General features: G+C 64.7%; 55 protein-coding genes, 1 pseudogene and 1 riboswitch (1 of these 57 cut by a window edge). Of the genes and pseudogenes, 20 read left to right on the top strand and 36 right to left on the bottom strand.

Going from position 1 to position 56,482, the window contains the following annotated elements; genetic code table 11:
• From ADADO0_RS01410 to ADADO0_RS01385, 6 genes are all read left to right on the top strand, one after another.
• Window positions 1-461, top strand: partial view of an ABC transporter substrate-binding protein gene (locus ADADO0_RS01410; protein WP_511303299.1) — the 3' portion only. 721 nt of this gene lie to the left of the window's left edge; only the last 461 of its 1,182 coding nucleotides appear in the window; the start codon falls outside the window, past its left edge; its stop codon occupies window positions 459-461.
• A gap of 183 nt (window positions 462-644) precedes the next feature.
• On the top strand, window positions 645-1,565 hold the full coding sequence (locus ADADO0_RS01405) for a branched-chain amino acid ABC transporter permease (RefSeq protein ID WP_511303298.1): 921 nt from the start codon (window positions 645-647) through the stop codon (window positions 1,563-1,565).
• The gene (locus tag ADADO0_RS01400) at window positions 1,562-2,503 is read left to right on the top strand and encodes a branched-chain amino acid ABC transporter permease (protein ID WP_511303297.1); all 942 of its coding nucleotides are present in this window, start codon (window positions 1,562-1,564) and stop codon (window positions 2,501-2,503) included. Before ADADO0_RS01405 ends, ADADO0_RS01400 begins: the two co-directional genes overlap by 4 nt.
• Complete coding sequence (locus ADADO0_RS01395; protein ID WP_511303296.1) at window positions 2,500-3,252, top strand: ABC transporter ATP-binding protein; 753 nt, start codon at window positions 2,500-2,502, stop codon at window positions 3,250-3,252. The genes ADADO0_RS01400 and ADADO0_RS01395 overlap by 4 nt, the downstream gene beginning before the upstream one ends.
• An 8-nt stretch (window positions 3,253-3,260) precedes the next feature.
• Window positions 3,261-3,962, top strand: a complete 702-nt coding sequence (locus tag ADADO0_RS01390) for an ABC transporter ATP-binding protein (RefSeq protein WP_511303319.1) — start codon at window positions 3,261-3,263, stop codon at window positions 3,960-3,962.
• Window positions 3,963-3,973: 11 nt separating this feature from the next.
• Complete coding sequence (locus ADADO0_RS01385; protein ID WP_511303295.1) at window positions 3,974-4,474, top strand: peptide deformylase; 501 nt, start codon at window positions 3,974-3,976, stop codon at window positions 4,472-4,474.
• Window positions 4,475-4,496: 22 nt separating this feature from the next.
• On the opposite strand, the gene ADADO0_RS01380 is transcribed toward ADADO0_RS01385, so the two are convergent.
• Both ADADO0_RS01380 and ADADO0_RS01375 read right to left on the bottom strand, forming a co-directional pair.
• Entirely contained in the window at window positions 4,497-5,288 is a 792-nt protein-coding gene (locus tag ADADO0_RS01380) for a TrmH family RNA methyltransferase (RefSeq protein WP_511303294.1), read from the bottom strand.
• A gap of 13 nt (window positions 5,289-5,301) precedes the next feature.
• Window positions 5,302-6,363 (bottom strand): LacI family DNA-binding transcriptional regulator, encoded by a 1,062-nt coding sequence (locus ADADO0_RS01375; RefSeq protein WP_511303293.1) that lies wholly within the window; start codon window positions 6,361-6,363, stop codon window positions 5,302-5,304.
• 121 nt (window positions 6,364-6,484) lie between these two features.
• On the opposite strand from ADADO0_RS01375, the gene ADADO0_RS01370 reads away from it, so the two are divergent.
• Window positions 6,485-7,408 (top strand): NAD(P)-dependent oxidoreductase, encoded by a 924-nt coding sequence (locus ADADO0_RS01370; protein ID WP_511303292.1) that lies wholly within the window; start codon window positions 6,485-6,487, stop codon window positions 7,406-7,408.
• Window positions 7,409-7,410: 2 nt separating this feature from the next.
• On the opposite strand, the gene ADADO0_RS01365 is transcribed toward ADADO0_RS01370, so the two are convergent.
• The gene (locus ADADO0_RS01365) at window positions 7,411-8,070 is read right to left on the bottom strand and encodes a TetR/AcrR family transcriptional regulator (RefSeq protein ID WP_511303291.1); all 660 of its coding nucleotides are present in this window, start codon (window positions 8,068-8,070) and stop codon (window positions 7,411-7,413) included.
• 318 nt (window positions 8,071-8,388) lie between these two features.
• On the opposite strand from ADADO0_RS01365, the gene ADADO0_RS01360 reads away from it, so the two are divergent.
• The 3 genes from ADADO0_RS01360 to ADADO0_RS01350 all read left to right on the top strand — a co-directional run bounded on the left by ADADO0_RS01360 (window position 8,389) and on the right by ADADO0_RS01350 (window position 11,618).
• Window positions 8,389-9,600, top strand: a complete 1,212-nt coding sequence (locus ADADO0_RS01360) for an HlyD family secretion protein (RefSeq protein ID WP_511303290.1) — start codon at window positions 8,389-8,391, stop codon at window positions 9,598-9,600.
• Window positions 9,600-11,183 (top strand): DHA2 family efflux MFS transporter permease subunit, encoded by a 1,584-nt coding sequence (locus ADADO0_RS01355; RefSeq protein WP_511303289.1) that lies wholly within the window; start codon window positions 9,600-9,602, stop codon window positions 11,181-11,183. The genes ADADO0_RS01360 and ADADO0_RS01355 overlap by 1 nt, the downstream gene beginning before the upstream one ends.
• 87 nt (window positions 11,184-11,270) lie before the next feature.
• Window positions 11,271-11,618, top strand: a complete 348-nt coding sequence (locus ADADO0_RS01350) for a hypothetical protein (protein ID WP_511303288.1) — start codon at window positions 11,271-11,273, stop codon at window positions 11,616-11,618.
• An 11-nt stretch (window positions 11,619-11,629) separates the two neighbouring features.
• On the opposite strand, the gene ADADO0_RS01345 is transcribed toward ADADO0_RS01350, so the two are convergent.
• Complete coding sequence (locus ADADO0_RS01345; RefSeq protein ID WP_511303287.1) at window positions 11,630-12,733, bottom strand: 2'-deoxycytidine 5'-triphosphate deaminase; 1,104 nt, start codon at window positions 12,731-12,733, stop codon at window positions 11,630-11,632.
• Between the two features lie 96 nt (window positions 12,734-12,829).
• A riboswitch (SAM riboswitch) is annotated at window positions 12,830-12,908 on the top strand.
• 58 nt (window positions 12,909-12,966) lie between these two features.
• On the opposite strand from ADADO0_RS01345, the gene ADADO0_RS01340 reads away from it, so the two are divergent.
• The 3 genes from ADADO0_RS01340 (at window position 12,967) to ADADO0_RS01330 (ending at window position 16,151) form a co-directional block, all read left to right on the top strand.
• Complete coding sequence (locus tag ADADO0_RS01340; RefSeq protein ID WP_511303286.1) at window positions 12,967-14,169, top strand: O-succinylhomoserine sulfhydrylase; 1,203 nt, start codon at window positions 12,967-12,969, stop codon at window positions 14,167-14,169.
• 85 nt (window positions 14,170-14,254) lie between these two features.
• Complete coding sequence (apaG, locus tag ADADO0_RS01335) at window positions 14,255-14,647, top strand: Co2+/Mg2+ efflux facilitator ApaG/CorD (protein WP_511303285.1); 393 nt, start codon at window positions 14,255-14,257, stop codon at window positions 14,645-14,647.
• A gap of 7 nt (window positions 14,648-14,654) precedes the next feature.
• Window positions 14,655-16,151, top strand: coding sequence for a TrkH family potassium uptake protein (locus ADADO0_RS01330; RefSeq protein ID WP_511303284.1), 1,497 nt, complete (start codon window positions 14,655-14,657; stop codon window positions 16,149-16,151).
• 19 nt (window positions 16,152-16,170) lie between these two features.
• Here the strand turns inward: ADADO0_RS01330 and ADADO0_RS01325 are convergent, their stop codons facing one another.
• The 3 genes from ADADO0_RS01325 to ADADO0_RS01315 all read right to left on the bottom strand — a co-directional run bounded on the left by ADADO0_RS01325 (window position 16,171) and on the right by ADADO0_RS01315 (window position 19,422).
• Entirely contained in the window at window positions 16,171-17,166 is a 996-nt protein-coding gene (locus ADADO0_RS01325; RefSeq protein WP_511303283.1) for an Hsp33 family molecular chaperone, read from the bottom strand.
• Window positions 17,167-17,290: 124 nt separating this feature from the next.
• A complete protein-coding gene (gene argF / locus ADADO0_RS01320; protein WP_511303282.1) occupies window positions 17,291-18,220 on the bottom strand; it encodes an ornithine carbamoyltransferase in 930 nt (309 codons plus the stop codon).
• Complete coding sequence (locus ADADO0_RS01315) at window positions 18,217-19,422, bottom strand: aspartate aminotransferase family protein (RefSeq protein ID WP_511303281.1); 1,206 nt, start codon at window positions 19,420-19,422, stop codon at window positions 18,217-18,219. The genes argF and ADADO0_RS01315 overlap by 4 nt, the downstream gene beginning before the upstream one ends.
• 458 nt (window positions 19,423-19,880) lie before the next feature.
• Here ADADO0_RS01315 and ADADO0_RS01310 point away from each other — a divergent pair, with 458 nt between their 5' ends.
• Complete coding sequence (locus tag ADADO0_RS01310; RefSeq protein WP_511303280.1) at window positions 19,881-20,396, top strand: GcrA family cell cycle regulator; 516 nt, start codon at window positions 19,881-19,883, stop codon at window positions 20,394-20,396.
• A gap of 272 nt (window positions 20,397-20,668) precedes the next feature.
• Here the strand turns inward: ADADO0_RS01310 and ADADO0_RS01305 are convergent, their stop codons facing one another.
• The 8 genes from ADADO0_RS01305 to ADADO0_RS01270 all read right to left on the bottom strand — a co-directional run bounded on the left by ADADO0_RS01305 (window position 20,669) and on the right by ADADO0_RS01270 (window position 28,837).
• On the bottom strand, window positions 20,669-21,640 hold the full coding sequence (locus ADADO0_RS01305; protein WP_511303279.1) for a Bug family tripartite tricarboxylate transporter substrate binding protein: 972 nt from the start codon (window positions 21,638-21,640) through the stop codon (window positions 20,669-20,671).
• Window positions 21,641-21,745: 105 nt separating this feature from the next.
• Window positions 21,746-22,447, bottom strand: a complete 702-nt coding sequence (gene phoB, locus ADADO0_RS01300; RefSeq protein WP_511303278.1) for a phosphate regulon transcriptional regulator PhoB — start codon at window positions 22,445-22,447, stop codon at window positions 21,746-21,748.
• Window positions 22,448-22,453: 6 nt separating this feature from the next.
• The gene (phoU, locus tag ADADO0_RS01295; protein WP_511303277.1) at window positions 22,454-23,179 is read right to left on the bottom strand and encodes a phosphate signaling complex protein PhoU; all 726 of its coding nucleotides are present in this window, start codon (window positions 23,177-23,179) and stop codon (window positions 22,454-22,456) included.
• A 19-nt stretch (window positions 23,180-23,198) separates the two neighbouring features.
• Window positions 23,199-24,023, bottom strand: a complete 825-nt coding sequence (gene pstB, locus ADADO0_RS01290) for a phosphate ABC transporter ATP-binding protein PstB (RefSeq protein WP_511303276.1) — start codon at window positions 24,021-24,023, stop codon at window positions 23,199-23,201.
• A 108-nt stretch (window positions 24,024-24,131) separates the two neighbouring features.
• Window positions 24,132-24,965, bottom strand: coding sequence for a phosphate ABC transporter permease PstA (gene pstA / locus ADADO0_RS01285; RefSeq protein WP_511303275.1), 834 nt, complete (start codon window positions 24,963-24,965; stop codon window positions 24,132-24,134).
• 17 nt (window positions 24,966-24,982) lie between these two features.
• Entirely contained in the window at window positions 24,983-25,957 is a 975-nt protein-coding gene (pstC, locus tag ADADO0_RS01280; protein WP_511303274.1) for a phosphate ABC transporter permease subunit PstC, read from the bottom strand.
• Window positions 25,958-26,326: 369 nt separating this feature from the next.
• Entirely contained in the window at window positions 26,327-27,370 is a 1,044-nt protein-coding gene (gene pstS, locus ADADO0_RS01275) for a phosphate ABC transporter substrate-binding protein PstS (RefSeq protein WP_511303273.1), read from the bottom strand.
• A 138-nt stretch (window positions 27,371-27,508) separates the two neighbouring features.
• Window positions 27,509-28,837, bottom strand: a complete 1,329-nt coding sequence (locus ADADO0_RS01270) for an ATP-binding protein (RefSeq protein ID WP_511303272.1) — start codon at window positions 28,835-28,837, stop codon at window positions 27,509-27,511.
• 277 nt (window positions 28,838-29,114) lie between these two features.
• On the opposite strand from ADADO0_RS01270, the gene ADADO0_RS01265 reads away from it, so the two are divergent.
• Complete coding sequence (locus tag ADADO0_RS01265) at window positions 29,115-29,723, top strand: hypothetical protein (protein WP_511303271.1); 609 nt, start codon at window positions 29,115-29,117, stop codon at window positions 29,721-29,723.
• 6 nt (window positions 29,724-29,729) lie between these two features.
• Here ADADO0_RS01265 and ADADO0_RS01260 read toward each other — a convergent pair whose 3' ends face one another.
• The 3 genes from ADADO0_RS01260 to ahcY all read right to left on the bottom strand — a co-directional run bounded on the left by ADADO0_RS01260 (window position 29,730) and on the right by ahcY (window position 34,509).
• A complete protein-coding gene (locus ADADO0_RS01260) occupies window positions 29,730-30,758 on the bottom strand; it encodes a lysylphosphatidylglycerol synthase domain-containing protein (RefSeq protein ID WP_511303270.1) in 1,029 nt (342 codons plus the stop codon).
• A gap of 160 nt (window positions 30,759-30,918) precedes the next feature.
• Complete coding sequence (locus ADADO0_RS01255; RefSeq protein ID WP_511303269.1) at window positions 30,919-32,805, bottom strand: potassium transporter Kup; 1,887 nt, start codon at window positions 32,803-32,805, stop codon at window positions 30,919-30,921.
• 309 nt (window positions 32,806-33,114) lie between these two features.
• Complete coding sequence (gene ahcY / locus ADADO0_RS01250) at window positions 33,115-34,509, bottom strand: adenosylhomocysteinase (RefSeq protein ID WP_511303268.1); 1,395 nt, start codon at window positions 34,507-34,509, stop codon at window positions 33,115-33,117.
• Window positions 34,510-35,002: 493 nt separating this feature from the next.
• Between ahcY and ADADO0_RS01245 the strand changes: the two genes are divergently transcribed.
• Window positions 35,003-35,599, top strand: coding sequence for a CarD family transcriptional regulator (locus ADADO0_RS01245; RefSeq protein ID WP_511303267.1), 597 nt, complete (start codon window positions 35,003-35,005; stop codon window positions 35,597-35,599).
• A 159-nt stretch (window positions 35,600-35,758) separates the two neighbouring features.
• Entirely contained in the window at window positions 35,759-35,962 is a 204-nt protein-coding gene (locus ADADO0_RS01240; RefSeq protein WP_511303266.1) for a hypothetical protein, read from the top strand.
• A gap of 71 nt (window positions 35,963-36,033) precedes the next feature.
• Here the strand turns inward: ADADO0_RS01240 and ADADO0_RS01235 are convergent, their stop codons facing one another.
• Entirely contained in the window at window positions 36,034-37,629 is a 1,596-nt protein-coding gene (locus tag ADADO0_RS01235; protein ID WP_511303265.1) for a gamma-glutamyltransferase family protein, read from the bottom strand.
• Window positions 37,630-37,802: 173 nt separating this feature from the next.
• On the opposite strand from ADADO0_RS01235, the gene ADADO0_RS01230 reads away from it, so the two are divergent.
• Window positions 37,803-38,042 (top strand): hypothetical protein, encoded by a 240-nt coding sequence (locus ADADO0_RS01230; protein ID WP_511303264.1) that lies wholly within the window; start codon window positions 37,803-37,805, stop codon window positions 38,040-38,042.
• Between the two features lie 15 nt (window positions 38,043-38,057).
• Here ADADO0_RS01230 and ADADO0_RS01225 read toward each other — a convergent pair whose 3' ends face one another.
• Both ADADO0_RS01225 and ADADO0_RS01220 read right to left on the bottom strand, forming a co-directional pair.
• Window positions 38,058-38,699, bottom strand: coding sequence for a nitroreductase family protein (locus ADADO0_RS01225; RefSeq protein ID WP_511303263.1), 642 nt, complete (start codon window positions 38,697-38,699; stop codon window positions 38,058-38,060).
• Between the two features lie 8 nt (window positions 38,700-38,707).
• Window positions 38,708-40,387 carry a SulP family inorganic anion transporter gene (locus tag ADADO0_RS01220; RefSeq protein ID WP_511303262.1) on the bottom strand — a complete coding sequence of 560 codons (1,680 nt, stop codon included), beginning with the start codon at window positions 40,385-40,387 and terminating at the stop codon, window positions 38,708-38,710.
• A 355-nt stretch (window positions 40,388-40,742) separates the two neighbouring features.
• Between ADADO0_RS01220 and ADADO0_RS01215 the strand changes: the two genes are divergently transcribed.
• Both ADADO0_RS01215 and ADADO0_RS01210 read left to right on the top strand, forming a co-directional pair.
• Window positions 40,743-41,444, top strand: a complete 702-nt coding sequence (locus ADADO0_RS01215) for a cold-shock protein (protein WP_511303261.1) — start codon at window positions 40,743-40,745, stop codon at window positions 41,442-41,444.
• Between the two features lie 80 nt (window positions 41,445-41,524).
• Window positions 41,525-41,716 (top strand): hypothetical protein, encoded by a 192-nt coding sequence (locus ADADO0_RS01210; RefSeq protein ID WP_511303260.1) that lies wholly within the window; start codon window positions 41,525-41,527, stop codon window positions 41,714-41,716.
• Window positions 41,717-42,137: 421 nt separating this feature from the next.
• On the opposite strand, the gene yihA is transcribed toward ADADO0_RS01210, so the two are convergent.
• The 15 genes and pseudogenes from yihA to ADADO0_RS01135 form a co-directional block, all read right to left on the bottom strand.
• On the bottom strand, window positions 42,138-42,791 hold the full coding sequence (gene yihA, locus ADADO0_RS01205; protein ID WP_511303259.1) for a ribosome biogenesis GTP-binding protein YihA/YsxC: 654 nt from the start codon (window positions 42,789-42,791) through the stop codon (window positions 42,138-42,140).
• Between the two features lie 41 nt (window positions 42,792-42,832).
• Window positions 42,833-43,366 carry a cytochrome b gene (locus tag ADADO0_RS01200; protein ID WP_511303258.1) on the bottom strand — a complete coding sequence of 178 codons (534 nt, stop codon included), beginning with the start codon at window positions 43,364-43,366 and terminating at the stop codon, window positions 42,833-42,835.
• A complete protein-coding gene (locus ADADO0_RS01195) occupies window positions 43,363-43,965 on the bottom strand; it encodes a YceI family protein (protein WP_511303257.1) in 603 nt (200 codons plus the stop codon). The genes ADADO0_RS01200 and ADADO0_RS01195 overlap by 4 nt, the downstream gene beginning before the upstream one ends.
• A gap of 167 nt (window positions 43,966-44,132) precedes the next feature.
• Entirely contained in the window at window positions 44,133-45,971 is a 1,839-nt protein-coding gene (gene yidC / locus ADADO0_RS01190; RefSeq protein ID WP_511303256.1) for a membrane protein insertase YidC, read from the bottom strand.
• Entirely contained in the window at window positions 45,964-46,344 is a 381-nt protein-coding gene (rnpA, locus tag ADADO0_RS01185; RefSeq protein WP_511303255.1) for a ribonuclease P protein component, read from the bottom strand. Before rnpA ends, yidC begins: the two co-directional genes overlap by 8 nt.
• Before the next feature lie 27 nt (window positions 46,345-46,371).
• A complete protein-coding gene (gene rpmH / locus ADADO0_RS01180; RefSeq protein WP_511303254.1) occupies window positions 46,372-46,506 on the bottom strand; it encodes a 50S ribosomal protein L34 in 135 nt (44 codons plus the stop codon).
• Between the two features lie 216 nt (window positions 46,507-46,722).
• Window positions 46,723-48,591 (bottom strand): YbaL family putative K(+) efflux transporter, encoded by a 1,869-nt coding sequence (ybaL, locus tag ADADO0_RS01175; protein ID WP_511303253.1) that lies wholly within the window; start codon window positions 48,589-48,591, stop codon window positions 46,723-46,725.
• 192 nt (window positions 48,592-48,783) lie between these two features.
• A complete protein-coding gene (gene leuD, locus ADADO0_RS01170) occupies window positions 48,784-49,389 on the bottom strand; it encodes a 3-isopropylmalate dehydratase small subunit (RefSeq protein ID WP_511303252.1) in 606 nt (201 codons plus the stop codon).
• Window positions 49,390-49,464: 75 nt separating this feature from the next.
• Window positions 49,465-50,016, bottom strand: a complete 552-nt coding sequence (locus ADADO0_RS01165) for a cytochrome b (protein WP_511303251.1) — start codon at window positions 50,014-50,016, stop codon at window positions 49,465-49,467.
• A 55-nt stretch (window positions 50,017-50,071) separates the two neighbouring features.
• A complete protein-coding gene (locus ADADO0_RS01160; RefSeq protein ID WP_511303250.1) occupies window positions 50,072-50,491 on the bottom strand; it encodes a metallopeptidase family protein in 420 nt (139 codons plus the stop codon).
• A 285-nt stretch (window positions 50,492-50,776) separates the two neighbouring features.
• Window positions 50,777-52,201, bottom strand: a complete 1,425-nt coding sequence (gene leuC, locus ADADO0_RS01155) for a 3-isopropylmalate dehydratase large subunit (RefSeq protein ID WP_511303249.1) — start codon at window positions 52,199-52,201, stop codon at window positions 50,777-50,779.
• 344 nt (window positions 52,202-52,545) lie between these two features.
• On the bottom strand, window positions 52,546-53,796 hold the full coding sequence (locus tag ADADO0_RS01150; protein WP_511303248.1) for an MFS transporter: 1,251 nt from the start codon (window positions 53,794-53,796) through the stop codon (window positions 52,546-52,548).
• Between the two features lie 110 nt (window positions 53,797-53,906).
• Window positions 53,907-54,326, bottom strand: coding sequence for a hypothetical protein (locus tag ADADO0_RS01145; protein WP_511303247.1), 420 nt, complete (start codon window positions 54,324-54,326; stop codon window positions 53,907-53,909).
• Between the two features lie 218 nt (window positions 54,327-54,544).
• A complete protein-coding gene (locus ADADO0_RS01140) occupies window positions 54,545-56,158 on the bottom strand; it encodes a phosphoenolpyruvate carboxykinase (protein WP_511303246.1) in 1,614 nt (537 codons plus the stop codon).
• 137 nt (window positions 56,159-56,295) lie between these two features.
• Window positions 56,296-56,482, bottom strand: a pseudogene (locus tag ADADO0_RS01135) (hypothetical protein); the annotation flags it as partial.

The following is a 56,482-nucleotide window of genomic DNA, read 5'->3' as shown; positions in this document are numbered from 1 at the left end:
TTGCCGAGACCATCCCGTTCCTGTCCGCCTTCACGGTTGACGAGACCACCCTGCCCGCCACCGGCGATGCCGCGCTCGGCTTCTATTCCGGCGCCGCCTGGGCGCCCGATCTCGACGTGCCCGCCAACAAGACGTTCGTTGCCGCGTTCGAGAAGGAATACGGCTACATCCCCGCGCTCTATGCCGCGCAGGGCTATGACGCCGCCAAGCTGATCGACAGCGCGATCAAGGCCACCGGCGGCAAGCTTGGCGACAAGGACGCGGTGCGCGCGGCGCTGAAGAAGGCGGACTTCACCTCGGTGCGCGGCAACTTCAAGTTCAACACCAACCAGTTCCCGATCCAGGACTTCTACCTCGTCAAGGTCGGCAAGCGCGGCGACGGCAAGGTGGAGACCATGATTTCCGAGAAGGTGTTCGCGAACTACGGCGACGCTTATGCCGAGAAGTGCCCGATGAAGTGAGAGGGGTTTCAACGCGGTAGACGCCCTCTCCCGCTTGCGGGGGAGGGCTGGGGAGGGGGCCGAGCGCAGCGAGGGGTCCCCTGCTTCTCCCATTTTTCCGTTTCCGGCCTGCGGCCGGCCCCCTCCCTAACCCTCCCCCGCAAGCGGGAGAGGGAATCACGTTCCACTGTTCAACAGGGCCCCATGTCCACCACCCTCCTCCTGGTTCAGGTGCTGAATGGCCTCCAACTCGGCGTCCTGCTGTTCCTGGTGGCGGCCGGGCTGACCCTGGTGTTCGGGGTCATGGACGTGATCAACCTCGCCCATGGCATCCAATACATGCTGGGCGCCTATCTGATGGTCACCGCCACCGCCCTCACCGGCAGCTTCTGGCTCGGCCTGCCGCTGGCGTTGGGCGCGGCGCTGCTTCTGGGGCTGGTGCTGGAGCGCCTCGTGATCCGGCCGCTCTATGGGCGAGACCATCTGGAGCAGGTTCTGGCCACCTTCGGCGTGATCCTGTTCGTGAATGAGGCGGTGAAGATGATCTGGGGCGCCGCCCCGCGCGCCATTCCCATGCCCGACGCGCTCTCCGGCTCGATCCGACTGATGGATGGGCTGAACTATCCGGTCTACCGCCTCGCCTTGCTGGTGGCAGGTCTGGCGGTGGCGGGGCTGCTCTATGTGCTGGTCACCCGTACCCGCACCGGTATGCTGCTGCGGGCGGGCGCCACCAACGCCCCCATGGTCTCGGCGCTGGGCGTGGACGTGAAGGCTCTGTTTGCGAAGGTATTCGCGTTCGGCGCCATGCTGGCGGCCTTCGCGGGCGCCATGGCAGGGCCGATACTCTCGGTTGAGCCGGGCATGGGCGATGGGCTGCTGATCCTCGCCTTCGTGGTCATCGTCATCGGCGGCATCGGCTCGATCCGGGGGGCGTTCGTGGCAGCGCTGCTGGTGGGGCTGATCGATACGCTCGGCCGCTCGTTCCTGACCGACATCCTGAAGCTCGTCATGTCCGCCTCCGCCGCTACCCAGGCCGGGCCGGCGCTCGCCTCCATGACCGTGTATCTGCTGATGGCGTGCGTTCTGTTCTTCCGCCCGCGCGGACTGTTTCCGGCACCGGCATGAGGGTGCTGGTTCTCCCTCTCGTCCTCTTGTTGGCGCTCGCCCTTGCCCCGCTGGCGGCGGATAATTTCACCCTGTCGCTGCTGGCGCGGGCGATGATCTTCGCGCTGGCGGCGGTGAGTCTGGATTTCATTCTCGGCGGGGCGGGGCTGGTGAGCTTCGGCCATGCGGCGCTGATGGGCATCGGCGCCTATGCGGTCGGCATCACGATGGAGGAAGGCACGCGCGATGCCCTGGTCGCGTTCCCGGCGGCCATGGCGGTTGCCGGTGTGTTCGCGCTGGCGACCGGTGCAATCTCGCTGAAGACGCGCGGCGTCTATTTCATCATGATCACCCTGGCGTTCGGGCAGATGGCCTTTTTCATCGCCCAGAGCCTGTCAGCCTATGGCGGCGACGATGGGCTGACGCTCGCAGCACGCTCCACGATTGCCGGACAACGCTGGCTGCGCGCGCCCCTCAGCTTCCATTATGTGACGCTGGGCCTTCTCGCGGCATCGTTCCTGGCGTGCCTCGCCATGCTGCACTCCCCGTTCGGGCGGGTGCTGAGGGCGGCGAAGGACAATGAGCGACGTGTCCGTGCGCTGGGCATCGATCCCTACCCCTACCGCCTCGCCGCCTATGCCATCGCAGGGGCGCTCGCCGGACTCTCGGGGGCGCTGTTCGCCAATCTCACAGAATTCGTCAGCCCGGCCTTCCTGTCCTGGCATCGCTCCGGCGAACTCATCGTCATGGTGGTGGCCGGCGGCATGGCGGCATCCGTGCTGCGCGCCGGCGGCGTGGGGAGCCTCAGCGGGGCGATCCTGGGCGCGCTCGGGGTGGTGCTGGTGGAGGAATGGCTCTCCAGCCTCACCGAGCATTGGCGCATCATCTTCGGCCCGCTGCTGATCCTGCTGGTGCTGGCGGGCGGCGCCGGCTTTTTGCGCGGGAAGGCGCGGACATGAGCCCCCCGCTCCTCCAGCTTCGCGGCCTTTGCAAATCCTACGGCGCCCTCGTCGTGACGGACCAGGTGGATCTCGATGTGGCGCCGGGCGAGATCCACGCGCTGATCGGGCCGAACGGTGCCGGCAAGACGACGCTCATTTCGCTGATCGCCGGTGAGACCGCCCCCAACGCCGGGCGCATCCTGCTCAAGGGCGCCGACATCACCACCCTCAGCGTGCATCGGCGCGCGCGGGCCGGGCTGGCGCGCTCTTTCCAGATCACATCCATCTTTCCGACCTTCTCGGCAGCGGAGAATGTGGCTCTGGCGCTGCAGGGCGCATCCGGCCCCTCGTTCCGGCTTTTCCCAGCGCCGCGCCTGGATCGGGCCCGCACGCAAGCGGCGTGGGATCTGCTGGCGCGTGTCGGCCTCGCGGACAAGGCGGGCCAGCCCGCCGCCGCGCTCAGCCATGGCGAGAAGCGCGCGCTGGAACTCGCCATGGCGCTGGCGGGGAAGCCCAGCCTGCTCCTGCTGGACGAGCCCATGGCCGGCACCGGCCCGGAGGAAACCGACGCCATGGTTTCCACCATCGCCGCCTTGCGCGGAACCTGCGGCATCCTGCTGGTCGAGCACGACATGGACGCCGTGTTCCGCCTCGCCGACCGCGTCAGCGTGCTGGTCGCCGGCCGGATCATCGCCACCGGCACGCCCGATGCGGTGCGCGCCGACCCGCAGGTGCGCGCGGCCTATCTCGGGGAGGAGGCAGCATGAGCGAGAACCTGCTCGACGTCTCGGGCCTCAAGGCGGGCTATGGCGGCACGCCGGTGCTGTTCGGCCTCGACCTCGCCGTGCCGGAAGGCAGCATCCTCGCTCTGCTCGGCCGAAACGGCATGGGCAAGACCACCACGGTGCGCGCGATCATGGGGCTGGTGCGGCCAGAGGCGGGCGAGGTGCGCTTCGGCGGGACGCGGCTCACCGGCGCGCCGCCCCATGTGATCGCCCGCGCCGGCATCGGCCTTGTGCCGGAGGGACGGCAGATTTTTCCCACCCTGACGGTGGAAGAAAACCTTGTCGCCACCGCCGCCTCTCCCCGCCCGGGACTTGCCGCGTGGGATATTCCCCGCGTCTACCGGCTGTTTCCGCGTTTGGCCGAGCGGCGGCGGCACTTCGGCAACCGCCTGTCGGGCGGCGAGCAGCAGATGCTTGCCATCGGCCGCGCGCTGATGACCAATCCGCGCCTGATGATCCTGGACGAGGCAACCGAGGGGCTGGCACCGCTGGTGCGCGGGGAAATCTGGGCGGTGATCCGAACCCTGCGCACGGAAGGTCTTTCGCTGCTGCTGATCGACAAGCATGTGGACATGCTCGCGACACTCGCAGACCGTGTGCTGGTGCTGGAAAAGGGCCGTGCGGTGTTCTCCGGCACGGCGGCCGAGCTTGCGGACAACCCGCAGGTGCGCGGCCGGCATCTGGCGGTGTGAGGGGCGCGATCATGACGATCCGGGCGATACTCAGGTTCCCGGACCCGCGGCTGCGGCAGGTGGCGGCGCCGGTGCGAGCCTTCGACACGGGTTTACGTGAACTGGCCGCCGATCTGCTCGAAACCATGCGCGCGGCGCCGGGCATCGGCATTACGGCGCCGCATGTGGGCGTGCCTCTGCGGGTCGTCGTGCTTGAGCTTTCCGATTCCGATGGGGTCGGATTTTACATCAATCCATCCATCGTCTGGACATCGCAGGAGATGATCCGCCATCCGGAAGGCAGCGTCTCCATGCCGGGCGTGACGGAAGAGGTGGAGCGCCCCGCCAAGGTGCGCATCGCCTACCAGGATCTCGATGGGGCGCCGCGCGAGGAGGACGCCGAAGGGCTGCGCGCGGTGTGCCACCAGCATGAGATCGACCAATTGGACGGCGTGTTCTGGACCCAGCGTCTGTCGCGCCTCAAACGCGACCGCGTGGTGAAGAAATTCGAGAAGCTTGAGCGGACGCGCTGAGAGGTAGCCGCAGGAGCTGGGTTCACGCCCCGCGCGCCAGATGGTGCAGCACGATCCCGCTAGTGGTCGCGACGTTTAGGCTGTCAAAGCCGCTCGCCATGGGAATGGAGAGGGTGCGCGTCGCGGCGAGAATGTCCGCCGGAAGGCCCGGCCCCTCGGTGCCGAACAGGGCGGCGACACGGCGTGGCGGGTAGTAGCGCGACAGCGCCATCTCTCCCGCCGGACTGAGCGACACCACCTCGAAGCCCGCCGCCTCGCACAGCCGCAGTATGGTGGCTCCGCTCTCCACCCGTGCGAACGGCACGATCAGGCTCGCCCCCACGGAGACCCGGATCGCCTTGCGGTAGTGGGGATCGCAGCAGCCGCCATCCAAGAGGACGGCAGCGGCGCCGAACGCAGCGGCGTTACGGAAAATTCCGCCCATATTGTCGTGGTTGGAGATGCCAGCCAATCCCACCACCACAGCGTCATCCGGCAGACCGGCGAGGAGCACCTGAGGGTCGAGCGCAGGCGGGGGCTCGACCAAGGCGAGGATGCCGCGATGGATATGGAAGCCCACCACCGCGTCCATCACTGCCTGGGATGCCACATGCACAGGCACATCCAGAGCCGGCAAAATGTCTTCGAGCTTTCGCGCTCCGGCCTCGGACAGCAGCAGGGAGGTCAGGCGATGGCCGGGGCGCGAGGCCACAAGGCGCAGGACCACCTCGCCCTCCGCGATAAAGCGTCCGTGGCGTCCGATGAGGTCGCGTTCGCGCACCGCGAGGAAATCCTGGATGCGCGGGTCGTCGGCGTCGGTGACGGGCAGGATCATCCGCGAGCGTTCATCAGGCCGGGCGCTTCACCGACTTCACTGGTTTGGCCGGCCCCGTCGATCCCCGCACCACGAGACGCGGCTCCAGCACCACCCGCTCCACCGGCCGGGTGGGGTCGGCTATGCGCGCCAGCGCGAGGTCGGCGGCGGCGCGGCCATATTCGTGGATGCGGGTGAAAACCGTGGTGAGCGGGGGATGCCAGAGCGCGGCCTCGGGGAGGTCGTCGTAGCCGACGATGGAGAAATCCACCCCAGCTGTGAGCCCGGCCGCGTGAATGCCCATGAGCGCGCCAAAGGCGCATAGATCGTTGAAGCACACCGCCCCCGTGGGCGGTTCGTCCAGGGCGAGAAGTTGATCCACCGCGGCGCGCCCCTGCTCGCGCGTGCCCCGGCCGGATACCCAAAGGTCGGGGTCATAAGGCAGGCCCTGCGCTTCCAAGCCCTTGCAATAGCCGGCCACTCGCCGCCGGCCGGTGGAAGCCGCGTCGAAGGCGCCGATCATGGCGATACGCCGATGGCCGAGCCCGGCGAGGTGGGCGACCGCCAGCGCAATGCCCGTCTCATCGTCCGAGCCGGCGAAGTCGAAGCCGGAGCCTTCCACTTCCCGCGTCACCTGGACCACGGCGATGCCCGAAACCGCCAGCGCCCGCAGATCGGCGATGCCGGTGCCTGCGGCGGGTGAGACGATGAAAGCGTCGGGCCGGTATTCCGCGAGGGTGCCCAGGGTGCGGGTCTGATGCGCGACATTTTCCTGCCCGACGCCGAGCAGGATGGTCTTGCCGGAGGTGCTGAACGCCTCCTCCAGCGCTGCCAGAAGCTCGGTGAATGAGGGGTTGATGATGTCGTGGAGACCGACGCCGATAATATTGGTGCGCGCGGTGCGCAGCGAGGCGGCGCCGCGATTGGCGACATAGCCGCGCTCGCGGGCGATGTCCTGGACCCGCAGGCGGGTGATGTCCGCAACCACCGGACTGTCGCGCAGGGCAAGGGAGACGGTCGCCGTGGACAAGCCCAGTTCCAGCGCGAGGCGCTGAAGCGTCACCCGTCCCATTCCGGCGCTCAAGGTTTCGTCCATCACCCCTCCCCCGACACCCTTCTAGCCGCTTCGCGGGGATGTTTCATCCATGCTAAACGATTTAGCCCAAGAGCACCAAAGCATCGGCGCAAGCTAGCCGTTGGGAGAGAGGACGCCCGTCATGGACACACCGAAGATCGGCTTCATCGGCGTCGGCCTGATGGGCCACGGAATGGCGCGCAACCTTCTGGAAAAGGGGTTCCCGCTCAGGGTTCTCGGTCACCGGAACCGTGTGCCGGTGGACGACCTCATCACGCGCGGGGCGACGGAGGCCGGGTCGCCTGCGGAACTGGCGTCGGTCTGCGACATCGTCTTCCTGTGCGTCACCGGCGCGGCGCAAGTCGAGGCCGTGGTGCGCGGGCCGGAGGGTCTGGCCGCTGGGGCGAAGCCGGGGCTTCATATTGTCGATTGCTCGACCTCCGAACCCACCTTGACGATGGCGCTGCATGAGGAGTTGAAGGCGCAGGGCATCGCCCTTTGCGACTCTCCACTGGGCGGCACGCCGGTCCAGGCGAACGAAGGCAAGCTCACCGCCATCGTCGGCGCCGAACCCGAGGCTTTCGAGCGAGTGCGTCCGGCAATCGAGGCGTTCGCAGCGAAAGTGACCCATGTGGGCGGCCCAGGTGCGGGCCATACCATGAAGCTGCTGAACAATTTCCTGTCGCTGGGCTATGGCGCCATCTATGCCGAGGCGCTGACGCTGGCGGCAAAGGTCGGGGTGCCGCCGCAGACCTTCGACGATGTCATCGCCGGCTCGCGCATGGATTGCGGCTTCTACCAGACCTTTATGAAATACGTGCTGGAGCGGGACGTGAACGCTCACCGCTTCACCCTATCCAATGCCCACAAGGACATGCGCTACGTGAACAACCTCGCCAACGCGACCGGCACCGCGAACTTCATCTCATCGAGCGTGAAGAACATCTATGCCGCTGCCGAAGGGCTGGGGCACGGCGACTGGAACGTGCCGCAGATTTCCGATGTGGTCGCGCGGATGAACGGCGTCTCGCTGGGCGAGGTGCCGCAGTTGAAGGCGGACGAATAGGCTCAGGGCCGCTTGCGCAACGCTTTCTGCTCGACGCCATAGACGCAGAGGAAAAACTCCACCGCCTTCTTCACAACGCGCTCGTTATAGCCAGGGTCGGGCGGCTCGACGCAGCCGATGAGGATCGGGGTGGACACCGCATCCTTGCACAAGGCGAAGAATTGTCCGGCGGCGATCTCCACATCGTCGATGTCGAGCACGCCCTCGTCCACCTTGGACTGGAAGAAGGCCGAAAGGCGCCGAATGCCCTCGCGCGGGCCCGCCTCGAAGAAGCGGCGGCCGATCTCCGGGAACTTGCCAGCCACCGCAATGATGGTGCGCACGGTGGCGATATGGCTCGGCCGGATCATCGCCTGGATGAAGGAGTGGCCGAGCTTGTTCAGCACCTCGGAGATATCGCCCGAGGTATCGAGCACAAACACCCGCTCGGCGGTCTCGGCGCATTCCGTGCTCACCAGCGCGGCGAACAGGTCGATCTTGTCCTGGAAATAGACGTAGAGCGTACCCTTGGACACACCGGCCGCGCGGGCGATGTCGCCCATGCTGGCGCCATCGAAGCCGCGATCAAGGAATACCTGCCGCGCGCCGGACAGAATCTGGCGGCGCTTCTCCGGGTCTTGCCCGGCGCTGGACGTGACTTCCTTGACTTGGACCTCGGACAAGATGGGCTCCTTTAAATCCCTTCTGCGCGCCCCGACCGGCATGCGCAAGACTATTGCGACCGAGAGGGGCGGAGACGGAAGCACGTTTTCCAACGGTTTTTGACAGGCTCGGAGAGAAAATTGACCGAACCGTTCAGTTCTCTCTTGAATTGGCTCTGCGGCTGTCGTAAGTCAAGAGCGTCGTGACCGAACCGTTCGGTCAAGGCATCGGACCGCAACCCGAAGCCTTGACTGGCGTTGGGGGAAGAAGGGCACCGCCCCCGCTCTTCTTCCCCCATACACGCCGGGCGGATGAACGCCCCCTCGACAGAGCCAGACATGAACGCACAGCAGAAGACCTCAGCTCCGGCCATATCGGTCGTGACATCCGCTCCGCCATCGCTCGATTCCGCCAAAGCGAAGCCCGCCGCAGTTCCGCCCGCCGGAACCGGCGAGAGCCCCGCGCCGGCCGCGCCGAAGACCGGTGGACGCCGCCGCGTTATCCTGATGGCGGTTGCCCTCGTCGTGATCTCTGCCGGCGGCTGGTACGGCTATCACTACTGGACGGCGGGCCGGTTCCAGATTTCCACCGACAACGCCTATGTGGGCGCCGACATGGTGATGGTGGCACCCAAGGTGTCGGGCTATGTGGCGGCGGTGCCAGCATTGGCAAATAGCCATGTCGAGGCCGGCGCGGTTCTGGTGCGGCTCGACGACAGCGATTATCGCGTCGCCGTGCAACAGGCCCAGGCCAGGATCGGCACCCAGGACGCGACCATCGCCCGTCTCGGCAAGCAGGCGGACGCCCAGGCCGCGACCATCGATCAGGCACAGGCGCAATTGACCTCCGCCAGAGCGGATCAGACCCGCTCGAACGCCGATTTCGACCGCACCACCAAGCTCGCCGAAAACAAATTCGCCAGCCAGCAGGCCCTCGACGTCGCCCGCGCCGACAGGGACAAGACCGCGGCCGGCATTCTCTCGGCGCAGGCAGCGGTGGCGCTGGCTCAGTCGAACCTCGATGTGCTGAAGGCACAGAGGGTGGAGGCCATGGGCACGCGCGCCGAGCTTGAAGCCCAACTCGCGAAGTCCCAGCTCGACCTCGACGCGACCGTACTGCGTGCGCCGTTCGCCGGCACGCTCGGCAACAAGGCCGTCGAAGTGGGCGACTATGTCTCTGCCGGAAAGCGGCTAGCCGCTTTGGTGCCCGACAACGGCGCCTATGTGGACGCCAATTTCAAGGAAACCCAGATCGGCGCCCTGAAGCCCGGCCAGCGGGTGGAATTGACGCTGGATACCGATCCTGGACACCCGATCGTCGGCACGGTGGAGAGCATCGCACCCGCCGCCGGGCAGGTGTTCAGCCTCCTGCCGCCAGAAAACGCGACCGGCAACTTCACTAAGATCGTCCAGCGCGTGCCGGTGCGCATCAAGGTTCCGGCGGATGTACTCGCCAGCGGCCGCATGCGTCCGGGCCTTTCCGTGGTGGCCACCGTGGACATCAGGACCGGACCCGAAAGCGTCAGCGTGGCCGCCGCGCCGGTGCGCTGATGGCTGGCCCGGCCGGCACACAGGCGGGTCGGCTGGCGCCGCCCGAGCCCCAGGTCACGCCGCGCCGGCTGATCGCCTTCTTCGCGCTGATCTTCGGAATGTTCATGGCGATCCTGGATATCCAGATCGTTTCCTCATCTCTTTCGGAAATCCAGGCCGGCCTGTCGGCCAGCCCCGACGAGATTTCTTGGGTGCAGACCTCCTACCTCATCTCCGAGGTGGTGATGATCCCGCTGTCGGGCTTCCTCGCCCGCGCCATGTCCACCCGCATTCTTTTCGCCCTCTCCGCTGCCGGCTTCACGCTCGCCAGCGTGCTGTGCTCGACCGCCAGTTCGATCGAGCAGATGATCCTCTACCGCGCGCTCCAGGGCTTCATAGGCGGCGGCATGATCCCCACCGCTTTCGCGGCGGCCTATACCATCTTCCCCAAGCGCAGCCAGGGGCCGGTGATGGCGCTGGTGGGCCTGGTCGTCACGCTCGCGCCGACCATCGGCCCGACGGTCGGCGGCTATCTCACCGACTATTTCTCCTGGCACTGGCTGTTCCTCATCAACGTGCCGCCGGGCATCGCGGCAACGCTGCTGTGCTGGTTCCTGGTGGATTTCGACGAACCGGAATTCCACCTTTTAAAGAATTTCGACATCCCCGGCCTTGTGGGCATGGCGGTGCTGCTCGGCAGCCTCGAATATGTGCTCGAAGAGGGCGAGAAGGACGACTGGTTCCAGTCCCCCATCATCACGCTTTTCGCGGTGCTGGCGGTGATCGGCGGCGCGCTGTTCTTCTGGCGCGCCTTCAACGCGCGCCAGCCGGTGGTGGACCTGATGGCCTATAAGGACCGCAACTTCGCAGTCGGCTCGGTTCTCACCTTCATGCTGGGAACGGTGCTCTACGGCCTCACCTATCTCTACCCGCTGTTCCTCGCCCAGGTGCGCGGCTTCAATGCGCTGGAAATCGGCGAGACGGTGTTCGTCACCGGGGCCACAATGTTCCTGGCCGCGCCGATCGTAGGCACGCTGGCCCGCAAGGTCGACCCACGCTACGTCATCGGCACCGGCTTCGTGTTCCTCATCATCTCCTCGTTCGAGTTGCTACCGATCACCAAGGATTGGGGCTTCTGGGAGATGCTAACGCCGCAGATGCTGCGCGGAGCCGCCCTCATGATGTGCATGGTGCCCATCAATGTGGTGGCGCTCGGCACGCTGCCGCCCTCCCAGATCAAGAATGCCTCCGGCCTGTTCAATCTCATGCGGAACCTGGGCGGCGCGGTGGGGCTTGCGGTCATCGTCACCGTCCTCAACACCCGCTGGGACCTGCACCTCGAGCGGCTGCGCGAGGCGGTCACATGGTCCCGCCCGGTGGTCCTCGAAACGCTCGCCAATATCCAGGGCGGCATACAGGGCCGGCTCGGGTCGAGCGCCGAGCTTGCCGCCACGAAGCAGGTGGCGAAGATTGTTCGCCAGCAGGCGCTGGTCATGGCGTTTGCCGACGTCTTCCTGGTGATCGCGCTGTTCCTGTGCGTCGCGATCTTCCTGGTGCTTCTGGTCCGCAAGCCCAAGGCTGCGGCGGCAGCGCCCGCCCATTGAGGCATTTCAGCCTTGCCCTCAGACGTTTGCGGAGACAAACTCCGCCCGCTTTTCGACCCGCCGGTGGCGGCAACGAACGGAGCCAGCATGCCTAAGACTCGACTGTTCGCCCTGGCCACCTGCATGGCCGCGCTCACCCTGCCGGGTGCCGCCGCGCGCGCCGAAACATGCCTGGAGCAGATCGTTGCCATCCAGGCACGCATCAAGGCCGTCAGTCCGCCGGCCGCAAATCTGCCGTCCGATGCCCAGTCCGTGGCGGCTCAGATGGATCGCCAGCCCACCCCCGCTTCCGTCGCAGCGGCGGGCGGCGATGCCGACAAGCCGGTGGGTCCGGGCGCGGCGCTCAATGCGGCGCAGAATTTCCAGGCCGCCGGCGATGAAGCCAAATGCCTGAAGGCCGTGGGCGAGGCCCGCGCCATGCTGGAAGGCAAATAGCGGCGCGCGCCTCAGGCCAGCGGCAGGAAGTGCTTTGAAAGCTTGAGGCCCTGGCCCTGGTAGTTCGAGCCGAGTTCGCCGTACAGCACCTTGGGCCGGGCGGACATGCGCTCGTAGATCAACCGGCCCACGGTCTGCCCGTGTTCCAGGATGAACGGCACCTCGCGCGAGCGCACCTCAAGCACCGCGCGCGCGCCGCTGCCGCCCACCGCCGCATCGCCGAAGCCGGGATCGAAGAAACCGGCGTAATGCACCCGGAATTCGCCCACCAGCGGGTCAAACGGGATCATCTCGGCGGCATAGTCGGGCGGAACATGCACCGCCTCACGCGAGGCGAGAATGTAGAAGGCATCCGGATCGAGCACGAGGCTGCCCTGCCCGCGCGCGCGTATCGGCTCCCAGAAATCCTCCACAGCGAGGGCGGCGCGGCGATCCACGTCGATCACGCCGGTATGGCGCTTGGCGCGGAAACCGAGCAGGCCGTCCCAGGTGCTGGCATTGAGATCCACACCCACCGCGATGCCGCCACCCGCAACGTCGGGCGCATCGGAATCCACCAGGCATTCGTCGCGCTGGAGGTTCAGAAGCTCAAGGTCCGAGAGCTTGGAAACACCGCGCCGGAACCGGACCTGCGAAAGCCGCGAACCCGCGCGCACCAAAATCGGAAAGGTGCGCGGCGACACTTCGAGGTAAAGCGGACCCTCATAGCCGTGGGGGATGTTGTCGAACGCCCGCGCGCGGTCAGCGATCACGCGCGTGAAGACGTCGAGCCGCCCGGTCGAGCTTTTGGGATTGGCGAAGGCGGCAATATCAGCGGGCAGCTTCAGGCGCTCGGACAATTCCACGAGATAGACACAGCCGGTCTCCAGCACCGCGCCTTCGCGCAGGTCGAGCTTATGGAGGGCGAGTTGTTCAAGCCGCTCCTTCACGCTCATGTTGGCACCGGGCAGGAAGCTCGCGCGGATGCGCCACGCGGTCTTTCCCAGCCGCAGGTCGAGGCTCGCCGGCTGCACCTGGTCGGTATCGAACGGCACGCGCGTGAGGATGCCGCCCGCTTCGTGCAGGGCGGCGATCGACTGGGCCGGCAGGATGCCGGGTCTGACTTGCTCCACCACGCGCGATAAGCTCCCCCACGCGGACCAAAGGGCCCGGCACTAGCGTTCGGTTTACCGGACGCTTCCCTTGACGCCAAGGCCTGCTCGGGCTTTATAAGCAACCCTCGTGGTCATTTGAGCCGGCCGGCTTGCAGCCACGTTAAACAAATCGCTAAAAGGCCGGGGAACGACGAACGTGGCGCTTTGCGCTTCGGCCACCGTATCCTCGGCCTCATAATGGAGGCGCGAAGACCTTGGCCACCTCGTTCACTCCCGCAGACCCCGCCACGCTTCATCCCGACACCCTCCTGGTGCAAGGCGGTATCGCGCGCTCGCCCTATGGCGAGACCTCCGAGGCGCTCTACCTCACCCAGGGCTTTGTCTATGACAGCGCCGAGGCGTGCGAGGCGCGCTTCAAGGGCGAGGACCCCGGCTTCGTGTATTCGCGCTACGGCAATCCCACCACCGCCATGTTCGAGAGCCGCATGGCGTTGCTGGAGGGCGCCGAGGCCGCCCGCGCCACCGCCTCCGGCATGGCCGCCGTGCATGCGGCGCTGCTGTGCCAGTTGCGCGCCGGCGACCACATTGTGGCTGGGCGCGCACTGTTCGGCTCCTGCCGCTGGATTCTCGAGGAATTCCTGCCCCGCTTCCAGGTGGAGACCACCCTGGTGGACGGCACCGACCTCGCTGCCTGGAAGGCGGCGGTGCGCCCCAACACCAAGCTGTTCTTCCTGGAAAGCCCCACCAACCCGACGCTCGAACTGGTGGACATCGCGGCGGTGGCCGAAATCGCCCACGCCGCCGGCGCACGGCTGGTGGTGGACAATGTGTTCGCCACCCCCCTGCTCCAGAAGCCGTTCGAGCTTGGCGCGGACGTGGTGATCTATTCCGCCACCAAGCATATCGACGGCCAGGGCCGGTGCCTGGGCGGCGTGGTGCTCGCCTCCGAGAAGTTCGTCACCGACCATCTCCAGACCTTCCTGCGCCAGACCGGCCCCTCGATCTCCCCGTTCAACGCCTGGGTGATGCTGAAGGGCCTGGAAACCCTGGGTCTTCGGGTCGAGCGGCAGCAGGCGAGCGCGGTCATCATCGCCGATGCGGTGGCTGCCGCCGCCAAGGTGACGAAGGTGCTCTACCCGTTCCGGGCCGATCATCCGCAGGTGGAATTGGCGCGCCGGCAGATGAAGGGCGGCGGCACGCTCGTCACCTTCGTGGTGGAGGGTGGCAAGGAAGGCGCATTCCGCTTCGCCAATGCCCTGCGGCTGATCCGAATCTCCAACAATCTGGGTGATTCCAAGAGCCTGCTGACCCATCCCGCAACCACCACCCACCAGCGTTTCACCCCCGAGGCGCGGGCGGAGATGGGGATTTCGGACGGTCTCGTGCGGCTTTCCGTGGGCCTGGAGCATCCCTCCGACCTGATAACCGACATCGAACAGGCCCTCGCCAAGGTCTGAACGTAAACCCCGGTTGCGCCCGGCGCGCATCGCGGCTTCACTGTCGCGATGCGCAGATGCGCTGCAAACATGGGGATGGATGGGCATGTACCGGGCGACGACGCGCCAGATCCAGGTGACGGCGACGCCGCGCTATGTGGCGGAACGCTCCGACCCGGAAAACAACCGTTATTTCTGGGCCTACACCATCGAGGTGGTGAACCTGGGGGCAGCGACCGTCCAGCTCAAGATTCGCCACTGGAACATCACCGACGCGCGCGGGCATGCGGAAGAAGTGCACGGCGCAGGCGTGGTCGGAGAAGAACCCGTGCTTCCGCCAGGTGGGCGCTTCGAATACACTAGCGGGGTGCCGCTCGGAACTGCGACCGGCATCATGAGCGGGAGCTATGACATGCTCACCGAGGACGGCGAGATGTTCAGCGTGGAAATCCCCGCCTTTTCGCTCGATACCCCCGACATGCGCCGCATCCTCAACTGACCGCGTGATGCAGACCGCGAAAGCTCCTCTCGTTCGTGCCCGCTCGGCAACTGACCTCGACCTGAGGCCGATTGCGGCGACGCTGGGCATCGTCCTGTCGATCCTCGGCGCCAGCATGTTGCTGCCGGCGTTCGCGGATTTCTCCAGCCATAGCGGCGGGGCGGACGTGTTCATCGGCTCGGCAGCGGTGACGATTTTCGTCGGCGTGCTGCTGTGGATGTCCGGCCGGGCGGCGCCGATCCGGCGGCTCGACCTGCGCCAAGCCTTCCTTCTCACCTTCTGCCTGTGGTCGGTGCTCTCAGTGTTCGCGGCGCTGCCCTTAATGTGGGGCCGGGCAAATCTCTCCATCACCGATGCCCTGTTCGAGAGCATGTCGGGCCTCACCACGACCGGCGCCACTGTCATGTCGGGCCTGGACGGCCTGCCTTCCAGCATTCTCCTGTGGCGTGCCCTGCTGCACTGGTTCGGCGGCATTGGCATCGTGGTGATCGCCATCGCCGTCCTGCCGCTACTCTCGGTGGGCGGAATGCAGCTGTTCCGCACCGAATCCTCCGACAAGTCGGAGAAGTTCGTGCCGCGCGTGAAGAGCATCGCGAAGGGGCTGCTGCTCTCCTATTTGCTGCTCACCGTGCTCTGCACCATCGGCTATCTGATGGCCGGCCTAAAGCCGTTCGATGCAGTGACGATCGCCATGTCGACGCTATCCAGCGGCGGGTTCGCCAATTCCGACAGTTCGGTGGGCGTATTCGCGGACGCAGGGGTGGACTATGTTGCCATCGTCTTCATGCTGCTGGCCAGCCTGCCCTTCCCGCTCTATGCCCGCGCGCTTTCCGGCGACGTGACGCGGCTGGTGACGAATTCCGAGGTGCGGCTGTTCCTGGCGATCGTCGCGGTCTTCACCCTTGCCTCGTTCGCACAGCAGAGCATGCAAGGCGTCGCGCAGGGCGAAGTCGCGTTCCGGGGGGCGCTGTTCACCGTCGCCTCGCTGATCTCCACCACCGGGTTCATGTCGGTGGACTACACCAATTGGGGACCGCTCTCGGATGCCCTGTTCTTCGTGCTGATGTTCCTGGGCGGCTGCACCGGCTCGACCTCGGGCGGCCTGAAGGCGCTTCGCATCGCCATCTGCGGTAAGGCGCTGCGCCAGCACCTGAAGCGCATTTCCTATCGCAACGGCGTGTTCCCGATCCGCTATGGCGGGGCGCCGGTGGCCGATGATGTGGTATCCTCGGTGCTCAGCTTCGTGTTTCTGTATTTCGCGACCTTCATCGTCGGCGCTGTGGCGCTCAGCGCTCTGGGCCTCGACCTGCGCGTCGCGCTCTCGGCGGCCATCGCCTGCCTTGCCAACGTGGGGCCGGGCCTCGGGCCGATCATCGGCCCCGCCGGCAATTATTCCAGCCTGCCCGATGCCGCCATCTGGGTGCTTACGCTCCTGATGCTGCTGGGAAGGCTGGAAATTCTCACTGTCCTGGTAATCGCGCTGCCGCGCTTCTGGCTTCGCTGAGAGCCCTCAGGCCTCCGGCTCAGGCGCTCTGGTCGCCCAGCACTTCCTCGGCGGCGAAGCCGTAGGTGCGGCCACAGAACTCGCAAGTCACGCTCACCCGTCCGTCGTCCTGCACCATATCCTGCCGCTCCTCGGGCTCGAAACTCGCCAGCACACCGGCCACCCGCTCGCGTGAGCAGGTGCAGTGGGCCGTGACCGCCTGCGGCTCGAACACCCGCACGCCGCGCTCGTGGAACAGCCGATAAAGCAGCTGCTCGCTGGACAGTTCGCGGTCGATCAACTCGACATCCTGGAGCGTCGCCACCAGGGATTGCGCCTCCATCCAGGCGTCATCCTCGCCCAGTTCGTGGAACTCCGTCCCCTCCGGCGCATCGCCGGGGTGCAGATCGGCCTGGGCGGCGCGCCCCGCTTCGGCGGGAAGGAATTGCGCGAGAAGGCCGCCCGCGCGCCAAGAGGATGGCGCCCCACCGACCCGCACTTCCTCGCCGACAGCGAGACGGACCTTGGTGGGGATCTGCTCGGACTGCAGGAAATACTGGTGCGCCGCCGCCTCCAGCCCCTCCCCGTCCAGCGCGACGATGCCCTGGTAGCGGTTCACCGAAAGGCCCTGGTCGATGGTCATGGCGAGATGACCGCGCCCAAGCAAAGCGGCGGGCGTCGCGCGGCCGGCACGCTCGGCTTCCGCCAGCACATCCTTGTCGAAACGCGCATAGGCGCGAATCTTGTCGGGGCTGACGAAATCCACCACCAGCATGTCCACCGGCCCGTCGCTCTGGGTCTGGAGGATGAAGCGGCCGTCGAACTTCAGCGACGTCCCGAGTAGCGCCGTCAGGGCGATGGCTTCGCCCAGTACGCGCTTCACGGACGAGGGGTAGTCGTGGTGAGCAAGGGCCGCATCGAGCGATGTGCCAAGGCGAACCGTGCGGCCTCGGATGTCGAGTGCGTCCACCTGGAAGGGAAGCACAGCATCGTCCACGCCTTCGAGGCGCTGCGCGGGGGAATTGTCCGTTACCATGTTGAACCTCGGACCGCTCACGCACGGATCAACCGGCGCGCCGAAGTTCGCCAGTCATCCGCCCGTGGGGATTAGAATGCGTTTCTGGTCTCAGATATAGGCATTCATGCCGAAAGCGGAACCGTCACGCCCGCGCGGTCTCGAAACACCAGGCGAGGATGCCCTTCTGGGCGTGCAGGCGATTTTCCGCCTCGTCGAACACCACAGACTGCGGCCCGTCCATCACCTCGTCCGTCACCTCCTCACCGCGATGGGCGGGAAGGCAATGCATGAAGATGGCGTCCGGCGCCGCAAGCGACATGAGAGCGCCGTTGACCTGATAGGGCTTCAGCAGGTTGTGCCGCTTCTCGGTCTCCTTGTCGCCCATGGACACCCAGGTGTCCGTGGTGACGCAGTCGGCGCCCGCGACCGCCGCTTCCGGATCGGTGCCGAAGGTCACATGCGCCTTGGTGCGCTTGACGAAATCCTTCACCTCGCGGGTCGGTGCCAATTGCTTCGGGGTCGCCACCTTGAGGGTGAACTCGAACCGCTGGGCGGCATGCACCCACGACGCCAGCACGTTGTTGGCGTCCCCGGTCCAGGCCACGGTTCGGCCCTTGATAGGACCCTTGTGCTCCTCGAAGGTCAGCACGTCCGCCATCACCTGGCAGGGATGGGACAACCGGGTCAGGCCGTTGATGACCGGCACCGTGGCGCTTTTCGCCAGAGCCACAAGCTGATCGTGATCGAGAATGCGTATCATGATGGCGTCGACAAAACGCGACAGCACCTGCGCGGTGTCGGAGATGCTCTCGCCACGGCCTAGCTGCATCTCGGCGCCGGTGAGCATGAGGGTGTCGCCGCCCAACTGCCGCATGCCGAGGTCGAACGACACGCGGGTGCGGGTCGAGGGTTTGTCGAACACCATCGCCAGCGTCTTGCCGGCGAGCGTGCGCGTCACCTCACCTGCGCGCCGGCGGGCTTTGAGGTCCTTGGAGAGTTCGAGGACGTGCCGGAGATCCGCAGCGGAAATCTCCGACAGGTCGAGAAAGTGGCGCACGGCGTTGCCGGTCATTGGGTGGCTCCCAATGCTGGGGCAATCCGATGCGCCTCGCCGACCTTGCGGCACGCCGCATCGATCTTCTCGCAGGCGATGCCGATCTCTTCATCGGTCACGGTGAGCGGGGGCAGGAGACGCACGACATTGTCGCCGGCGCCGGGGACCAGCATGCCTTCGGCGCGCAGGGCATTGACCAATTCGGCCGCAGGCACATTGGCGCGCATGCCCAGCAGCAGGCCCTCGCCCCGCACCTCGGCGATCACGCCGGGGTTGCGGTCCTGCACCGCCGCGAGGCTCTGCTTGAAACGCGTGCTGGCGTGGCGGACGCGCTCCAGGAAGCCCTCCGACAGCACCATGTCGAGCACCGCATTGCCCACCGCCATGGCCAACGGATTGCCGCCATAGGTGGAACCATGGGTACCGAGCGTCATGCCTTTCGCTGCCTCTTCCGTGGCAAGGCATGCGCCCATGGGGAAGCCGCCGCCGATACCCTTGGCGACCGCCATAATGTCCGGCGTGACGCCGCTCGGCTCGTGCGCGAACAGGCTACCGGTGCGCCCGACGCCGCTCTGCACTTCGTCGAGCACAAGGAGCATGCCCTTGGCATCACACAATTCCCGCAGGCGGCGCAGGAAATCGTGCGCGGGAACGCGCACGCCGCCCTCCCCCTGGATCGGCTCCACCAGGATGGAGCCGGTCTCGGGGGTCAAGGCGGCCTCGACCGCGGCGATATCGCCGAACGGGACCTGATCGAAGCCCGGCAGTTCCGGGCCGAAGCCTTCGAGATACTTGGCATTGCCGCCGGCGGCGATGGTCGCCAGCGTGCGGCCATGGAATGCGCCCTCGAAGGTGATCATGCGCGGGCGCTCAGCGCCGTTCGCGAAATGATAGCGGCGCGCCATCTTGATGGCGCACTCCAGCGCCTCCGCACCCGAATTGGTGAAGAACACCGTGTCTGCGAAAGTGGCGTCGGTCAGCCGCTTGGCCAGCCGCTCGCCTTCCGGAATGCGGAACAGGTTCGAGATATGCCAGAGCTTTCCGGCCTGCTCGGTCAACGCCGCCACCAGAACGGGATGGGCATGGCCCAGGATGTTCACCGCTATTCCGGCCGTAAAGTCGAGATAACGTCGCCCGTCTTTGGTCACGAGCCAGCAGCCCTCCCCCCGTTCGAATTCGAGGTCGATACGTGCGTAGGTCGGCAGGACGGGGGTGATCAAGGAGCCCTCCCAATGGGGCTTGGCGCGGATTTGCGAGGTGACATCCGCATGTGGTTTGTAAAATGCCAAAGGCCGCCCTTAGCGGGGCGGCCCGACACGCGCGGATTCTAATGATCGCGCGCGCGAGGTCAATACGGCACTCAAGGTTAAGAAATGCATAACGACCTGGGGAAAACGACCTGTTGCGCCATTCTGACTCTGTGCGGGAGTCGGCGCATATTGTAGGTTGACCCTCGCCGACCACGATATGTCGTTGCGGCGTGTTTCCAATAGGTGCTGGACACCATCATCCCTCGCGCTGTCGGCGTGTTTTGGGAGCGTTGATGGAGTCCGTAAAAATGCGGCTGAGACAGGATCGGGGCGGGCTGAGCCGGCTGGCTCCGGGAATCCGGTGTCTCATTGTAAGAGACGGAGCGCCCGCATGTGCGGCATGCGGTCCGCCCGTCAAGGAGAGAGCGATGAGCTGGAACGACGAGCGCGTCGAACTCTTGAAGCGGCTGTGGGGCGAAGGCCTCTCCGCAAGCCAGATCGCAGGTGAACTTGGCGGGATCACGCGCAATGCGGTGATCGGCAAAGTCCACCGCCTCGGCTTGTCCGGACGCATCAAGAGCACGACCCCGGCGCGGCCCCGCAAGGCCCGCAATGAGGCCCCCGCCCCGCGCGGCAACAATCCGCGCCCCATGACAATCGGCAACACCGCCCTCGCGCCCGCTTTGGATGCGCTGGTGGAACCCGCGCCGGCCCCGGCCCCCGTGGCGAACACCAACAATGTGGTGCCGCTGGCGCAGCGTTGCACCATCATGAACCTGACCGAAGCCACCTGCCGCTGGCCACTGGGCGAGCCAGGCACGGAAAGCTTCTATTTCTGCGGTGGCCGCAGCCTCTCGGGCATGCCCTACTGCACCCAGCACGCCCGCATGGCCTATCAGCCAAGCCAGGACCGCCGCCGGGATCGCCGCGTCGCGCGGGTCTGAGAACGGGCAGTTCATCACGCCCTCTCCCGCTCGCGGGGGAGGGACAATTTGCGAAAAATAGTTAGGTGCGTCGCTTCTTCCGAGGCGCCAGCCCCCTCCCCCGCAAGCGGGAGAGGGGGTAATTCTGCGTGCGATGACGTCTGGACTGAAAGCCGTGGATGCCCGGGACAAACCTGGGCATCCACGGCATCACAGGCTTGATTTAGGGCCTATGCCCCCAGCCCCGCCCTCTCCCGCGTGCGGAAAAAGGGGGGGGGGGCCGGGGCGAACCCTTACTCGTCGACGGACGCGCCGGAGGCCTTGACCACCGGCCCCCATTTCGCCAGTTCGGCCTTCACATGCGCATCCAGTTCAGCCGGCGTGGAGCCGACGGACACGGCGCTGAGATCGGCGAGACGCGCCTTCACGCCGGGGTCCGAAACCGCCTCGATGCCAGCCTTCGCCAGCTTGTCGATGATCGCCTTGGGCGTGCCCGCCGGAGCGAAGATGGCGTTCCAGGAATAGGTCTCATACCCCGGCAGGCCGGATTCCGAGACGGTCGGCATGTCGGGGGTCGCCGGCGAGCGATCCTTGGTGGTGACAGCAAGGCCGACGACGCCGCCCTTGCGGATCTGCCCGATGGATGAGGGCAGGTTGTCGAACATGATCTTCACCTGACCGCCGACCAGATCCAGCAGCGCCGGGCCGGCACCCTTGTAAGGCACATGCACCATCTTGACCCCGGCCATGCTCTCGAACAGCGCGCCGGAGAGATGCAGCGGCGTGCCGATGCCTGAGGAGGCGTATTCATACTTGCCGGGATTGGCCTTGAGCAAAGCGATCAGTTCCGCGACGCTCTTCACGCCCAGCGAGGGGTTCACCACGACGACGTTCGGCACATTCACCAGCAGCGAGACTGGGGCGAAGTCCTTCACGGGGTCATACGGCATCTTGGTGTAAAGCGCCGGGTTGATGGCGTGCGTCGCCACAGTTCCCATCAGCACCGTGTAGCCGTCGGGCTCTGCCCGGGCGACCGCGGCCGCTCCGGCGTTTCCGCCTGCGCCCGCGCGGTTCTCGACGATCATCGTCTGCTTGAGAATTTCGCCCATCTTGGCGGCGATGATGCGGGCGACGATATCCGTCGAGCCACCGGCCGCGAACGGAACGATCAGCCGGACCGGACGGGTCGGGTAATCCGCCTGCGCCATGGCGTTGCCCGTCATCATGGTCAGCGCAAGCGCGGCAACAGATAGAATGCGTTTCATGTGCGTTTCCTCCGCCCCCTTTATAAGACGGGGAAAGGCATTTCGGAAACGCAGGCACTGTCACGTACGACTAAAGATATTGGCCGATAGACGCGATGCTTCAGCTCAATGCGCGCGGGCGAACATCTCGTTGAACGAATAGCCTGCGCCACGCACGGTGCGGATCGGGTCCATCTGGCGTCCGCGATTGAGCGCCTTGCGCAGGCGGCCCACATGAACGTCCACGGTGCGCTCGTCGATATAGACGTCTTGCCCCCACACGCCGTCGAGCAATTGCTCGCGCGAGAACACCCGGCCGGGGCTCTGCATGAGGAATTCAAGCAGGCGGAACTCGGTAGGGCCGAGATGAACCTCGCGTCCGGCGCGGTGCACCCGGTGGGTTTCCCGGTCCAGCTCGATATCGCCCGCCCGCAGCAGGGTCGCCACATGCTCGGGCTTGGCACGACGCAGCAGGGCGCGCACTCGGGCCAGAAGCTCCGGCACCGAGAACGGCTTCACCACATAATCGTCGGCGCCGGTGGCAAGGCCGCGCACCCGCTCGGTCTCGTCGCCGCGCGCGGTGAGCATGATGACCGGCAACCGCTCGGTTTCCGGACGGGTCCGAAGGCGCCGACACAGTTCGATGCCGGAGAGGCCGGGCAGCATCCAGTCGAGAATGATGAGGTCGGGCACGCTCTCGCGCAGACGGGTCTCCCCCTCATCGCCCCGGCTTACCGCGTCAACCGCATAGCCTTCGGATTCAAGATTGTAGCGGAGGAGGAGGCTCAGCGCCTCCTCGTCCTCGATGATCAGGATACGTGCCGGCACTGACTGTTATCCCTGAACGTGCCCCGTGAACGCGACGGACGTCTCGCTGGAGATGTCCGCCTTCGGCCGCTCATCGGAAAGGACCTGCCCCGACACCATATAGTGCACGGTTTCGGCGATGTTGGTGGCGTGGTCGCCGATACGCTCGATGTTCTTCGCGCAGAACAGGAGATGCGTGCAGACCGAGATGTTCCGGGGATCTTCCATCATATAGGTGAGAAGTTCGCGGAACAGCGAGGTGTACATGGTGTCGACACCGCTGTCGCGCCGCCACACCTCGATCGCCTTCGGCAAATCCTTGCCGGCATAGGCGTCGAGCACTTCCTTCATCTGCTCGAGCACAAGGTCGGACATATGTTCGACCCCGCGCACAAGCTTCTGCGGATGATACTCGCCCTCAATGGCGAGGACCCGCTTGCCGACGTTCTTGGCGAGATCGCCGATCCGCTCCAAATCGCTGGCGATGCGGATGGCGGCCACCAGCTCACGCAGGTCGCTCGCCATGGGCTGGCGCTTGGCGATGACGAGGATGGCCTTCTCCTCGATCTCGCGCTGGATGATGTCGACGGCGGCATCCAACAGGATCACCCGCTGCGCCAAAGCGGCGTCGCGGCGGATCAGGGCGTTGACCGCGTCGATCACGAGGCGCTCGGCCTGGCCGCCCATCTCGACGACCTTCCGGCCGATTTCCTTCAATTCGGCGTCGAACGCCGATACGATATGCTCGGGCATGTCCGCGTATCCCTGGTAATCAGCCGAAGCGGCCGGTGATGTAGTCGCGGGTCTTGATCTGCTTGGGATTCGTGAAGATCACGTCCGAAGGCGCGACTTCCACCAATTCTCCCAGATAGAAGAAGGCGGTGATGTCGGCGCAGCGCGCCGCCTGCTGCATGTTGTGCGTCACGATGACGATCGTGAAGTCCTGCTTCAGTTCGTCGATCAGGTCCTCGATCTTCGAGGTGGAGATCGGGTCGAGGGCCGAGGTCGGCTCGTCGAGCAGGATAACTTCCGGCTGCACGGCGATGGTGCGGGCGATGCACAGGCGCTGCTGCTGACCGCCGGACATGCCCAGAGCGGAGGTGTGGAGACGATCCTTGGTCTCTTCCCAGATCGCCGCCTTGCGCAGGCAGCTTTCCACCCGCTCGTCCATCTTCGACTTGTTCAGGTTCTCGTGCAGGCGCACGCCGAAGGCGATGTTGTCGTAGATGGTCATCGGGAACGGGGTGGGCTTCTGGAACACCATGCCGATGCGACTGCGCACGATGGTGGGGTCCAGTTCCTTGCCGACGATGTTGACACCGTCGAACAGCACCTGACCCTCGGCGCGCTGGCCGGGGTAGAGGTCGTACATGCGGTTGAACACCCGCAGCAGGGTGGACTTACCGCAGCCCGACGGCCCGATCATGGCGGTGACGCGCTTCTCGGGGATCGTGAAGTTGATGTTCTTCAGGGCATGGTTCTGCCCGTAGTAGAAATTGAGCTTTTCCACCTGGATCTTCGGCGGCGCCTGGACGGCATCCGGTTTGGCGGAAACGGACGAGGCTATATTGAAGGTCGGATCCACTGCTGACGTCATGTTGGGCCTCTTCGATCTTTGAAGTTCGCGGCCTGTCGGGCGGCCCCGGATTAATCTCATTGGGTGTCGCGACGGCCCAGCGGGCCGCCGCATCAGGGTGCGGTCAGATCACCGCGTCCGCGCCAGAACCAGGCGCGACACGACGTTCAGAACGAGCACGCCGACCGTGATCAGCAATGCTCCCGCCCACGCCAGGGCGACCCAATCCTCGTAGGGGCTTCCGGCATATTGATAGATGGCGATGGGCAGGCTCGCCATGGGCTTGGAGAGATCCACCGACCAGGAATTGTTGCCCAGCGAGGTGAACAGCAGGGGCGCGGTCTCTCCGGCGGCACGAGCCACCGCGAGCAGGATACCCGTGACGATGCCGGCCTTCGCCGCGCGCCATGTCACCAGCATCACCACTTTCCACTTCGGCGCGCCCAGGGCGAACGCCGCTTCGCGCAGGCCCACGGGGACCAGGTTCAGCATGTCCTCGGTGGTGCGCACGATCACCGGGATCACCAGGATGGCGAGGGCGATGCTGCCCGCCCATCCGGAGAACCCGCCGAACGGCACCACCAGGAACTGGTAGATGAACAGGCCCACGAGGATCGAGGGGGCCGAGAGCAGGATGTCGTTCACGAAGCGGGCAGCAGAACCGATTTTCGTGCCCTTGCCGTTCTCAGCGAGGAAGGTCCCGCAGAGCATTCCGATGGGACCGCCGATGACCAGCGCCAGGGTGATCTGGATCAGCGAGCCGACGATGGCGTTGGCGAGACCGCCCTTCATGCCGGGCGGCATGGTCACGTTGGTGAAGACGGTAAGCGAGAGGGCGGGAAGCCCCCGCGAAACAAGCGTCCAGAGAATCCACGCCAGTAGAAAGATGGCGAAGGCGGCGAAGCCGGTGGAGATCACCTTGACGGTGCTGTCCTTGGCGCGGCGTGCGGCGAGGGAAGTCATGGCTTTATCCTTCCCGGTCAGTCGAGCCGCGAGCGCACGAGCGCCCGGGACAGTGCAAGGACGATGAACGAGATCACAAACAGCATGAAGCCGAGCTGAAGCAGCGAGGTCAGCTTCAGGGAGCCGATGGGCGCCTCGGGAAATTCGTTCGCGATGGTCGAGGCGATGGTCGCGCCCGGCGCGAACAGGGACGCCGAAAGGCGCGTCGCATTGCCGATGACGAAGGTCACCGCCATGGTCTCGCCCAGCGCGCGGCCAAGGCCGAGCATGACAGCACCGACCATGGCCGTGCTGCCGTAGGGGATCGAGACGTTGCGGTAGACCTCATAGGTGGTGGCGCCGACGCCGTAAGCCGATTCCTTCAGCATGGGCGGCACGGATTCCAGCGTCTCCACGAACATCGCCGTGATGAAGGGGATGATCATGACCGCGAGGATCAGGCCGGCGGTGAGCATGCCGGAGCCGAGCGGGGGACCGACGAACAGGGCGCCGATCACCGGGATGTCGCTCAGCCATTCGATCATCGGCGGCTGCACATAGGTTGCGATCAGCGGGACGATAACGAAGAAGCCCCACATGCCGTAGATGATCGAGGGCACAGCCGCGAGCAGTTGCACCGCGACGCCGATGGGGCGCCGCAGGCCCTGCGGCGCGATCTCGGTGAGGAAGAAGGCAATGCCGAACGACAAGGGCAGTGCGAAAACCACCGCGATGACGGCGCTGAAGACGGTGCCATAGACCATCACCAGGGCGCCGAAGTTCTCGGTCACCGGGTTCCAGTTCGGGCTCCAGATGAAGTTGATGCCGAAGTGGCGCAGCGCCGGCAGGCCGCCTTCAAACAACTGGGCGATGATGAGGCCCAGAAGGATCAGAACAAAAATGCCGCTGGCCCAGAGCGCACCCACGAAGATCGGGTCTGCGATTGCGCCGGTCGGCTTCGCCTTGTCGATGGGCACGAGCCCGCTGCTTTTTGAAGTGATCGTCGCGTCCATAGTCCGGATCTTCCCCAATCGCACCCACGCCATCCGCGTGGCAGAAGACCAGCCGACGGGCCCCCGCCCTCGGTCCGCTCGCCCGTTATTCCCTGGAACGGCCGGCTTCAGCCCACCATCCCGCCCCAACTCAACCCGGCGGCCGTGAGCCCGCGCAACGCGGAACCGACCGGGAAAATATCGCGTCGCAAACGCCAATCGGTACGAATCTCGAAATCTTAGTTTCCACCCCACCATGCCGTTCAAGCGGCACGCGATGTCTGGGTCTTATTCGGCGTTCAGCAGCGCGGATGAGCGCCCTGGCCCGGCTGCCGAGCAGCCGGCGCGTCTCCCACCCCCGCGGGAGACGCGCCGATGTCAGTTAGGTGTTCAGAACACCGGCTTTCCGTCCGGCGCCTTGATTTCCGCCTTCCAGGCGGCCTTCACGCGATCCACCACCGAGGTCGGCAGCGGCACGTAGTGGAGGCTCTCGGCGGTCTCGCGGCCTTCCTTGCCGTAGGCCCAGTCGAAGAACTTCATCACTTCGCGCGAAGCATCCACGTTGGTGGGGTTCTTCGGCAGCAGGATGTAGGTCGGGCTCACGATCGGCCACGAGGTCTCGCCAGCCGTGTTGATCATGGAAGCGGCGAAGTCCTTTGAGCCTTCCCAGTCGGCGCCGGCGGCAGCGGCCTCGAACGCCTTGACGCTCGGGGTCACGAACTTGCCGGCCTTGTTCTGGAGCGCGGTGACGGTCAGCTTGTTGGAAGCCGCGTAGATATATTCCACGTAGCCGATGCCGCCCTTCACGTTCTTCACGTTGCCGGTGACGCCTTCATTGCCCTTCGCGCCAGCGCCGGTCGGCCACTGGACCGAGGTGGCGGCGCCGACCTTGGCCTTCCAATCCGGGCTCACGTCCGAGAGGTAGGTGGTGAAGATGTAGGTGGTGCCCGAGGAATCCGACCGATAGACCGGCACGATGGCGGTCGACGGCAGCTTCAGGTCGGGGTTCAGGTCGGCGATGACCTTGTCGTTCCACTTAGTGATCTTGCCGAGATAGATGTCGGCCAGCACCGGGCCGGTCAGCTTGAGCTGGTCGGTCGTGATACCGTCGAGATTGACGGTCGCCACCACAGAGCCGATGACGGTCGGGAACTGCAGCAGGTTGTTGGAGGTCAGCTTGGCGCTGTCCATGGGCGCGTCCGAGGCGCCGAAATCAACCGTGCGGTTGATGATCTGATTCTGTCCGCCGCCGGAGCCGATGGACTGATAGTTCAGGGCCGAGCCCGTCTTCTCTTTGAACTTCTGGCCCCAAGACTGGTACACGGGTGCCGGGAACGACGCGCCGGCGCCGTTGATGTCGACTGCGGACGCGCTGCCGGCGACCAGGGATCCGGCCAGCGCGATCGCTGCGCCAAGAACGGTGATGTGCTTCACGGGGGTGTCTCCTTGTCATTCACGCGCCGCCGTTCCAGCCGTCAGGCCGTGGGGCAGCACGAGCCCGGAACTTCTAGTCCTCGGGCGCCACCGTTCTATGACTGAGCGGTGACAGTTGAATGACAGAGTAAGCCCTTGTCAGTTCGCTATTTTCTCCGGCCGGAAAACGCGATCGAGCCGAAATGTGAAAGTAGCGCCCTCTTCCGGCTGGCTATCGATGGACAATCTACCCCGATGGCGGGCGACGATATGCTTGACGATGGCAAGACCGAGGCCGGTGCCGCCCTGCTCCCGGCTGGCGGCGATATCGACCCGATAGAACCGCTCAGTCAGGCGCGGCAAATGCTCGGGGGAAATGCCCGGCCCGTAATCCCGCACGGACACCACGGCCGCGGGCGGCTCATGCCCCCCCTCACACCCCACCTTCACATCCACGCGCTTGCCCGAGGCGCCGTATTTCAGGGCGTTCTCCACGAGGTTCTCGATCAGGCGGATCAGTTCGTCCCGCTCGCCAAGAACCAGCACCGGGTCGGATGGCCGCTCCACATTCAGTTCGACCCCACGCTCGCGTGCCAGCGGGGAAAGGGTTTCGCACACATGGGCGACGATCATGCCGAGGTCCACAGCCGTCTCGGGCCGCACATGGGCCTTCAGCTCGATGCGGGAGAGCGAGAGCAGGTCGTCGATGAGGCGCGACATGCGGCGCGCCTGCGCCACCATGATACCGAGAAACCGCTCACGCGCGGCGGGGTCGTTACGGGCCGGCCCCATCAGGGTCTCGATGAAGCCAGAGAGCGATGCCAGCGGCGTGCGCAATTCGTGGCTGGCATTGGCGACGAAGTCCGCCCGCATCTGCTCGACCCGGCGCTGCTGGGTGAGATCCCGAAACGTAAGAAGTACCGTGTCGGGCGCGGGCGCCTCGGCGCCCCGCGAGCGCCGGCTTTCCAGCAGACGCAACGGCACGATGTGCGCCTCAAGCCAGCGATCCAGCGGGATCCGCTCGCCGAACTCCACCCGCCGGGGCAGTCCGTCGCGCGCGCAGGAGCGCACCGCCTCCAGCACTTCGGGCACACGCACCAGGAAGGACAGGGGATCGCCCACCTTTGCCGGCCCGACCGAAAGCGCGACGCGCTCATTGGCGATCAATATGTCGCCCTCCGGGGTCAGCAGCAGGGCGGGCTCCGGCAGCGCAAGCACAACGGCACCCACGGCGCCATCCACGCCCCAGCGTGCCGGAATGGGAGCGGGTTCGGGGATCGATACGGGCGCGACGCGCCTGACATCACAGAAGGCACAGCCAATCGCCGCCGCTACGAATACAGCGAAGGCGAAGAGCGGATGGGTCATGTCCATCGTCACACCCGCAATGCCCACGACCGCCACGCAGCCGAGAACAGGTGCATAAAGCCGCCAGCGCGAAACCGGGCCCCGCTCGCTCGATGCACCGGATGTGGCGGGCCAACTCATGACCACCCCCGCAAACCTGACCCCATGTGTCCTGGCACGCCAACCTCCCGATTGCGTGCTTTTGCGCACGCGGATGGCGCCCCGCGCCGCACCGACGCGCCATTCCGACGCATTCCGGTAATTCTGCTTATGCTGGGACGGTTTTACGAACGCAATAAGACACTGGCTTCGTCATCCCGGCGCATGGCCGGAAACGGGAACTTTCGGGCGCCTCCAACCTTGGGCTTGTGACCGGCGCGCCACTCGACATTCATCGTGCAGGGGTTAGGAAGGACACATGGACTTCACGCGCAACACCCGCATCGCACTCTGCGCCGCCACCGCACTCGCGGTGGGCGCCGATATCGCCAAGGCCGAACCGATCCCGGTGCCGGAGATCGATTTCGCCCTAAAGGCGAAGCTGCAGCAGGGCGCGACGATGGATCTGGCCCATAGCGGCGCTAAGATGCGCGTTCTGATCGCGGGACCGAAACTGCCGTCCAGCACCCTAGGCATCATCGACATGAGAACCGGCAAGATGCTGCTGATGCTGCCGGACATCCCCAAGGCTGCCGCCGAAGCCGATGCGCCGCCGGCCTATCGCCTTGCCATGCCAAGCGGGGACGGGGTGCGCATGGGACCCAGCGAAGTGGCCGGTCAGCCATGCGAAATCTGGCGCGTGGACAAGACCGAGGTAGGCGGTCCCGCCTTTGCCTGCATCACCCCGGACGGCATTCCGCTGCGCACCGAAGTGGACATCAAGGGCCAGCGGCAACTCGTCTATGAAGCGACCAGCCTGACGCGCGCACCGCAGGACAAGTCCCTGTTCCAACTGCCGCCGGGCACCCAGACCTTCAAGGTACCGCCGGGCGCCGCCAACCTCCTGAAGGGCCTGCTCGGCAAATAGCCGCGCTTATTCCGCCGCCGAGTTCGAGCCTGCTTCCACTCGCGCCGAGGCCGCAGCCTCGGCCCGCGCACGCCGGCTGCGCAGGGAGATGGAGAGTTCGCGGCTGCCGAGAAGCAGAAGCGCGAACGCAAACGGAATGATGTAGTAGAACAGCCGGAACAGCAGCAGCGCGCCGACCATCTCCTCCTTATTGAACTGCGGCAGAGCGATCAGAAGCGCTGCGTCGAACACGCCGAGACCGCCGGGCGCATGGCTGGCAAAGCCTAAAAGCGTCGCCGTCACGAAGATGACGGACAGCGAGATCGGGTCGATGTACGGGCTTTCCGGCATCAGCATGTACATGGCGGCGGCGCACAGGCTGAGGTCGAGAATGCCGATGCCGACCTGCACCAAGGTCAGTTTTCCCGCCGGCAGCGTCACGAACCATGTGGAGCGCCCGATCTTGCGCGGGGCGAGGCTGACCCAGGTGATATAGCCGAGCAGAATCGCAATCGCGGCGCAGCCGATCAGGCGATTGACCAGCGGGGGAAGCTGGTCAACCGCCGTCGCCGCGTCCGGATGGATGATGATTCCCAGCCCAAGCACCGCGATGTTGCCGAGCCAGAAGGTCAAACCCGCGACGAAGCAGATCTTCGCCACGTCGATCGCACTGAGGCCCCAGGCGGAATAAATGCGGTAGCGCACCGATCCGCCGGTGAAGACCGTGAAGCCCACGTTGTGGCCGACGGAATAGGAGCAGAAGCCCGCCAGCGCGGCGACGCGATAGGGAATGTGGTTTCGCCCGATGGTTCGAAGGGCGAAAAAATCATACAGCGTCAAGGTGAGATAGGCGCAGCACACCAGCCCGAAAGCGGCGAGCACATACCAGGGGTTCTTCGCCTTCAGTGCCTCCATCACGTCGGAGAAATGCAGGCCTTTCAGCATGGTCCAAAGGACAAACACGGCAAAGCCGATGATCGCCAGGCTCAGCACCAGGCCGATGCCGTGCAACCCCACCCTGTCGCGCAGGAAGGTCCAGATTCGTGACTTCCCCATGAACTACCATTCCCCCCAGCCGGCGCTGGTCGTGCCGACGCGTCAGACAAGCACGTTTGAGGGAGACTGAGTATCCCCCGCTTACGTAACGTCGCCTGCATCCGGCGACGCCGGTATTAACGCCGCGATGCGGCTATCCCAAGGCGACGTCGGAGCCCGATTATAATTTTACGGGATATCCGATTTCCATGGTCCGGCTGCGCGGCAGGCCGAAACGGTCCACCGAACGTTCGGCGTTGCGGGCCAGGAAGGCGAACACATGGCCGACCAAATCACGCGGCCGCAGGATTTCGTCCGGCGGAATGATGCGCTCGTGGCCGATCACATAAATCGCCTCGTCCGGGTCGATCCCGCGCGCGCTCAACGCCGGCCCTAGAACGGAGGGCACATCGATCTGTTGCATGTAGCCGAACCTGAGGTCCACCCGCACGAACGCGCCGTCCAGCACCGTCACGCGCACACGGTCGTCCACCGAGACGCGCGGGCGCGCCGCAATCCAGACCGAGACGATGACCGAGCGATGGAACCGCACCTTCATCACATCGGCCATGCGGGAGAGCGCCACCGGCGTCATAGCACCGGCGCGTGACAGGAAGATCGCGGTGCGCGGGCTTTCCCCGTCGCTGGCGCGGTCCTTCCGGGTCACGAAACTGTCAAGGGGCTCGGTAAAGCGCACCTGTTGGGACACCACAGCTTCAAGGCCGCGCCGCCAACTCACCATCACAAGGATGACCAGTGCGGCAATGCTGAGCGGCAGCCAGCCGCCGTCATGCAGTTTGGTGAGGTTTGAGGTGGCAAAGGCCGCATCAAGGCTGAGCAGGCAGATGCCAAGCGCCCAGACCGCGGGCTTGGGCCAGTTCCACGCCCGTTTCACCTGCGCCACGAACAGGATCGAGGTCGTCACCATCGCGAAGGCGACGGCGATGCCGTAGGCCGACGCCAGCCGGTCGGAGCCCTCGAAGCCGATCACCACGGCGATGCAGGCGATCATGAGCAACCAGTTCAGGCGCCCCACATAGATGTGCTGCTCATTATGCTCGCTGGTGTAGCGGATGCGCATGGGCGGCAGGTAGCCAAGTTCGATCGCCTGCTTCGCCAGAGAGAACACTCCGGTGATGATGGATTGGGAAGCAATCACTGTCGCGGCGGTGGCCAACAGCAGCAGCGGCACCACAAGAATGTCGGGGCAGAGATCGTAGAACGGGTTGCGCAGCGCGCTGGGGTCCCGCAGCAGGATGGCGCCCTGGCCGTAATAATTGAGCAGCAGCGCCGGCATGGCGATGAACATCCAGGCGCGCGCGATGGTCTTGCGCCCGAAATGCCCGAGGTCGGCATAGAGCGCCTCGCCCCCGGTGATAGCGAGGAAACACGCGCCGATGATGATGCCCGCAAGGCCGGGATGATCAGCGAGAACCTTGAACCCGTGGCGCGGATCGAAACCCATCAGCACCTCGGGCGCCCGCGTGATACCCCAGATGCCGAGGATGCCGATAACCCCGAACCACAGCACCATGATGGGGCCGTAGAAACTGGCGATCCGTTCTGTGCCGAGGCGCTGGGATAGGAATACGCCCAGCAACACCACCACGGTGATCGGCACGACCCAGGCATCGAGTTGTGGGGCAATGACCTCCAGCCCTTCGATGGCGGAGAGTACCGACATGGCCGGGGTCAGCACGCCATCGCCGATCAACATGGCCGCGCCAAGGAGGCCGGCGGCCAGAAGATACCAGCGCAGACCGATGGCGCTGCGGTGCAGATCGAGCAGCGTGACCAGCGCCAGGATGCCGCCTTCGCCGTCGTTGTCGGCCCGCAGCACCAGCATCACGTATTTTACCGTGACGGAAAGGATGATGCTCCAGGTGATGAGCGACAGCAGGCCCAAGACGTCGGAGGGAAGGAAGTTTGTGCCCCCGACCGCGAGCACGCCCTGCTTCAGGGCATAGAGGGGGCTGGTACCGATATCACCGAACACCACGCCAAGCGCGCCGATCTCGGCGGCGAATGGCAGCGCGCGCTGCTTGTCACGAAGGAAGCTCAGCGACATTGGCAAAGCGCGCTCAACCACAGCGAGGCAGCAGGAGCCGCCCCAGGGTAACGGGATAGGCGCTTGATTTCAGGGCACTGTTCACGATCGCACACCGCGCGGGTCCATCCCGACGCATCGTCGATACCGTTCAAGGCAGCCCCCCGGCAACGCGCATGTCGCAGCGTCCAGCGACAGCTCACACCTAGCTCCCTTCGGGCGCGATGACAATGCGCGTGAACCCGCCACGATGGGAATTTGCGCGCCGCAACATGTACAAGGCTGCTCCGGCGCGGAAAACGCGCCGCGCCGGAGAGATTTGAGGCCGACTCAGTAGCGGTACAGCTCAGGCTTGAACGGGCCGTCCTCAGCCACGCCGATATAATCCGACTGCTGCTTGGTGAGCTTGGTGAGCTTCACGCCGATCTTTTCGAGATGGAGCAAGGCCACCTTCTCGTCGAGGGTCTTGGGCAGCGTGTAGACCTTCTTCTCGTACTGGCCCGGCTTGGTCCAAAGCTCGATCTGCGCCAGCGTCTGGTTGGTGAAGGACGCGGACATGACGAAGCTCGGGTGGCCGGTGGCATTGCCGAGGTTCACGAGGCGACCTTCGGAGAGAAGGATGATGCGCTTCTTGTCGGGGAATTCGACCTCGTCCACCTGCGGCTTCACATTGTGCCACTTGAAGTTCTTCAGGCCCGCGACCTGAATTTCGCTGTCGAAGTGGCCGATGTTGCAGACGATCGCCCGGTCCTTCATGGCGCGCATGTGATCGACCGTGATCACGTCGAGGTTGCCGGTGGCGGTCACGAAGATGTCGGCGCGGCCGGCCGCGTCCTCCATTGTTGTGACTTCATAGCCTTCCATGGCGGCCTGCAGGGCGCAGATGGGGTCGACTTCCGACACCATCACGCGGCAACCGGCATTGCGCAGCGAAGCCGCCGAGCCTTTACCCACGTCGCCGAAGCCGGCGATCATGGCGACCTTGCCAGCCATCATCACGTCCGTGCCGCGGCGAATGCCGTCCACCAGACTCTCGCGACAGCCGTAGAGGTTGTCGAACTTCGACTTGGTGACGCTGTCGTTCACATTGATGGCAGGCCAGAGCAGAATGCCCTTCTTCTGCATCTCATAGAGACGGTGCACGCCCGTGGTGGTTTCCTCGGTCACGCCGCGGATCGACTTCGCCAGCATGGTGTACCAGCCCGGCTTGTCTACCAGCCGGCGCTTAATGGACGCGAAGAGAACCGATTCTTCCTCATTGGTGGCACCATCCAGGAACGCCGTATCGCCGTTTTCGGCGCGAAGCCCCAGGTGAACCAGGAGGGTGGCGTCGCCGCCGTCGTCCAGGATCATGTTCGGCGCGCCGCCATCGGCCCACTCGAAGATGCGGTGGGTGTAGTCCCAGTATTCCTCAAGGCTCTCACCCTTGACGGCGAACACCGGAATGCCCGCGGCGGCGATGGCGGCCGCAGCGTGGTCCTGGGTCGAATAGATGTTGCAGGAGGCCCAACGGATGTCGGCGCCCAGCGCCTGCAGGGTCTCGATCAGCACACCGGTCTGGATCGTCATGTGGAGCGAGCCGGCGATGCGGGCGCCCTTGAGCGGCTGCGAGGGGCCGTATTCCGCGCGGGTCGACATCAGGCCGGGCATTTCGGTCTCGGCGATATCGAGCTCCTTGCGGCCCCAATCCGCGAGATTGATATCCTTCACCACATAATCGGTCATGGGCTCTCACTCCGTCTGGGCGCACTTCGGCGCCGCTAGCTTGCGCGAGCCTGTAGCATGGGACGACCCATGCATCAAACACGATATAAGGAAATACTTATATCCTTGAACCGAACCCGAATTCGCTATGATTTGGTCGGCGCCTGTCAGAACCGCGCGCGCCTTGCAATGGCAAATCGACCAAGGCTTTGATTCAGGCAGTTTTTGTGTTATACAAGCTTTTACAGTCGATTGCTTCCTGCACCATCCGCATCGTGCCTAGACATTGGCGCATTCTCGGGAACTTAGGGGCGAGAATTAAGGCATTCAGCCGACGAAGACGGCGCGGATGCTGCGGATCAAGCTTGGCCTTCGATTGACTTAGCGGACCGATGGGCGTTCCGACCACGGTTCAGTCGCCAGCGCAAGGTGCGTCATCGCCAGGGCTTTCGCCCGAAGGGCTTTCGCGCGCTAACGATCCGGCCTCAGGGCCGGATCAGGAGTGGTCAACAGCATGTCGATAAAGAAGACTGCGCAGGCTCGCCTTGGTTTCAAGACGGGCGAGCATATCGTTTACCCCTCGCACGGTGTCGGCCGTATCGTATCGATCGAAGAGCAGGAAGTCGCTGGCTTCAAGCTTGAACTGTTCGTCATCGCCTTTGACAAGGACAAGATGACGCTGCGGGTCCCGGTCCCCAAGGTCGCAACCGTCGGCATGCGAAAGCTTTCCGAGGCCCCCGTGGTCGCCAAGGCGCTCGAAACCCTCAAGGGTCGCGCCCGCGTGAAGCGCACCATGTGGAGCCGTCGCGCCCAGGAATATGAGGCAAAGATCAATTCCGGCGATCTCATCGCCATCTCGGAAGTGGTGCGCGATCTCTATCGCTCCGACGCGCAGCCCGAGCAGTCCTATTCCGAGCGTCAGCTTTATGAAGCCGCGCTCGACCGCATGGCCCGTGAGTTGTCCGCCGTCGAGAACATCACCGAGACCGAATCGGTGAAGATGATCGAGCAGAACCTTCAGAAGGGCCCGCGTCGCGGCGCCGCCAAGGAAGCGGACGTCGAGATCGAGGCCGAGGCCGACCTGGAACCCGAGGCCGAAGAGGCCGCCTGAGTCCCGCCATTCCCTATTGGGATTGCAAAAAGGCCCTGCGTGAGCGGGGCCTTTTTTTGTTTTGGCACCGGGCGACGGAACCAGGGTGCATGCTGTGCGTTGATTTGGTCTTGGGGCAATTGCTTGGGGCAAAACAACCAGCCAGCCCAGGAGGAAATCATGAATCGCGATCAGGATTCCCAGAACCAGAAGAATCAGCAGCAGGGCGGACACGCGAAGCCCGACCAGCAGCATGAGCAGCAGGTTCCCGGCCAGCGTCCGGGGCAGCAGGGCAGCCACCAGCAGGGTGGCCAGAAGGATGCCGGTCAGCAGCAGGGCGGCCGGCAGGAGCATCAGAAGGATCAGCAGCGCCGCGATAAATAATTGCCGCGCCAACGCAGTTCACGAGCCCCCGGCGTCGCGCCGGGGGCTTTTCTATTTTCAGCCCTGTCGCTTCAAACGCCCGCCGCGCCCCCGTCCGCCCGCGGGTCGTGGGCACCCTCTACCCCACCCTTGTTGGGATGGAGGATAACGGCCCCGGCGTGGCCCATGGTGTCGGAAAACGCCTCGGGCAGCACCTCGAGGTCATGGCCGGCGGAGCGCAACTGGGAAATCACGCTGTCGTCGAAGCGGTTTTCAAGGCGCAGATTGGTCTGCACCGATCCCCATGTACGCCCCAGCAGCCAACGCGGCGCTTCGATCGCAGCACCCAGCGGCTCCCCAAAGAGCACATGGCGGGTAAATACCGCAGCCTGGGTCTGCGGCTGACCTTCCCCGCCCATGGTGCCGTAGCCCATGACGCGGCCATCGTTCAGCACCGCCAGCGCGGGATTGAGCGTGTGAAACGGCCGGCGGCCGGGCTCGAGCGGGTTCACCGCCTTTTTATCCAGCGAGAAACTGGCGCCCCGGTTCTGCATCAGTACGCCTGTGGTCGGCAGGACGCAGCCGGAGCCGAACTCGAAGAAGATCGATTGGATATAGGAGACCACCAGCCCGGACGTGTCGGCGGCGCCGAGCCAGATGGTGTCGCCCCGCTGTGCCGGCTGCGGCCACGGCAAGGCCCGGCGCATGTCGATCTTGCCCGCATCCGCATCCAAAGCCTCAGGGCTCAGCAAGGCTGAGAGGTCGTGGCGCAGAGCATCGAAATCCCGCACCACCGCATCGCGCACCAGGAAAGCACGCTTGGTGGCCTCCACCAGCCCGTGGATATGCTCGAATCCCTCGGCGCGCTTCACCCCGAGCCGGTCGAACAGGGCGAGGATGATGAGCGAGGCCAGCCCCTGCGTGGGCGGCGGCGCGTTGAACACTTCACCGCAGTCCAGCCGGACCGACAACGGCTTACGGGTGACGGCGGAATAGCGGCTGATGTCGGCGCGCGTGATCGGGCTGCCGATCTTTTCAAGGTCCGCGGCGATCTCCCGGCCGATATCGCCGCGATAGAAATCGTCGAGCCCTGCCCGCGCGAGATGCTCCAGCGTGTCCGCGAGACGCGGGTTTGCCACGACCTGCCCGAGTTCCGGCACCTTACCATCCGGCAGGAAAGTCTCGGCAAAGCCTGGCGAAGGCTCGAGTTCCGCGCGCTTTTCCGTTGTCAGGGCAACTTGCGAGCGCGTCACGGGCACACCGGCGCGGGCATGGGCGACGGCGCGGCCGAAAAGTTCGGGCAGCGGCATCCGACCACCCGCCGCACGCGCCCATTCGTGCGCCAGCCGCCACCCACCGACCGCGCCGGGCACAGTCAGCGCAGCGAGCGGCCCCCGGAGCGGGATCGCCTCGTATTCCTGGTCGCGGTAGAATGGAATCGTCGCCTTTTCGCCAGCGAAACCGCACGCCTCGATATAGTGCACTCGGCCGGAGGGCTCGCGGATCAGCCAGAAGCCGTCGCCGCCGAGATGGTTCATATGGGGATAGACCACGGCGATGGTCGCGGCAGCAGTCAGCGCCGCCTCAAGCGCGTTGCCGCCCTCCCGCAGCACCTCCTGCCCCGCTTCGACTGCCAGATTGTGCGGCGCCGCGACCACGCCGCGTCCACATCTCGTGCTCTCGTGCATGGTGCTCTCCGAAGGACCGGCACTTGACCCCAACGCTGTCGCGTCGCAGTGTCCGCGCCGAATTTCAATCCGCTTTACCCCCTCGGGTTGTTCCCGAACCGGGCCGAAAGCGCAAGATAGACCCGCACTGAGCGGCGGGTCCCCGCCCAAGCGGCGGACAGGAGATTGAGGGAATGACAGGCAAGTCCGACGCCCATGGCGCCAATATGCTCACCGTCGCCAGCGCCACCGTATTCGTCGGCGTGCAGACCATCGCGACCGCGCTCGCAGGCGGCTGGGCTGTGGCCGGACTGTTGAACCTTGGGGAAATCGGCGAATACGGGCTGATGGTCATCTTTTCCGTGCCGGCCCTCTACTACACTTGGCGCTATGCCCGCTCGGCCGCCCGCACCGAGGCCAATCTCGCCCACTGACCCGGCCAGCCTGTTCTAAGGCTGCCAGATCTCGGCGATGTCCGCCAAAGCAGGGCGCGCGCGATCACCAACATGCTCCGCCGGGCTTCCCACATGAATGAAGCCGGCGACACGCTCGCTTGGCCCTACCCCAAGCAGCGCCGCCGCTTCAGGGTCGCGGCCCGGCCATTTCAGCAGCCAGTGCGCGGCATAGCCCAGCGCCGTCGCGGCGTTGATCAAGTTCATGCAGGCCGCGCCGACCGAGAGGATCTGGTTGAACTCTGGAATCCTGGAGGCCGGATCCGTCCGACTCACAGCAACCACCGTCAGCGGCGCCCGCAGCATATAGGTGCGCCACATATCGCCTTTTACCGCCGGAAGATCCGGATTTTCCCGGAGATAAAGCGCGTCGAACCGCTCCCCCGCGACCGCGCGCGCCTCTCCCTGCAGCAGAATGAAGCGCCATGGCACCAGACGGCCGTGATCGGGCACCCGCGCGGCGAGTGTCAGCATGGTCTCGATCTCTTGCGCATTCGGGCCAGGCTCGACCAGGGAGCGCAGCGGTAGGGAGCGCCGCCCCTTCAGCAGGCCCAGGGTCTCTGGCGAGCGGGGCGCGGCGATGGCGGTGCCGTCATGGGCCGGAACGTGGGAATGGGAATGTGGCGCAGCCTCAGCCATTGTCGTCCTCACGCAGCCGGCATGCGGGACGCCAGCGCCAAGGCGGCGGGGTAGTCCGGCACGAAGGCGATCTTGCCGTGGATTGCGGAAAGCCCCATGCGGCGCAGCACCTCAGCCGCCTGAGGCTTCAAGCCGGAAAGGATGACCTTGGTGCCGCCAGCCTGGCAGCGGCGCAGGAAATCCTTCACGGCGGCGACCCCGGTGGCATCAATCAGCGGCACCTCCTCCATGCGCAGAATGAAGACGCGCGGTGGCTGGCCTATCTGGTCGAGAACCTCCGAGAGCCGCGCGGCAGCGCCGAAGAACAGCGGCCCGCGCACATCAAACACCTCGACCCCCGGCGGCAGACCCGCGCGGGTGTCTTCTTCGCCGTCAGCCTCAAGGGGAAGGATGCTCGCGCTCTGGGCCATGCGGTGCATGAAGAAAAGGGCCGCGAGCACCACGCCGGCGGCAATTGCCACCGTCAGATCGACGGTAACGGTGAGAGCGAAGGTCAACAGAAGCAAAACCCGATCGCCCAGCGGCGCTGTCATGAGATGGCGCATCTTGTCCATCTCGCTCATGTTCCAGGCCACCACCATCAGGATGGCCGCAAGACTCGCGAGGGGGATGTAGACGGCGAACGGCGCCAGCACGAGCATCACCGCCAGCACAAACACCGCGTGGAGAATGCCCGCCATGGGCGAGCGCCCGCCGGCCCGGATATTGGTGGCCGTGCGGGCGATGGCGCCGGTGGCGGGCAGGCCACCGAACAGAGCGGAGGCGGCGTTGGCGACGCCCTGCGCCACCAGTTCCGCATTGGGGCGGTGCCGGCCGCCCGTCATTCCGTCCGCGACCACTGCGGAGAGAAGACTTTCCACTCCCGCGAGGAAAGCGATGGTGCACGCGCTCGGCAGGAGATCCACCAGCCTGGACAGGGTGATCACGGGAAAGCTCGGCATGGGGATCGAGCCATGCAGCTCGCCGAAGCGCGAGCCGATGGTGGCAACCGGCAGATGGAACAGCGGCACCATGACCGCGCCCAGCAGCACCGCTACGAGAAAGCCCGGCGCCTTGGGCACGAAACGCCGCAACACCAGGATGATCGCCAGCGCCGCCACCGACAGGCCTGTGGTGGCGAACGACAGGGTGTCGAAATGCGTGAGCAGTGTCTCCCATTGCTCAAGGAATGCTGCCGGCAGTTGGGTGATCGACAGGCCGAAGAAGTCTTTCACCTGGCTGGAAAAGATGATCACCGCGATGCCGGCCGTGAACCCCGTCACCACCGGCTCGGGGATATAGCGCATGTAATTGCCGAGGCGCGCGGCCCCGGCCGCCACCAGCATCACCCCCGCCATCAGGGTCGCCAGGATGAGCCCGTCGAAGCCGTGGTGGGAAATGACATTCGCCACCACCACGACGAACGCCCCCGTGGGGCCACCGATCTGCGAACGGCTGCCGCCCAGGGCGGAAATCAGGAAACCCGCGATCACCACTGTGACAAGACCGGTTTCCGGCGCGGCGCCGGAGGCAATGGCGAGAGCCATGGCCAGCGGCAGTGCGACGATGGCGACCGTGAGACCGGCGAGGGCATCGCTGCGCAGATCGGCAAGGCCATAGCCCTGCCGCATCATCGTGATGAGTTTCGGCACCAGTCCATCGCGCTGTGGAGCGCGCGGACCCGCCGCTGGGCCGGCCAGATACGTCATGGTCCTATCCTGGGCCTGCCCCAGAAGGATCTCGCAACGCGGGCGCGGAGACGCTCACAACCGCGCCGGGCAGGGACGAGATAATGCGCCAAATACCGTAAACATTCATGTACCAAATCGTCACGGATATGTGTTAGTCTCGGAAATGCCGGTCTGCTGCGCGTATGTATGTTCGTTTCGCGTGCTGTGCCGGGAGTATCCATTAGGCTGCGAGGCGATAAAAGGGTAGCTGATTTGAACGTGTCGTCAGGAGTTCTACGGGTCCCTTGAAGACGTGAGCAATAAGCACCAACACGATCAGCAATTGGTGGATGGCCCAGCCAAGATTGGCGACCTGACCTCAACGGAAATAGACATGAGCCGTAACCGAGACTTCCGAGAGCCGCGCCGTCGCGGTTTTGATGACGACTTCGCACCGCCGCGTGATCGTGGCTTCGGTGGGGGCGATCGCCCCTTCTCCTCGCCGAGCAGCAGCTTCAGCGCCCCCGCTCCGACGGGTCCGACCATCGACGCCACCGTGAAGTGGTTCAATCCGGAAAAGGGCTTCGGCTTCGTCGAACTCTCTGACGGTTCCGGCGACGTGTTCCTGCACGCCCGCGCTCTTGAGGCAGCCGGCCAGGAAAGCGTGCCTCCCGGCTCCAAGCTTTCTGTCCGCGTTGGCCAGGGCCAGAAGGGCCGTCAGGTTACTGAGGTTCTTGAGGTCGATACCTCCACGGCAGAGGCTGCGCCTCCCCGTCGTGAACGTGCCCCCGGCGGCTTCGGTGGCGCTCCCCGCGCTCCCGGCGGCGGCGGTGGATTTGGCGGCGCCGGCGGCGGTGGTGGATCGCGCGCTCCTTCCGGCCCGACCGAAGAGCGCGTCGGCACCGTGAAGTGGTACAACCCTGAGAAGGGCTTCGGCTTCATCGCGGTCGAAGGCGGCGGCAAGGACGTGTTCATTCACGTCACGGTCGTTTCCCGCTCGGGTCTGTCGGACCTCGCCGAAGGTCAGCGCGTTGTGGTGCAGGTGGGTCAGGGCCCCAAGGGTCCGGAAGCTCGCGGCATCGAAGTCGCCGACTGATTTTTTCCGACTTTGTTTGAGTCTTTTGACGGGCGCGGCCTTGGCCGCGCCCGTCTCTGCATATTTGAGGGATACTAAGTATGGCGCCGAACGCCGAGCCCGACCTTGTCGGCTTGCTTGATCGATTGAAGAACGCGCAGCGCGACCTTCTACTTGCCGCCGCTAAGGGCTCGACCATGCCCTCCGATGGCAGCATTCGTAAAATCTCGGAAATGGAAGGCGCGATCGCCGCCACCGAAGCTCTGATCGAGGAGCAGCGCCAGCGGCGCTGACCCTCACACGGCCATCTCCAGGCTCCGTGCAGCGAACTTAACGCCCCCGCCTTTACCGGTCCCAACCGGAGTGGCGGATAAGCGTAAAACAGCGAACTCTTCCTTAGCCCAAATCAGCAAAATCCAGACGCGTTCACTGCGCGCGAATGTCGAGGAAATGCCTAAGCCGGCGGCGCAGACGGTGAGCTTAGCCTTAGCGGCCAACGGCCCCCTTGGCCCTCGACGGCGTAAGACGGGTATCAATAACTCCAGCGCCCACGGCGTCAGGATTTCCCGCACGCACGAGGTCCAGGTGCCCCCGGTCGTTGAACGCGCCGGTCACATCTCCTGCCACGCCGCAACATCCTCTAAGACCATGAAGCGAAGGCGGACCTGCTGGATTTTCCCGGACGGCGGGGCGCTGCTTGGTGGAGGCGCGCCTTTAGGCCCGCTCCGCCAGCAAGCGGGCAACGGCGGCGCGTAGGGCGGGGAGCCCGGCGCCGGTGTGGCTGGATGTGGGAAAAACCTGAGGATACGCGGCGGGACGCTTGCGGATTTTCTGCTCGGTCTCGGCGAGCCGCACGGCGAATTCGGTGGGCTTCACCTGATCCGCCTTGGTGAGGACGACCGCATAGGACACCGCCGCCTTGTCCAGGAGGTCAAGCACTTCCTCGTCCACCGGCTTGATGCCGTGGCGACCATCGATCAGAACGAACACGCGGGCGAGGTTCACACGCCCGCGCAGGTAATCGAGAATGGTGCGCGTCCACGCCTCCACCTTCTCTTTCGGCGCCTTGGCGAACCCGTAACCCGGCATATCCACCAGGGTGAGCTGCGGCCCCATCCGGAAGAAGATGAGTTCCTGTGTGCGGCCCGGCGTCACCGAGGTGCGCGCCAGCGCCTTGCGGCCGGTCAGCGCGTTGACGAGGCTCGACTTGCCCACGTTGGATCGCCCCGCCAGCGCGATCTCCATCCCATGCATGGCCGGCAGCGTCTCGATGGTCGGCGCGGCGGTCACGAAATTCCACTCCGCTGCGAACAGCAGGCGGCCGGGTTCGAGATAGGGATCGTCGGCGGGGGCAGGAGTGTCGGTCATCGCCCGCTTATCGGCTGACCAGGGGCGGATCGCAAGCAGGTTCAGAAGATGATGCGCCGCAAGACGCCGTCGCGGTCGAGAAGCTGATGTTTCACCGCCGCCGCCACATGCAGAACAAGGAGCGCCACCAGCGCATACGCCAGCACCGCGTGCAGCGTTTGCAGCACCTCGAACAGATGCTCGTCCGGCGCGATCGGAGAGGGCATGATGAAGGTCTCGAAAGGCCGGGTCGGCAGGCTGAGGGGCGAGGCCGCCGCCATGAGCCATCCGCACAGCGGCAATGCCAGCATCAGCACATAAAAGGAGAGATGCGCGACCCGCGCGCCGATGCGCTCCAGGCGGGAATGTTCCAACGGCACGGGACGCGGTGCGAGCCGCGCGAGCAGGCGCAGCGCCAGAAGCGGGATGATGAGAAGGCCGTAGGATTTGTGCCCCTGATAAAGGGCGAAGGTGGTGCCGAGATTGTCGTGCACATGGGTCATCACCCACCCCACCGCCACCAAGGCCACCAGCAGCGCCGCCATCAGCCAGTGGAGCAGCCGCAGCGGGAGGCTCCACCGAAGCGGAGGGGTCACGGCGCCTCGACCCGTGTCGAGACGATGATGCGGACATCGTCTGAGACCAGCGGGAGGCCGCCCGTCATGCCGAACTGCGAGCGCCGGATCGCGCCCTCCGCTTGGAAGGAGACTGGGCTTCCCTTGCCGGCACCGTGGTCCACTGCGACCGTAAAGCTCTCGGGGAGGGTCGTGCCCAGCAGCGTGAGGTCGCCCATCACCCGCACCGTGTGGTCATCGAGCTTCTCAACGCCTGTGGAGACGAAGCTGATGCTGGGAAATCGGTCCGCATTTAGGAACACCGGGCCGCGCACATAGGCATCGAGCGCGGGAGCGTTTGTGTCGAGCGAGCCTGCCGCCACCTTGAACGTCACGGCAGACCGCGCGGGGTGGTCGAAATCGATCGACAGGTTCGAGGTGAAAACCCGGAACACGCCGTGGGTGAGCGGATAGCCTTTGGCTCCGATCTCGAACGAAATCTCGGTGCGCGCGGGATCGATACGATAGATTTCAGCGACGGCGCAGAGCGTGCCCGCCATCATCAGCACAACGCCGAGCGGCAGGCATTTTGCGAAGTTCGCCAGACGGCGTGTCGCCGGATGTTTTTTGGAGTGTGTCATGGGCCAAACCTCGCACCGGAGGTCAGCCTACGCTTCCGCTCACGGAAGCTATCCACACGAGGGCGTGTGGCCGCTCAAAGCATCGTGAGGGTCGGCGGGGATACGCGGAACCTTGTCCCCGCCGGACACCTCTTAACCTGGCGCCAGGAGGCGCCCGATCGCGGGCCTCAGCTCTTGGCCGGAGCCTTATTCTTTTTCTTGAACACGGAGCGGATGTTGTCGAACAATTCGATCTTCACCCCGTTGCGCCGCATGATGACCGACTGCTGGGCCACCGAGAGCGTATTGTTCCAGGCCCAGTAGATCACCAAGCCCGCCGCGAAATGGGCCAACATGAAGGTGAAGATGATCGGCATGTAGTTGAAGATCATCTGCTGGGTCGGATCAGGCGGCGTCGGGTTCAGCTTCATCTGCACCCACATGGTCACGCCCATGATGAGCGGCCACAGGCCTAGCATCAGGTAGCTACCGATGACGGGCACAGAGGACGGATCCCAGGGAATGAGCCCAAACAGGTTGAACACGGTCGTCGGATCGGGTGCCGAGAGATCGTGAATCCAGCCGAAGAACGGCGCGTGCCGCATCTCGATGGTGACGAACAACACTTTGTAGAGCGAGAAGAAGACGGGAATCTGGATCAGGATCGGCAAGCAGCCGGCGATCGGGTTCACCTTTTCCTTCTTGTACAGCTCCATGGTGAGCTGCTGCTGCTTGACCTTGTCGTCCTTGTAGCGCTCGCGGATCGCGGCCATTTCAGGCTGGAGCGCCTTCATCTTCGCCATGGAGGCGTAGGACTTGTTGGCGAGCGGGAAGAACACGCCCTTCAGCAACACCGTCACGATCAGGATCGCGACACCGAAGTTGCCGACGAGATGATAGATCCAGTCGATCACCAGGAACATTGGCTTGGTGATGAAATAGAACCAGCCCCAGTCGATCAGCAGACCGAAACGGTCGATGGAATACTGCCGCTCATAGCCGTCCACCATGTTCACGACCTTGGCGCCGGCGAACAGGCGGCTCTGGGCGGTGGCGGTGGCGCCGGCGTCCACGGTCTTTCCGGCGGCAAGATAGTCCGCCTGGAAGTTGCGGGTCCCGCCAGCCATGTTGGAGGAGAAGCGCGCGTCAACCGCCACGTTCTGGTCGGGAATGACGGTTGCGGCCCAATATTTGTCGGTGATGCCGAGCCAGCCCCCAGTGGCCTTGAATAGATGCGGCTGCGCATCGTCCATCTTGGCGTAGGTGACTTCCTGGAGCCCGGCGTCGCCGAGCACGCCGATCAGGCCTTCGTGCAGGATGTAATAGCCCTGGGTCTGGGGCATTCCGTGCCGCGAGACGAGCGCGTAGGGGAACAGCGTGACGGGTGCCCCGCCCTTGTTCTCCACATCGTCCTTCACGGTGAACATATACTGGTCGTCGACAGCGAAGGTGCGCTTGAAGACCAATCCCTCGCCGTTGTCGTACGTAAGCACCAGGGGGGCGGACGGCGTGAGCGCGCCCGTGCTGGCGGTCCATACCGTGTCCTGCCCCGGCAGCTTCAGATTCGCGCCCGGGGCGCTGGTCCAGCCGAACTCAGCATAGAACGGGTGCGGCGAGCCGGCGGGGGCGAGCAGGACGATGTAAGGGCTCTTGGGGTCTACGGTCTCGCGATAGTCGAGCAGCGAAAGGTCGTCGACCCGCGCGCCCCTCAGCGAAATGGAGCCCTTGAGGCGGGGGGTATCGATGGCCACGCGGGGGGCGGCGGTGAGCGCCTGCTCGCGGCTCGTGACGCGGGGCGCGGCCTGGGACGCAGGCGCGGAGCCTGGCACCGCTGCACCGTCGACGCTTGGGGCCGTGCTGGTCGCGGCTGCCTGCTGCGCTGCCGTCTCAGCCTGCTGGACGAGGCGGTGCTGCTCGGCGAGTTGACGCTGCTTCTCGGCCTGCGGAAGGGCAAAGAAATACTGCCAGCCGATCAGGATCGCCAGGGACAAGCCGATGGCGATGAACATATTGCGGTTGTCAGTCATTTCGGGCGGCCTCCGCGGGGGCAGATGTCTCTTGAGGCTTTTTCTTGCCCGCGCCATGAAGCCGGGAAATCGCACGCTCGAGGTCTCGAACCAGATCGGGATAGGGAGCGTGAAGTGCGTGAAGGCGAGCCACCATCACGTAGTCGTAGCCGGAACGTCCTGACGCAGGGATGACGGCGCGCGCGACTTCGCGCATGCGCCGCCGGATGCGATTGCGCACCACCGCGTTTCCGACTTTCTTGGTCACGGTAAATCCGAGGCGGGCCTCACCGGCGTCCCGGCGGTCGCGTCCCTGAAGTAGGAAAGACGATACGCCTGATCGCTCGGCCTTGGCAGCCGCCAGAAAATCACGTCGCTTGCGGAGGCGTTCCACGGGGCGCAGCTCCGCAGCCGGCATACCTCAAGCGGACAAGCGCTTGCGGCCATGCGCGCGGCGCAGCGCGATTATCTTGCGGCCGTTCGCCGTCGCCATGCGCGCACGGAAGCCGTGCCGACGCTTGCGCACGAGCTTGCTGGGTTGATAGGTGCGCTTCACGGGTCTGTCTCCGGATAATGTGCGGCCGCATCGGCACTCCGGAACCCAATCCCTCGGCAATTTGCGTCGGACGCCCACTCAAAAAGCGGCCTGAACGACCGTCTTAAGAAAAGAGCTAGGTCCCGGGAGCCAGAGCTGCCCGAGTTCGGGGTCGGCTTATAGGGGCGCGCGCGGCTTGCGTCAACGCCCAAGGGTGGAACCCTGTGGAGCATGCCCCTAAGCGGAAGGCTTTTCAGCCCCCGTCGCCTCCTCCGCCACGATCACCGGACGTCCGGTTTCGTCGGGGATTTCAGGTGCATCGGCGAGCGCAAGGGAGGGGGAGAATATCTCCTGGGCCGCCGCTTCGGCCACCTCAATATTCTGCGGAGAAGCCGCCTGTGCGAGATCCAGTGCCGGCCCTTCCGTGACGTCCTGCGCAAGCACATGCGCGAGCATTCCCCGCGCGACCTCGCGCTCGCCCATGATGATGAGCCCAGCGCCACTCTGGCGCAGATGGTCCACCTCGGCGTCGGAATGGGCGCGGGCTATGATTTCCAGACTGGGATTGAGCACCCGCGCCTTCTTCAGCACCAACCCGGCCTCAAAGCCGTCGGGTATGGCGAGAATCAGGCGACGCGCGCCAGCCAGGTTTGCGGCAATGAGCGCTTCCGGCTGGGCGGCATTGGCCTCCACCACCTCGACCCCGGCGGCATGCAGTTCGTCAATGGCATCATCATTGTCCTCGATCACCAGCAGTGGCAGCCGCGCCGCCTGTAGCCCCTCCCCCACCAGCCGGCCGACGCGGCCGTAACCGACCAGCACGGTATGCCCGCTGAGCGCCGTCGCAGGCAGCTTGCGGGGCTGCGGCTTTTCCCCCGCGGCCGCCTTCGCCGGAGCGAGGCGCGGTCCTAATTTTTCCAAGGCAATGAAGAAGAATGGATTGATGATGATGGAAAGGATCGCCGCACCCAGAATGAGGTCGCGTCCTTCCGTGGGCAGCAAGCCGAGTTCGATGCCGAGCGCGGCAAGGATGAAGGAGAACTCGCCGATCTGCGCGAGGCTCGCCGAAATGGTTAGCGCGGTGAGCCTCTGGTAGCCGAACAGGCGCACAATCATATAAGCGGCGAGCGACTTGCCGACGAGCACCACGCCCAGGGCCGCAAGCAGCGGCAGGGGATGTTCGATGACGATGCGCGGGTCAACCACCATGCCGACAGAGACGAAAAACAGCACCGCGAAGGCATCGCGCAGCGGCAAGGTTTCCTCAGCGGCACGCTGAGACAGCGGCGATTCGCTCAGCACCATGCCGGCGAAGAAGGCGCCCAAGGCAAACGACACGCCAAACAGCACCGCAGATCCGTAGGCGACGCCCAGGGCGATGGCGAGCACCGCGAGGCGGAACAGCTCGCGGGACCCGCTGTGGGCCACCCAATGCATGATCCAGGGGATCACCCGCCGGCCCACGATCAGCATGAAGGCCACGAAGGCCACGACCTTGCCCAGCGTTATCGCCAGCGTGGTCAAGAGGTCGGGAGAGCCGAACATGCCCACCACATGGGAGGGCGGCGGCGCCTTGCCGCCCAGCGCGCCCGCAAGCGCCGGCAGCAGCACAAGCGCCAGGACCATGGCAAGGTCCTCCACGATCAGCCAGCCGACGGCGATGCGCCCCTGCTCGCTGTCCAGTAGTCTTCGCTCCTGAAGCGCCCGCAACAGCACGACGGTGCTGGCGACCGATAAAGCGAGGCCGAAGACCAGCCCCCCACCCAGGCTCCAGCCCATCAGCCATGCGAAGCCCATGCCGAGCAGGGTCGCGACTGCCATCTGAACGATCGCGCCCGGTATCGCGATGGCTTTCACGGAGAGCAGATCACTCAGGGAAAAATGCAGGCCCACGCCGAACATCAGCAGGATGACGCCGATCTCCGCGAGTTGGAGCGACAATCCCTGGTCGGCCACGAAGCCGGGCGTGAACGGCCCCGCCAGGACGCCAGCAAGCAGATAGCCGACCAAGGGAGAAATGCGCAGGCGCTGCGCCGCTGCGCCGAACACGAAGGCCAGCACCAGGGCCCCGACGATGGTCGTGATCAACGGCGTATCATGCGACACGAATATTTCCCCCAGGGAACGATGGCTGGCCCACGCGGAACGAACGCCCGGTGGTACGGAAGTCAGGATGACATCAATTTAACGTAGAATCTGTAATCGGTGTGGCACGGTAATGGGACCAGAGCATGAAAAAGGCGCCACCGGAGTAGCGCCTTTTTCGTAAGGAGGAATTTTAACGCGGCAAACGAGGCATCACAGCCAGGGCTGCTGCGCCTCCTTGGCGGTTTCATAGGTGTTGATGCTCTCGCCCTTCTTGAGGGTCAGGCCGATGTCGTCCAACCCCTCCAACAGGCAACGCTTGCGGAATGGGTCGATGTCGAAACGTACCGTATTGCCGTCCGGTCCGTGGATTTCCTGCGCTTCCAGATCAATGCTGAGCGTGGCATTGGCGCCGCGATCGGCATCCTCGAACAGCTTCTCCAGGTCCTCGGGTGAAACCACGATCGGCAGCACCCCATTCTTGAAGCAGTTGTTGTAGAAAATATCGGCGAAGCCGGTTGAGATGACGCAGCGGATGCCGAAGTCGAGCAACGCCCACGGGGCATGCTCGCGCGATGAGCCACATCCGAAATTATCCCCGGCCACCAGCACCTTGGCATTGCGATAAGCCGGCTTATTGAGGATGAAGTCGGGATTGTCCGTGCCGTCCTCGTTGTAGCGAAGTTCCGAGAACAGACCCCTGCCGAGGCCGGTGCGCCCGATGGTCTTCAGATACTGCTTGGGGATGATCATGTCAGTATCGACGTTCATCATCTTCATCGGCGCCGCGACGCCTTCCAATACCGTGAACTTTTCCATGACCGTCGATCCCTTCGTCCTGTCTGAGGCGCCATGCGCCGTAATGTGCCGATCACATGGGTCGGCGCCCCTATTTCAACCTCGTCCAGGCAGCATGCGGCGCAAGACATCGTCTCTGCGCACAAAATGATGCCAGAGCGCAGCGGCGGCATGGACCGAGGCCACGATGATCAACCCGTTTGCTAGCCATTCGTGGATATCCTGGACCTGCGGTGATGCCACGCGATCGACAGCGACCGGAGAGGGAATGACGAGCAGGCCGAAGAAATTCACCTCATTGCCACGCAAGAAAGCGAGCCAGATGCCCACCAGGGGGACGGCAAACAGCAGGGCATAAAGCGCGATATGCGCGAGACGCGCGGCGAGGCGCGTCAGCGGCGTGAGATCCGTCGACGGCGCCGGCATCGCCGCCACCTGGCGCACCACAACGCGGGCGCAGACCAGGGCCAGCACCAAGAGGCCGATCGAAATGTGTAGCCACCAGATCCATTGGCGGCCGAGGCTTCCCCGCGCGAACAGCGCCTCAGCGTAGGTCAGGCCGTAGGCCGCAAGCACGCCGAGCACGGTCAGCCAGTGAATGAACCGCATGGATGCGGGGTAGCGCGCACTCGGGCGCAGGCGGACCATTTCAAACTCCTTGGCGCATCGCGCCCCATCGATATTGAACCAGCGATTGCGGGCCTCAGGCGTCCGCCGCCGCCTCGATCCGTTCCATGTCGTCATCCGAGAGGCCGAAATGGTGGCCGATCTCGTGAACCAGGACGTGCGTCAGCACCTCGCCCAGAGTTTCCTCATGCTCGGCCCAATAGTCCAGGATGGGGCGGCGATAGAGGAAAACCATGTTGGGCATGCGCCCGGTTTCCGTCACCGCCGCGTCCTGTGCCATGCCAACACCCTGGAACAGGCCTAAGAGATCGAACGGCGTCTCAGCCCCCATTTCGTCGAGCACTTCCTCGGTCGGGAAGTCCTCCACCCGGATGACCACACCGGTGCAGAGCTGCCGGAAGCTTTCCGGCAGCCGGGTTAATGCCTCGTCCGCGATGACCTCCATCTCCTCCAGGGAGGGCGCCTGGAAATGTCGCCAGTCGGGGGTTTCGGCCATTGACGCATCCTTTTATTTTCCTGGCAAAGGCACGCTAAGGAACCTTTAACCATGAACAGATGTTGAGCCTCACAGAAACCAATACGGAGGGCTGAACATGCTGCGTAAGCTCGCACTCACCGCCGGTATCGTGACCATCCTTGGCGTCGCAGCCTTCTTCGCGCCCCACGAAGCTCAGGCCGCTGATCTGCTGCGCTCCTTAGTTATGGCAGCGTAATATTCGCATAACGCCATTCAGGCTGACCGATAATCCTCCAGAACTCCGAAGGATTATCGGAGTCTGATTCAGACGCGTCCCCAGGTCCGCACATCTACGAAATGACCGGCGATCGCGGCGGCTGCAGCCATCGCCGGCGAAACCAGGTGGGTGCGGCCCTTAAAGCCCTGGCGCCCCTCGAAATTACGGTTCGAGGTGGAGGCGCAGCGCTCCTCTGGGTTAAGCCGGTCGGCATTCATCGCGAGGCACATCGAGCAACCCGGCTCACGCCAGTCAAAGCCCGCAGCCTTGAAGATTATATCCAGACCCTCTGCTTCTGCCTGCGCCTTCACAAGGCCTGATCCCGGCACGACCAAAGCGGAAACGTTGGCGTTGACGGTATGACCGGCGATGATTTGCGCTGCCTGCCTCAGATCCTCGATGCGCCCGTTGGTGCAGGAGCCGATGAACACACGATCGACCGCCACATCCCCAATCTTCGTGCCAGCCGTGAGCCCCATATAGGCTAAAGCGCGCTTCTTGGCCGCCCGCTTCACCTCATCCACGATGATCTCGGGGTCGGGCACGATGCCATCGATGGAGATCACGTCCTCAGGGCTGGTGCCCCAGGAAACGATAGGGGGCAGGCTTGCGCCGTCGAGGCGAATTTCGCTGTCGAAATACGCGCCCTCGTCGCTGCGCAGGGTTTCCCAATACCGCAGCGCCGCATCCCAATTCTCGCCCTTCGGCGCCTTGGGGCGATCCTTAATATAGGCGAAGGTCTTTTCGTCCGGCGCGATCATGCCAGCGCGCGCACCGCCCTCGATGGACATGTTGCAGACCGTCATGCGCCCTTCCATGGACAGGGCGCGGATGACTTCGCCGGCATATTCGATGACGTAGCCGGTGCCGCCGGCGGTGCCGATGGTGCCTATGATGGCGAGCACGACATCCTTGGCGCCGACGCCTTCAGGCAGCACGCCGTCCACCGTCACGCGCATGTTCTTCGCCTTGGACTGGATCAGCGTCTGCGTCGCAAGCACATGCTCTACCTCGGAAGTGCCGATGCCGTGGGCGAGTGCGCCGAAGGCGCCATGGGTCGAGGTGTGGCTATCGCCGCAGACGATGGTGGTGCCGGGCAAGGTGAAGCCCTGCTCGGGGCCTATCACATGGACGATGCCCTGCCGGATGTCGAAGCCGTCATAATATTCGATGCCGAATTCGCGGGTATTCACCTCCAGAGCTGCAATCTGGGCGACACTTTCCTCATCGGGATTAGGTAGCGTGCGGTCGGTGGTTGGCACATTGTGATCCACCACCGCGAGGGTCTTCTGCGGCGCGCGCACCTTGCGACCGCTCGCGCGCAGGCCCTCGAACGCCTGGGGACTGGTGACCTCGTGAACCAGATGGCGATCGATATAGAGCAGGCAGGTGCCGTCATCCTGCTGTGCCACAACGTGGTCGTCGAAAATCTTATCGTACAGGGTGCGCGGGGCGCTGGTCGGGGCGTTCATGATTTTATCCTGAGGATCGTTCGCTCGGCGCTATGCATGCGCGCCGTCGTTCGGGCCGATGACTGACGGAATTTGAAAGGTCAGTGGCTAAGGGCGGCCAGCGCGGCGGTCGTGAAGCGGCCAAAAAAACGGCCGGGCAGACGCACATGGTCAGGCACCGCCGCGAATTCCATGGTCGTACGCGCAAAGTTCCCGGCGGCGCAGAAGGCCTCCAGGGACGGTCGCGGACTATGGATGCGGACACTGATCATGAAATGTTTGTATCAGTTCCAGATATTTCCGACAATGCACCCGAGCGCCCTGAATAGGGAAGAAACCCTGTCCTGATTAAGAGTTGCCCGATGTTACACGCGCGCGGCCTTTAAGAAGGGCGATGCGAAGAACCACAGCACCAACCCGCACCCCGCTGCCGCCGCCAGCATAAGGAAAGCGGCGGAGAAACCGTAGCGTGCGGCGACGAAGCCGGCTATGGCCGGGCTCAGGGCCCCACCGATGCCTTGCAGCGTCATGACCGCACCCAGCCCCGCGTTGACATGCCCCGTGCCGCGCAGCACGCGGGCGACAATGCCCGGCGTGGCGACCCCAAGCAGGCCCGCGCCGACACCGTCAAGAATTTGCACCGGGATCATGGCAATTGGTGCCTGCCACAGGCCGGCGAGAAGTCCACGTAGGGGAAGCGCGATCAGCGCCACCACGAATAGGATGCCGTACCCGCGAGTGCGGGCGACACGCGCCGCAAGTAGTGCAATGGGCACCATAACGAACTGGGCGATGATCACCGTCGCTGCTGTATAGGCGCTGGGATCAACCCCGCCCTTGCTGGCGATCGCCTGCCCCAGCAAGGGAAGCATCGCCGCATTGCCCAAGTGAAAAAGCATCAACGTGCCACCGATGACCATCAGCGGCACCGATCGGAACAGTTCCCGCAGGCGCGCCGGCGCATGTCCTGCTTCAGCGGCCCCTGGTTCCATGCCGCGCGCCACGTCGTGGTCGATGTCCTGCGGCCGCACGAAGGCCATCACCACCAGGGAACAGGCCGCCATCGCGGCCATTAGCCAGAACACGGCTGAAATGCCGTAGACATAACCGAGCCACCCCGCCAGCAAGGCCGCGACCGCATTTCCGGCGTGGTTGAACGCCTCATTGCGGCCAATCTGACCCGGCAGGCGATCCTGGCCGACCAAACCCAGCGTCAGGGCCGCGATGGCCGGCCCGATAGCGGCGCCGGCAAGCCCAGTCGCAACCTGCGACACAGCTGCGACCGTGAATGAGGGAGAGGCGAGCAAACCCAACGAGGCAGCGATGACCGCCACCGCGCATCCCGCGATCAGCCCCCGCTTGGCACGCGAGGCGTCGGCAAGGGCGCCGAGGGGAGCCGTCGCCAGCATGCCGGCCAGACCGCCGATGGTCATGACATAGCCGATCTGGTCGGGCCCCCATCCCTGCCCGATGAGGAAGATTCCCAGGAACGGTCCGAGACCGTCGCGCACGTCGGCAAGGAAGAAATTAAGCAGCGAGAGCGCACGCACGGACTGGCGGGTGCCACCGGCCGCAACGTCGTATGACGGGAGGTCGGCGGCCGAAATTTTCTGCATTCTCAGCGCGATCTCAAAGATACGCACGACACGACAATCATACCGGCGCAGGCGTCAAAACCTGCCACGCCTGAGCTTGTTCCCACAGATTGGAAAGAAACCGGGTCGGCTTACTTCCCGTAGCTGGCGCAGGATGCGGCCACGAAGCCCTCGCTTGATACGGTCCAGCACACGTTGAACGTATCGCCTGTTATCTCGCCATCGCCGCTACCATTGTCGGTGGCGTAAACGAAATGCTTACCATCAGGGCGGAATGCCCCCGCGATGGGCTTTTCGCGGCCCTCTGGACCTAGAGCGACACCGGCGAACACTGGCCCGTCCTGAGAGTCGATCCGGAATGTCCAACCAAGTTCCTTCGAGGAAACGATAGGCTTTTGAAACTTCGCCTTCAGATCGTGGCTCGGCAGGAAGAGAGCCGTCGCTTGGTTGCCTCCAACGGGCTTCCAGGTGCCGACCATATTGGGCATATCGGCCGCGAAGGCGGTGGAGGATGCGAGCAACAGCGAAAGGACGACCAGCGAACGCTTCATTGTAGCTCTCCAGGGGGATCCATTTGACCGCCTTTTTCAGTAGCGGTTCCGACACCACACTCTATGCGGTTTTCGCCATGTTCCATACCCACGTTCCAGCTTTTTTCGCCGCTCCATACACCACCCGCATCTCATTACATGCCGGACGGCAATAAAAAACGGCCCGCCGAAAGGGCGGACCGTTGGCTTTTCACAGGCGATAGGTGCTCAGGAGGAGATCACTCGGCGGCGATGCGCACCTGGGGCTGGGCATCGCGGACCGAGGGGTCCACATGCTTCTCGAAGCGGGCGAAGTTCTCCTGGAACATGCTCACCAGCTTGCGCGCGGTGGCGTCGAAATCCGCCTTATCCGCCCAGGTTTTGGAGGGATAGAGGATGTGAGGCTCGACGCCCGGCAGCGAGGTCGGCACCGAGAAGCCGAAATATGGGTCGGTGCGGAACTGCACGTCCTTCAGCGAACCATCCAGGGCAGCGGTGAGCAGGGTGCGCGTCACCTTGATCGGCATGCGCCGACCGACACCGAACTTGCCGCCCGTCCAGCCGGTGTTCACCAGCCAGCAATCGACGCCATGCTCCGCAATCAGGTCGCGCAGCATGTTGCCGTAAACCGACGGATGGCGCGGCAGGAAGGGAGCGCCGAAGCATGTGGAGAACGTCGCCTCCGGGTCCTTCACGCCCTTTTCCGTGCCGGCGACCTTGGCGGTGTAGCCGGAGAGAAAGTGATACATGGCCTGATCGGGGGTCAGCCGAGCGATCGGCGGCATCACGCCGAACGCGTCCGCCACCAGCATGATGATGTTCTTGGGCTGACCGGCGATGCCGGTGCGGCTGGCGTTGGGAATGAAGTCGAGCGGATAGCAGGACCGGGTATTCTGGGTCAGGCGCCCATCGTCGAAGTCCGGCACATGGGTGACGGGATCGATGATGACATTCTCCAGGACCGTGCCGAAGCGGTTGGACGCCTCGAAGATTTCGGGCTCGGCTTCCTTCGAAAGGTTGATGGTCTTGGCGTAGCAGCCGCCCTCGAAATTGAACACGCCGCTCTTGCCCCAGCCGTGCTCGTCATCGCCCAGCAGGGTTCGGTTGGGATCGGCCGAAAGGGTGGTCTTGCCGGTTCCGGAGAGGCCGAAGAACACGGCCACGTCACCATCATTGCCCACGTTCGCAGAACCGTGCATGGGCAGCACGCCCTTGGCGGGGAGCAGGTAGTTCAGGAACGTGAACACCGACTTCTTCATCTCGCCGGCGTAGGACGAATTGCCCACCAACACGATGCCGCGCTTGAAATTCACCGCGATGACCGTGTCCGAGCGCACACCGTGGCGGGCGGGATCCGCCTTGAAGCTCGGCAGGTCGATGATGGTCATATCCGGCACGAAGCTGTCGAGTTCCGACCGCTCGGGCCGGCGCAGCATGGTGCGGATGAACAGCGAGTGCCACGCATACTCGGTATAGACGCGGGCCTTAATCTGATAGTTGCGGTCGGCGCCGCCGTACAGATCCTGGGCATAAAGGGTCTTACCCTCGGCCTGCTTCAGGAAATCCTCATAGAGCACGTCGAACTGGGCTTCGGTGATGGCGCCGTTATTGTCCCACCATACCTCGCCCTCGGTCGCCGCGTCCTTGACGACGAACTTGTCCTTGGGGCTGCGGCCGGTGTGAACACCGGTTTCAGCGGCAATGGCGCCCCCGTTGGTGAGCTTGGCTTCCCGGTTCGCCAGCGCGTGTTCGTAGAGCGCCGCCTCGGAGAGATTCCAGTGCAAGCCGGTCAGGTGCCGCAGCCCGAAGCTGTCCGCCCCATAGGCGCTGTTGCGTTGTCCCGTTTCGAGCACAGCTCGTCTCCTTAGATTGCTTCAACATGATGTTGGGCTTTCGCCCCACCAGCGCCTGAGCTTTGGCGGAAGCGCGGAACTTAAAGCGGAGCAGGCCAACTGTGAACCGGCTATGGAGCACTTCAAACCGATTAAATTTACACGTTTCGTACAGAGCGGGCCTGCTGTGCGAGCGCAACGAAGACTTCTCGCACTGCAACAACACTTGTGACGCGATGCGGAAACTCCATCCGCCGCACCTGCGATTCGCGGACCAGGTTGCAGCCGAGAGGGTCCACCTCAAGGAGCCGCCACCCCTGCCCTTCGAGGTCCATGAGGTCCCGT

The organism is Aquabacter sp. (genome assembly GCF_965279295.1).
Taxonomy (GTDB): Bacteria; Pseudomonadota; Alphaproteobacteria; order Rhizobiales; family Xanthobacteraceae; genus Aquabacter.
Note: the sequence above shows the minus strand (reverse complement) of the source record. Positions and strands in the feature narration are given on the sequence as shown.

Coding starts and splice junctions, on each gene's coding strand:
- ADADO0_RS01405 (WP_511303298.1), top strand. CDS start 645: ATGTCCACCACCCTCCTCCTGGTTCAGGTGCTGAATGGCCTCCAACTC.
- ADADO0_RS01400 (WP_511303297.1), top strand. CDS start 1,562: ATGAGGGTGCTGGTTCTCCCTCTCGTCCTCTTGTTGGCGCTCGCCCTT.
- ADADO0_RS01395 (WP_511303296.1), top strand. CDS start 2,500: ATGAGCCCCCCGCTCCTCCAGCTTCGCGGCCTTTGCAAATCCTACGGC.
- ADADO0_RS01385 (WP_511303295.1), top strand. CDS start 3,974: ATGACGATCCGGGCGATACTCAGGTTCCCGGACCCGCGGCTGCGGCAG.
- ADADO0_RS01380 (WP_511303294.1), bottom strand. CDS start 5,288: ATGATCCTGCCCGTCACCGACGCCGACGACCCGCGCATCCAGGATTTC.
- ADADO0_RS01375 (WP_511303293.1), bottom strand. CDS start 6,363: ATGGACGAAACCTTGAGCGCCGGAATGGGACGGGTGACGCTTCAGCGC.
- ADADO0_RS01370 (WP_511303292.1), top strand. CDS start 6,485: ATGGACACACCGAAGATCGGCTTCATCGGCGTCGGCCTGATGGGCCAC.
- ADADO0_RS01360 (WP_511303290.1), top strand. CDS start 8,389: ATGAACGCACAGCAGAAGACCTCAGCTCCGGCCATATCGGTCGTGACA.
- ADADO0_RS01355 (WP_511303289.1), top strand. CDS start 9,600: ATGGCTGGCCCGGCCGGCACACAGGCGGGTCGGCTGGCGCCGCCCGAG.
- ADADO0_RS01350 (WP_511303288.1), top strand. CDS start 11,271: ATGCCTAAGACTCGACTGTTCGCCCTGGCCACCTGCATGGCCGCGCTC.
- apaG (WP_511303285.1), top strand. CDS start 14,255: ATGTACCGGGCGACGACGCGCCAGATCCAGGTGACGGCGACGCCGCGC.
- ADADO0_RS01330 (WP_511303284.1), top strand. CDS start 14,655: ATGCAGACCGCGAAAGCTCCTCTCGTTCGTGCCCGCTCGGCAACTGAC.
- ADADO0_RS01325 (WP_511303283.1), bottom strand. CDS start 17,166: ATGGTAACGGACAATTCCCCCGCGCAGCGCCTCGAAGGCGTGGACGAT.
- argF (WP_511303282.1), bottom strand. CDS start 18,220: ATGACCGGCAACGCCGTGCGCCACTTTCTCGACCTGTCGGAGATTTCC.
- ADADO0_RS01310 (WP_511303280.1), top strand. CDS start 19,881: ATGAGCTGGAACGACGAGCGCGTCGAACTCTTGAAGCGGCTGTGGGGC.
- ADADO0_RS01305 (WP_511303279.1), bottom strand. CDS start 21,640: ATGAAACGCATTCTATCTGTTGCCGCGCTTGCGCTGACCATGATGACG.
- phoU (WP_511303277.1), bottom strand. CDS start 23,179: ATGCCCGAGCATATCGTATCGGCGTTCGACGCCGAATTGAAGGAAATC.
- pstB (WP_511303276.1), bottom strand. CDS start 24,023: ATGACGTCAGCAGTGGATCCGACCTTCAATATAGCCTCGTCCGTTTCC.
- pstA (WP_511303275.1), bottom strand. CDS start 24,965: ATGACTTCCCTCGCCGCACGCCGCGCCAAGGACAGCACCGTCAAGGTG.
- pstC (WP_511303274.1), bottom strand. CDS start 25,957: ATGGACGCGACGATCACTTCAAAAAGCAGCGGGCTCGTGCCCATCGAC.
- ADADO0_RS01270 (WP_511303272.1), bottom strand. CDS start 28,837: ATGAGTTGGCCCGCCACATCCGGTGCATCGAGCGAGCGGGGCCCGGTT.
- ADADO0_RS01265 (WP_511303271.1), top strand. CDS start 29,115: ATGGACTTCACGCGCAACACCCGCATCGCACTCTGCGCCGCCACCGCA.
- ADADO0_RS01260 (WP_511303270.1), bottom strand. CDS start 30,758: ATGGGGAAGTCACGAATCTGGACCTTCCTGCGCGACAGGGTGGGGTTG.
- ADADO0_RS01255 (WP_511303269.1), bottom strand. CDS start 32,805: ATGTCGCTGAGCTTCCTTCGTGACAAGCAGCGCGCGCTGCCATTCGCC.
- ahcY (WP_511303268.1), bottom strand. CDS start 34,509: ATGACCGATTATGTGGTGAAGGATATCAATCTCGCGGATTGGGGCCGC.
- ADADO0_RS01245 (WP_511303267.1), top strand. CDS start 35,003: ATGTCGATAAAGAAGACTGCGCAGGCTCGCCTTGGTTTCAAGACGGGC.
- ADADO0_RS01240 (WP_511303266.1), top strand. CDS start 35,759: ATGAATCGCGATCAGGATTCCCAGAACCAGAAGAATCAGCAGCAGGGC.
- ADADO0_RS01235 (WP_511303265.1), bottom strand. CDS start 37,629: ATGCACGAGAGCACGAGATGTGGACGCGGCGTGGTCGCGGCGCCGCAC.
- ADADO0_RS01230 (WP_511303264.1), top strand. CDS start 37,803: ATGACAGGCAAGTCCGACGCCCATGGCGCCAATATGCTCACCGTCGCC.
- ADADO0_RS01225 (WP_511303263.1), bottom strand. CDS start 38,699: ATGGCTGAGGCTGCGCCACATTCCCATTCCCACGTTCCGGCCCATGAC.
- ADADO0_RS01220 (WP_511303262.1), bottom strand. CDS start 40,387: ATGACGTATCTGGCCGGCCCAGCGGCGGGTCCGCGCGCTCCACAGCGC.
- ADADO0_RS01215 (WP_511303261.1), top strand. CDS start 40,743: ATGAGCCGTAACCGAGACTTCCGAGAGCCGCGCCGTCGCGGTTTTGAT.
- ADADO0_RS01210 (WP_511303260.1), top strand. CDS start 41,525: ATGGCGCCGAACGCCGAGCCCGACCTTGTCGGCTTGCTTGATCGATTG.
- yihA (WP_511303259.1), bottom strand. CDS start 42,791: ATGACCGACACTCCTGCCCCCGCCGACGATCCCTATCTCGAACCCGGC.
- ADADO0_RS01195 (WP_511303257.1), bottom strand. CDS start 43,965: ATGACACACTCCAAAAAACATCCGGCGACACGCCGTCTGGCGAACTTC.
- yidC (WP_511303256.1), bottom strand. CDS start 45,971: ATGACTGACAACCGCAATATGTTCATCGCCATCGGCTTGTCCCTGGCG.
- leuD (WP_511303252.1), bottom strand. CDS start 49,389: ATGGAAAAGTTCACGGTATTGGAAGGCGTCGCGGCGCCGATGAAGATG.
- ADADO0_RS01165 (WP_511303251.1), bottom strand. CDS start 50,016: ATGGTCCGCCTGCGCCCGAGTGCGCGCTACCCCGCATCCATGCGGTTC.
- ADADO0_RS01160 (WP_511303250.1), bottom strand. CDS start 50,491: ATGGCCGAAACCCCCGACTGGCGACATTTCCAGGCGCCCTCCCTGGAG.
- leuC (WP_511303249.1), bottom strand. CDS start 52,201: ATGAACGCCCCGACCAGCGCCCCGCGCACCCTGTACGATAAGATTTTC.
- ADADO0_RS01150 (WP_511303248.1), bottom strand. CDS start 53,796: ATGCAGAAAATTTCGGCCGCCGACCTCCCGTCATACGACGTTGCGGCC.
- ADADO0_RS01145 (WP_511303247.1), bottom strand. CDS start 54,326: ATGAAGCGTTCGCTGGTCGTCCTTTCGCTGTTGCTCGCATCCTCCACC.